Genomic DNA, 53576 nt, shown 5'->3' on the forward strand with positions numbered 1-53576 from the left:
TCACACCCGTTCCCATGCCGAACACGGAAGTTAAGCTCTTCAGCGCCGATGGTAGTTGGGGGATCTCCCCCTGCAAGAGTAGGACGTCGCTGGGCAATTAAGGAAGTCAGAGATCAAATGGTCTCTGGCTTTTTTTGTATGGTTTTAACTAACTGCTTTTAGCTAACCTATACAGCTTTCACCTAGAATCGCGGATATATCTCTATTTTCGCGGATATATCCAAAATATCGCTGAAACACATTTCAAAACATATGAATGTCCTCTCCAGTTCCAACAATATGCCAGTGAAATTTTACTTTCTTTTGTAAATGACAGACACGGGATAAGTTAGAGCAACATAGGCTTAAAAAGAAGTAAGAAATTATCTTAAAAGTTAGGTTACTAGTATAGATCCACCATAATTGGGCAAAGCTTTTATCATGGAGGTGGGGACAATGGAGAATGCGATCCAACATAACGCAGGTGAATGTTGCCTCGTTTGTGAAGAAACCAGCTTAGTAGGTATTCATATATGTGGGCGGCTTATTTGTCACGACTGTGAGCGTAAGGTTGTTGAAACAGATACGAGTCATGAGAATTATCAATACTACTTAGAGAAACTACGGAAACTCAGATTAAGTCGATTAGCATAAGCAGATAGCTGTAATTTGGAGCTATCTGCATTTTTTTGTTATTCCGAAAGCGCACTATTTAATTGAATTGGAAACATCATCAAAAGGGTAGTCCTGTACTTCTATCGCCTTGCAGATAATGATAGAATACTAATATAAGGTATAGATTTTGATTAGGAGATAGAGCGTGAATGAAGCACCATATAGAAAGAGCGCCACTTTTTGAAGCATTAACAAAATGGAAAGACAAAAAGCCTGTTTCTTTTCATGTACCAGGACATAAAAATGGGACTGTGTTTTCGAAATATTGGAATGCAGATCAGTTGTATCGTAGTTTGTTATCGATCGATGCAACAGAGCTAACTGGTCTTGATGATTTACATGCAGCAGATGGTCCTATTCGTGAAGCTGAGCACCTTACGGCTGATCTTTATGGTAGTATTGATAGCCGCTTTCTAGTAGGAGGTTCAACTGCAGGTAATCTCGCGATGCTAATGGCAGTTTGCACTGAAGGTGATCTTGTCTTTGTTCAAAAAAACTGTCATAAATCTGTTTTGAATGGAATTCGCCTATCAAAAGCACGTCCAATCTTTCTTTCTCCAGTAGTAGATTCTGAAAGTCAGGTGGCAACTGGATTAACGATAGAATCTTTAAAAAAGGCGATTGCTAGGTATCCAAGTGTAAAAGCACTTGTGCTGACAAACCCTAATTATTACGGCATGACAATAGATCTTAAACCAATTATCTCATATGCCCATGAGCACGGAGTTGCTGTTCTCGTTGATGAAGCGCACGGTGCTCATTATGCAAGGGAACCTTTCTTTCCTAGAAGTGCTGTACATTATGGTGCAGATCTGGTCGTGCAGTCTGCACACAAAACGCTTCCTGCTATGACGATGGGATCGTATTTGCATATTGGTCATGAATGCTATCGGAATGCTATTAATGACTACCTAGAAATATTTCAGTCAAGCAGTCCATCCTATCCAATTATGGGATCATTAGATTTAGCGAGACACTACCTGTCGTCTCTATCAGATGAGCAGTTAGAAAATCTTCTAAGAGAAATAAATAAATTTAGACAACAGTTGAAGGAACTATCAGGGATTACTGTTATCGGAAAGAACGGTATAGCATATGACCGATTAGATCCTTTGAAAATTACAGTGCAAGTAAGAGGTATCTCAGGTTATGAGTTAGCAGCCCAGCTTGAAGAAGAAGAGATTTTCGTTGAGTTAGCTGATCCATTAAATGTTCTCCTTGTTTGTCCACTTGCTTATCTACCCGATCACTTCGAAAAAACAAGGAATGCATTTGAACAAATTTCTAGTAGGATTGACCCTACTATTACCGATATGACACTTCAACCAGTTACTTGGATGGAAGAAGATATGACGTTTCCTGCTTATTCCTTTAAAGAGTTGGATACGATGAATAAAAAAGAAATTGATTTTGAAAAAGCAGCTGGAGCTATTGCAGCTAGAGCTATTATTCCATATCCCCCCGGAATTCCTATTGTTATGCCAGGAGAAAGAATAAGCGTTGGGAAAATTCGCATGCTAGCAACTGTTATAAAAGGCGGAGGGCATGTTCAGGGGTTTAAGGAAAATATGATTGAGATTGCTATAGAAGAGGAGTAGGGCATTGAGAGGTTTATTTATTACATTTGAAGGACCTGATGGTGCAGGTAAATCGACACAGGTTCAGAAACTTTCAAATTACTTAACTGAGGAAGGGATTCCTTTTATTCATACAAGAGAGCCAGGTGGCACGGCTATAAGCGATCAAATTCGTTCGTTAATTCTTAATCCTGTCCACAAAGAAATGGTTGATGAGACAGAAGTGCTTTTATATGCAGCTTCAAGATCTCAGCATGTGAAAGAGAAGATTGTTCCTGCACTTGAGCAAGGCTACGTTGTTCTTTGCGACCGCTTTGTTGATGCATCAATTGCTTATCAGGGTGTTGGACTTGAACTAGATGTCGAGACGATTAAATTAATTAATGAATTTGCGACGGGTGGTCTAACACCTGACCGTAGCTATATGATTGATCTTCCTGTTTCAGTTGGAAGAGAAAGAATGGCTGCTAGAAATCAATTGGACCGTATTGAACAAAAAGGAACAGAGTATCATGAGACGGTACGAGGTGCATTCCTAAACTTGTACGAAGAACATAAAGAACGAATCACACTTATAAACGGTGAGAATAATGTTGAGGAGATTTTTCGTGCTATAAAAAAGGATTTTACGTCTCTGTGGGATAACTATTGTAAGAACAACTAATTAACGGGTGAATGCTTGCTGCCCCGGGAGGGATAAATATGAAACTAGTTATGGCTGTTGTTCAGGATAAGGATAGCAACCGATTATCCAATGCCCTGGTGGATCATAATTTTCAGGCAACCAAGCTTGCTACCACCGGTGGATTTTTACGTGCAGGAAATACAACTTTTTTGGTTGGTACTGAGGATCATCGCGTGCAGAAGCTTCTCGATATTATTAAAGATAATTGTCAAAGTAGAGAACAAATGGTAGCGCCGGTCTCACCTATGGGTGGCAATGCGGACTCTTATGTTCCATATCCGGTTGAAGTTTCAGTTGGAGGGGCGACAGTATTTGTACTTCCAGTAGAAGCATTCCACCATTTCTAAAATGTGCGGTAGGATGAGTGATAGTTATGATAGATTGGAACGAATTAAAAGAACGGCAGCCAACCGTTGTCCGAATGATTATGAACAGCTTTCATAAAGATCGTCTTTCTCATGCGTATTTATTTGATGGAGGCGCCGGTACAGGTAAAAAGGATGTTGCTGTCCACATGGCAAAAACCTATTTTTGTCAGCAGCGTACTAGTATTGAACCCTGTCAGGATTGTAAGGATTGCAGGCGTATCGATTCAGGGAACCATCCTGACCTTCATTTAATTGAGCCAGATGGACAGTCGATAAAAATTGATCAAATACGGAAGCTGCAGAAAGAATTTTCTTATTTAGGAGTAGAATCTCGTAAGAAAGTTTATATATTGAATCATTCAGATCGCATGACGACCCAGGCAGCCAATAGTTTGCTTAAGTTTCTTGAAGAGCCTGGTCAGATGACGATGGCCATTCTATTAACTGAACAAAAACAGCATATTCTAACAACCATTTATTCTAGATGTCAGGTGATTACATTTCGTCCTCTCTCAACAAATGGTGTTGAAGAAGCTCTTGTGAACGAAGGTGTGCCTCCACAACTTGCAAAAACAGCTTCACAATTAACGAATGATCAGCGCGCTGCGAAGGAATTAGCGCTTGATGAGTGGTTTGCACAGGCGAGAGCGATAGTGATACAATTGACTGAAGAGTTGAAGGAAAGACCTCATCAGGTTTTCCTAACGATCCATGACAAATGGCTAGCACATTTTAAGGATAAAACGCAGCAAGATATGGGCCTTAATCTTATGCTTTTCTGGTATAAGGATATAATGAAAATACAACTGCAGGATAATCGCATTGTCTATGCAGATCAGAAGGATAAGCTCGAACGTTATGCCCTTCAATTCGGAAGAAAGAAGATAAGCGAGCATATGATGGCGATACTCGATGCCAAAAGACGTCTGAGCGCCAATACAAACCCTCAGTTTGTGATGGAACAGTTAGTGCTCAGGTTACGGGAGGGATAAGTTTGTGTATGAAGTAGTCGGTGTTCGCTTTAAGAAAGCGGGTAAGATCTATTACTTTGATCCGAGTAGCCTCCAGGTATCCGACAAAGAATATGTCATAGTGGAGACTGCAAGAGGGGTTGAATTCGGTAAAGTCGTTTTAGCCAACAAGCAGGTTGATGAAGAGGATGTTGTACTCCCTCTCAAAAAGGTAATCCGTATAGCTGATGAAAAAGATCGACTAGCGGTTGAAGATAATAAACATGCAGCTCAAGAAGCTTTTGATGTGTGTGTTGCTAAAATTGAAGAGTACAAGCTTGATATGAAGCTTGTTGATGTTGAATATACATTTGACCGCAATAAAATTATTTTCTATTTTACGGCAGATGGAAGAGTCGATTTTCGCGAGCTTGTTAAGGGACTCGCATCGATCTTTAGAACAAGAATTGAATTACGCCAAATTGGCGTAAGAGATGAAGCGAAGATGCTCGGTGGGATTGGTCCGTGTGGCAGAATGCTTTGCTGCTCAACATGGCTTGGGGACTTTGAGCCTGTTTCGATTAAAATGGCGAAAGATCAAAACCTTTCCTTAAATCCTGCCAAAATTTCTGGACTATGCGGCAGACTAATGTGCTGTTTGAAGTATGAAAACGATGCGTATGAATCCGGTAAGAAAGAACTTCCTGATGTTGGGAAGACGATTAATACAGGTCAGGGCAAAGGAAAAGTTGTCGGGTTGAATATTCTTGAACGTCTTGTCCAAGTGGAGTTATTCGAACTTAACCGCGTAACAGAATATACGCTTGATGAATTGATTCAAGACGGCGCATTATCTACGCAAGCCACAGATTGATTGAGGTGGAACGGAAGTGGAGAAAAAAGAAGTTTTTTCACGTGTAAGCTCAATGGAAGAACAGATTGGTGACTTATACAAACAATTAGGCGAACTTAAAGAACATCTTGCAGGACTTCTGGAAGAAAATCACCATCTCGAAATTGAGAATCACCACTTGCGAGAGAGGTTGGAACAAACTTCTGAGCCAAAGCCCACTGGCAGAAAGAAGCGAGGGAAGCCAGAAGTTGGAGAGGGCTATGATAATCTTGCCCGTCTGTATCAAGAAGGCTTCCATATTTGCAATCTACACTATGGAAGTATCCGAACAGAAGGAGATTGTTTGTTCTGTCTGTCGTTCTTAAATAAAAAATAGTGATCTGGTCTTTCCAAATCTGGAAAGACCTTTTTTACACTTATAGATCTATGATGAAATAGAAGTAGACTAAAGATAGGAGAACGCCATCATGCAACTAAACGATGATGAACGTATCGATTACGTCATTGAAGATGAGTTACAAATCATTCAGAGCCCTACTGTCTTTTCATTTTCTCTCGATGCTCTTCTACTTGCCAAGTTTTCTTGGGTACCAATAAAACGTGGTAAAATCATTGATCTCTGTACTGGTAATGGTATTATTCCCTTACTTTTATCAAGACAAAGTGAGATTTCAATTGAAGGTGTTGAGATTCAGGAAAGACTATATGATATGGGAACTCGCAGTGTCGCGTTAAACAAGCTCGATGATCAAATCACACTTCACCATGCCGATCTTCGTGATCTGCCTGTAGAGTTGAAACGTGAGTCCTATGATGCTGTTACATGTAACCCTCCATATTTTAAGAGTAAGCGTAATGAACAACGCAATCTAAATGAACATTTAACGATCGCACGACATGAGGTTATGTGCACGCTTGAGGACGTCATTCGTTCATGTAGCAGTCTTGCAAAACAGGGAGGAAAAGTGTCTCTTGTTCACCGTCCTGAAAGATTGCTTGATATCATGACGTTAATGAGGAAGTATCGAATCGAACCAAAGCGAATGCAACTTGTTTACCCAAAGGCGGGTAAGGAAGCGAACACACTATTAATTGAAGGAATAAAAGATGGAAAGCCAGATCTTAAAGTGTTACCTCCATTCACTGTTTATAATGGAGATAATACGTATACAGAGGAAATGAGAGCAGTTTATGAAGAGCTCTAACCATATTGTTTATATTTTGGAGTGTCGAGACGGTACTTATTACACGGGCTATACCACGGATTTACCGCATCGAATGGAACAACATGAATGTGGCAAAGGGGCAAAGTATACAAGAGGAAGGGCACCGTTATCACTTGTTTATCAAGCAGTATTTGAGACGAAACGTGAAGCAATGCAAGAGGAATACCGCATTAAACAATTAACTCGCGCTCAGAAAGAAAAGATCATTACAGAAGAGGTGCAAATTAATGAGGAGTCAGCAGAGTTACAAAGACAGCGAAACCGGTAAACTCTACCTTGTGCCAACGCCAATTGGCAATTTAAATGACATGACATTTCGGGCGATCCAAACCTTGAAAGATGTTGATTTGATCGCTGCAGAGGATACAAGACAATCGAAGAAACTAACCAATCACTTTGAAATAGAAACAAGGTTAACGAGTTATCATGAACACAATAAGGAAGGAAGCGGTCTGAAATTACTTGATCGTTTACGTGAAGGACAGAACATTGCTCTTATCAGTGATGCAGGAATGCCTGCTATTTCAGATCCAGGTTATGAACTTGTTTCAGCATGTGTAGAAGAAAACATCCCGGTTATTCCGTTACCAGGCGCTAATGCAGCTATTACTGCTCTCATTGCATCGGGCTTACCTACTCAACATTTCTATTACTATGGTTTTCTTCCAAGACAGAAAAAAGAGCGGAAGAATGAATTGAATCAACTTAAAAGCATTCCTTCACCCGTTCTGTTTTACGAAGCACCACATCGTTTAAAAGAAATGCTTAAGGCGATTCTTGAGGTACTTGGAAATAGAGAAATTATTATAGCAAGAGAATTAACTAAGAAGTATGAAGAGTTTATTAGAGGTAGTGCTGAAGAAGTGCTAGAATGGTGCGAAAAGAATGAAATACGTGGTGAATTCTGTGTCATTGTTGATGGGGGCACAGATGAACCTATTCAGGAAGAACAATGGTGGGAGAATTTATCGTTACAAGCGCATGTCGAACACTATGTTAATGAAGGAATGAAAAGCAAAGAAGCCATTAAGCAAGTATCAACTGAGCGAGAACTACCGAAAAGAGATGTCTATCAAGCTTATCATGTCGAATCATAAGTAGTGAGATTAGCATAACCAAAACAGTACACAAGAAAAGCTCCTGCCAAGATTGGCAGGAGCTTTTTTGGGGGATAATGTTATTTTGCTAGAGCTTTTTGAATTTCTTCCAATACTTGCTCTGCACCTTCACGGCTAAGGATTAGCTTTCCATTACCGATTGCAAGGTTGTCGTCAGATACTTCTCCAGTTACCTGGCAAGTCATGTTAGGCTTGTACTTCTTTAGAATGATACGCTCATCATCAACGTAAATTTCTAGAGCATCTTTTTCTGCAATACCAAGCGTACGACGAAGTTCAATCGGAATAACAACGCGGCCAAGCTCATCAACTTTACGTACAATTCCAGTAGATTTCATTTTTAAATCTCCCCTATTCCCATTTTTTTATTAATACGTCAAGATTCGACAAATTTCTCTATTTATGTTCTATATAATACCAGTGTTTCCCATTAGCGTCAATGCTTTTAATAGGGTAAATATTTCCTACACAACAGGAGTCTGTCCGCTTTTCAAGACGTTATAAAGACTGTCGATCTCATTAATCTAAATGATAATTCGACAATTTTCTTGTATAACCTTCGACATGTATTGTAAATTTTTGTAGGTATGGTTATACAAATTTGACATCCTTGCAATTCTTCCTTAAATTAGGTATATTTTGATGAAGAAGATTTAGTAATAGGACGAACAGAAATAGTATACACAGCGATAATTGTTAGCCTTATCGCGGTTTGTAGCTGAGAGTTGCTAGCGCTCTCGTCCTAAAGGGCGGGAGTTTTTTATTCTCACAAATGTAGGATTCATTATATGATCTAGCAGATGGGACAAAACAAGCCAATATCAGTTTCGAAGTTCCGATTTATAACCGTATTAATCAAGGAGGAAGTATCATGGGTGACAAGACATTTTATATTACGACACCAATTTATTATCCGAGTGGAAAGTTACATATCGGTCATGCCTACACAACCGTTGCCGGGGATGCAATGGCAAGATACAAACGACTAAGAGGCTTTGAAGTACAATATTTAACTGGAACTGACGAGCACGGTCAAAAAATTCAAAAGAAAGCACAAGAACAGGGTGTTACACCTCAAAAGTACGTAGATGATATTGTAGCAGGTATTAAAGATCTATGGGATAAACTGGATATCAGTTATGATGATTTTATTCGTACGACAGAGAAACGACATGAAGATATTGTCGAAACGATTTTCCAGAAGATGTATGACAAAGGTGATATCTATCTGGACCAATATGAAGGTTGGTATTGTACCCAGTGTGAAGCTTTCTTTACTGAACGTCAGCTTGACGATGACAAATGCCCGGATTGCGGAAGAGAAGTCGAGAAGGTTAAAGAAGAATCTTACTTCTTTAAGATGGGTAAATACTCAGATCGTCTTCTTAAGTTCTATGAAGATAACCCTGAGTTCATCCAACCTGAATCTCGCAAAAATGAAATGGTTAATAACTTCATTAAGCCTGGCCTTGAAGATCTTGCTGTTTCAAGAACATCATTTGATTGGGGCGTAAAAGTTCCAGGAGATCCAAAGCACGTGATTTACGTGTGGATTGATGCACTTTCTAATTACATCACCTCCCTTGGGTATGGAACTGAGAACGATGAGTTGTACAATAAATTCTGGCCAGCAGATGTTCATCTTGTTGGTAAAGAAATTGTGCGTTTCCACACGATCTATTGGCCGATTATGTTAATGTCACTTGACTTGCCTTTACCAAAGAAAGTCTTTGCTCACGGCTGGTTGCTTATGAAAGACGGTAAAATGTCTAAATCCAAAGGTAATGTGGTCGACCCGGTTACATTAATTGATCGCTATGGCTTAGATGCCCTCCGTTACTATTTGCTACGTGAGGTACCATTCGGTTCAGATGGTGTGTTCACACCAGAAAGCTTTGTAGAACGGATTAACCATGACCTGGCAAACGATCTAGGTAACCTCCTGAATCGTACGGTAGCAATGATCGATAAATATTTCGACGGAGAAGTTCCGGTTTACAATGGTTCCGTAACAGAGTTTGATGGTAACCTTGTAGAAATGGTGAATTCAACTATTAGTAAAGTAGAACAATCCCTTGAAAATATGGAGTTCTCAGTGGCTCTAGCTTCTATCTGGCAGCTGATTAGCCGTACTAACAAGTACATTGATGAGACAACCCCATGGATTCTAGCGAAGGATGAAGCCAACAAAGAACAACTTGGTGCGGTAATGGTGCACCTTGCTGAATCATTGAGACAGGTTGGTATTCTGTTGCAGCCATTCTTAACGCAGACTCCTAAGAAAATATGGTCACAATTGGGTGTTGAACAAGGAGAGCTCACAAGCTGGGAGTCCCTAGGTTTCCGAAAAGGATTTGGCGGAACAAAAGTTCAGAAAGATGCACCTTTATTCCCACGTCTTGAGCGTGATGAAGAAGTAGCTTACATTGTTGAACAAATGGGCGGTAATGTGGTGCCAGAAGCACCCGCTATTGAGAAGCCTGATCTAGAAGAAATCACAATTGATGATTTCACAAAGGTTGACTTGCGAGTTGCTCAAGTACTTGAAGTTGAACCAGTTAAAAAGGCAAATAAACTACTGAAGTTAAAACTTGACCTTGGTTATGAAACAAGACAGGTTGTTTCTGGTATAGCGAAACACTATAAACCTGAAGAACTTATTGGAAAAAAAGTTGTCTGTGTATCTAATCTTAAGCCAGTGAAGCTAAGAGGAGAACTATCAGAAGGCATGATTCTAGCAGGTGAACATGACGGTGAACTGAAATTGTCGACTATTGCTGAAAGCTTGCCAAACGGAACGCAAATTAAATAACTTAATCTATGACTCGGTTTTTTAAAGACCGGGTCTTTTTTACTTTTATATTCACAATATCTTCCTACACTTTATTTCTCCGTTTATGACTAAACTTCCTTTCTTTCGGGATAAAATAATCACTGAAAAGTAATAAAAACTAGTAATTATACTGAATATTCTAACTTCTTTTGTGGACATTGTAAAGAAAATGTAATTGAAATGAAACTGTTTAGACTTAGTAAAAAACTAGGACATTTGGTACACTAGCATCGTACTAGACCGGATAAGGAGTTTTGACATGTTATTCGACACACACACACATTTGAATGTTGAACAATTTTCCGAAGATCAAAAAGAAGTGATTGAGCGTGCCCAAGCAGCTGGAGTAAGTAAGATGGTTGTGGTTGGATTTGATCGAGAAACAATTGTACAGGCTATGGCATTAGTAGAAGAATACGATTTTCTATATGCTGCGGTAGGCTGGCATCCTGTTGACGCTATTGACATGAAAGAAGAAGATTTAGAGTGGATTGAGCAACTGGCTGATCATCCTAAGGTAGTAGCAATAGGCGAGATGGGACTTGATTATCACTGGGACAAATCACCTCATGACATACAAAAAGATGTTTTCCGTAAGCAAATACAGCTTGCAAAGAAAGTGAAATTACCAATCATCATACATAATCGTGAAGCGACGCGGGATGTCATTGATGTATTAAAAGAAGAAAATGCTGCAGAAGTTGGCGGCATCATGCACTGTTTCGCAGGATCTGTAGAGGAAGCTAATGAGTGTCTTGAAATGAATTTCTACATATCACTTGGTGGACCAGTGACATTCAAGAATGCTAAGTTGCCGAAGGAAGTAGCGAAAGAAATACCGATTGATCGTTTGCTAATTGAAACGGATTGTCCATTTCTAGCACCACATCCTAACCGCGGAAAACGAAATGAACCATCGTACGTGAAGCTTGTCGCTGAACAAATTGCGGATTTGAAAGAAATGGATTATGAAGAATTAGCTGAAAGAACGTATGAGAATGCCATGAAACTATTTGGTATTAGTCGTTAATCAAAATGACTGTTGTAGTTGAAAAGAAATAATCGCTTTTTGCTAAGTTTCCCCTATTGAAAGCAAGGATGTTAAATCTACTAATCTTGTACACAAGGGTGTAAGTCAGAAGCTTTTCTTTAAGAAACACAGTCGGTTCAGGGAGGAATCTATGACAATGAAATTGAACATGAACAACTTTGCCCGCTTAAAAAACGCAAAGAACGTATTCATGGTTTTACTAAGTGTAATTGTATTGGGTTTAGTCTCCGGCTTTATCGTGTTTGAAACTACTAAAGCTTCTGTCACGCTTGTTCTTGATGGGGAAAAGAAGCCTGTAGAAACACATGCTGATACAGTCGAAGAATTATTAGAGGATGAACAGATCGACCCAGCGTCACATGATTATTTAAGCCATGAATTAGCAACCGAGCTAAATCCAGGTGATGTGATTGAGTGGAAACCAGCTGTACAAGTAACATTGACTATAAACGGTGAGAACAAAAAAGTATGGTCAACTAGAGACACAGTAAATGAACTACTAGAAGATGAGAACGTTGAAGTGAGTGAGCATGATCAATTATCTGCTTCACTAAATGATCAACTTAAAGAAGACATGAACATTACCGTAGACGAAGCATTTCAAGTTGCGGTAAATGATGGTGGGAAACAAACGAATGTTTGGACAACTTCGACTACGGTCGCTGGCTTTTTAGAACAGCAGAACATACAACTTGGAGAGCTTGATCGCGTAGAACCCGAAAAGGATAATGATGTTAAAGAGAATTCGGAAATCAAAGTGATTAGAGTGGAAAAGGTCACCGATGTAGTGGAAGAATCGATCGATTATGCGACGGTAACAAGAAAAGATAGTGCACTGCAAAAGGGCAAAGAAAAAGTTCTTGAGGCAGGCAGTGAAGGTAAACAGGAAAAGCATTATGAAGTTGTACTTGAGAATGGTAAAGAAGTATCAAGAGAACTAAAGAAAACAGAGGTCGTAAAGGAAAGTAGTGATCGTATTGTTTCTGTAGGTACACAGGTCATCACACAAGCTGCTATGAAAACTAGCAGTAAAGCCCCTACAAAAACGAAAAAATCTACTGCCTCTAAATCGAGTTCAGCACCTAAAAGTAAGGCTACTAATGGTAGAGTTCTAAATGTATCTACAACAGCCTATACAGCTAACTGCACGGGATGCTCAGGCATCACCTCTACAGGATTTAACTTAAAGTCAAACCCGAATGCCAAGGTCATTGCAGTTGATCCTAGTGTTATTCCTCTTGGAAGCAAAGTCCATGTAGAAGGCTATGGTACTGCGATTGCAGCTGATACTGGGGGAGCAATCAAAGGAAATAAAATTGATGTGTTTTTCTCTTCTAAATCAGCAGCATATGCATGGGGTAATAAGACCGTCAAAATTACAATTCTCAACTAAAGAGAAAGATATGATATGCTAATAACACAGAGTGGACTCGTTCTGTGTTTTTTGTATGATAAAAAGCGACTAATGAGGAAAACTATAGAAATTCATGATGTACAGAAACGAAATGAGAAATGGTTTTGTAGTACGGAGGAAACTGAGTGAAAATCAAAGAAATAATAATAGTAGAAGGTAAGAATGATACTCTTGCTGTTAAGCGGGCCATTGATGCAGATACACTAGAGACAAACGGGTCAGAGATTAGTGAAGAAACACTTCAGAGAATTGAACTTGCATGGAAGAGAAGAGGCGTTATTGTCTTTACCGACCCAGATTATCCTGGTACTCGAATTAGACAAATCATTAGTGAACGCCTTCCTTCGTGTAAACATGCTTTTCTAAATAAAAAACATGCGATCTCTTCAAACGGTAAGAAGGTTGGCATTGAGCATGCATCGATAACTGACATTCGCGAAGCGATTCTATCGGTCAGAGAAGAAATTGAGACGCCAGAGATCTTAATTGAGTGGCAGGATCTTATTGCTGCTGGTCTTGTAGTTGGTGAACGTGCCAAAGCAAGAAGAAAGGCTCTTGGCGAACGCCTTCAAATGGGTTATATGAATGGGAAACAGCTCTATAAGCGCTTGCAAATGTTCCAGATTTCAAAAGATGAGTTTAACCGTGCATTAGAAGATGTGCTACAGGAGGAAGAGGAATGAACAAAGAAATATCAACACCTTTTAGAACAAAGGAAATATTAGCAAAGTATGGATTTACATTTAAGAAAAGCCTTGGTCAAAACTTTTTAATCGATTCGAATGTATTGACTAAAATTGTTGATCAGGCAGAGCTAACACCTGAATCAGGGGCAATTGAAATTGGACCTGGTATAGGAGCGTTAACAGAGAAGCTGGCAAAAAGATCAAAAAAGGTCGTTGCATTTGAAATTGATCAGCGCCTTATTCCGATTTTAGAAGATACTCTTTCTCCATACCCCCATGTGACAGTTCGCCATAGCGATGTTCTAGCTGCTGATGTTCATCAAGTTATTTCGGAGGAGTTTGAAGAGGGACAGGACCTTATGGTTGTGGCAAACCTTCCATACTATGTAACAACACCAATTCTGATGAAATTATTAGAAGAAAAATTACCAGTACGCGGAATTGTTGTTATGATTCAAAAGGAAGTTGCAGAACGCATTGCTGCGAAGCCAGGATCGAAAGAGTATGGTTCTTTATCACTTGCAGTTCAGTACCATGCTATAGCTAAAACGGCTCTTACGGTGCCAAGTACAGTATTTGTACCTAAGCCGAATGTGGACTCTGCTGTACTGCATTTAGAATTGCGTCAGGAGCCACCTGTCGACCTCCTGAGTGAGAATTATTTCTTCGAAGTTATTCGAGCAAGCTTTGGTCAGCGCAGAAAAACACTCTTAAACAATTTGCAGAATAACCTACTTGGGAAAGATAATAAACCAATGATCGAAGAAGTTTTAAATGAAACGGGTATAGAGGGTAGACGCCGTGGAGAAACGCTATCTATGGAAGAGTTTGCTGCATTAAGTAATGCCATCTACAAACGAAAAGATGAGAATTAAAACACCTTTAAAAGGTGTTTTTTTGTTGATTTACCCAAATTTTCAATCGATCACTCGCTCATACAATCTCTTGTTGAGTGCGAGTGCTTCTCAGGAAGACTCATTTTTTTATAAAGCTCTCATATAGTAGAAAAAGGAGTACACGTATAATTCTCGAGGTCAAGCGGCGTGGGGGGAAGACGATGACGATGAAAGAAGGAGATATCGTTGCCAGGCGTTCATATGGCTGTGATTTAATCTTCCGAGTAACCAGGCTTAACGAGTCGAGTCAAACAGCAGAACTGGTTGGTGAGGACATGAGGCTCATTGCAGATGCACCATTTGATGATTTGGTGTTAATTGATTCCAGTGAGCATAAAATGAGGCGCGAGCAATCGAAAGAAAAGGAGGACTATTCCTTTCGTCTGTTTCGTCAAGATTATCAATTGTTACGAATGAAGCGTGAATATAGCGCAACAAGTCATTTTAAGAAAGAAACGAGTTTCTTTGAGTTGCCAGGTAAAATTCTTCATATCGATGGAGATCCGCTCTACTTAAGTAAGTGTCTTGAGATGTATAAACGTCTAGGGGTTCCGGTATACGGTTTGTATATGAAAGAGAGCGAGATCCCAGAGAATATTATTAAGCTTGTGAACAATGTGAGACCTGATATTCTTGTGATTACGGGTCATGATGCATATATAAAACATAAAGGAGAGAAAAAAGATCTCCAATGTTATCGAAATTCACGTTATTTCGTGCGTGCTGTAAAAGAAGTAAGAAGCGTCTTTCCGAACTTGGATCATCTTGTTATTTTTGCTGGAGCTTGTCAGTCACATTTTGAGTCGCTCATTCGTGCGGGAGCAAACTTTGCTAGCTCCCCGGCGCGCATTAATATTCATATGTTAGATCCTGTCTTTATTGTCTCTAAGATTGCGTTAACTTCATTTACAGACCACGTGAATGTTTGGGATGCACTACGAAATACACTAACAGGTGAAGATGGTTTAGGTGGTGTGGAAACAAAAGGAATTCTTCGTACAGGTATGCCGATGAAGGAAAATGAAGAGTACTCTGAATAAGAAAACGGTTGGTGAGATTAACACCGCCGTTTTCTTGTTTTTGGCGGGATTTATAAAGGTTTTACATATTTTTCGACAAACTGTGAAACAATAAAACTGCACATCTTTAGGAAATAACAATTGACATTGTTTTTGCTTCGTTGTTATAATTTAAGTTTTATTTGACAAGTGTGTGCAAAAGATGTTATAATTTGTCTAAGTGAGGTGGAGGTTCCGATGGCAAAAACGATTATTGAAATCAAACAGACGTTACAGTCTCAGGTTGGCAAACGGTTGACCTTAAAGGCAAACGGAGGTCGCAGAAAGACAATTCAACGTTCAGGCATCCTTGAAGAAACCTACCCGGCAGTGTTCATTGTTAAGCTGGATCAGGACACGAACGCATTTGAGCGTGTTTCGTACAGCTACACAGATATTCTTACAGATACAGTACAAATTACATTTAATGAAGAACAAGCGGCAGTAAGCGGTTAAGGCAAATGGTCTAACTGCTTTTTTGCTTTTTCTAGAGGTCACATTAGTTTCTTCCTTTGTTGGATACATATTCGTGGTATAGCTAGCCCTTTCAATCCTAACAATAAGAGTGTCACAGGATGGAAAGGAGCTTGATTCGCATGGCGAGACATAGAGGTATAATGTCTGATCGACTGAAAGAGGAAATTGCGAAAGAGCTTGGTTTTTATGATACGGTTCAGAAAGAAGGTTGGGGAGGAATAAAAGCTCGCGATGCTGGTAACATCGTGAAGCGTGCAATCCAGCTAGCTGAAGAACAGCTTGCTAACCAACAAAAACACTGAACCCTGTGACGAAGGAACTCTGGTATCTTGCCAGGGTTCTTTTTTCTATGTCCCAAAGAGCGGTGTGCCTAACAGACGAGTGAAGCAATTGAAAGTGTTTCTTTCTTTTCGGCTTGTTGTGTTACAATAATTCACAGTAAGTAAAAATGTCGAACGGTAGAACTAAAATGTAGGTGAACGAGATGAGACAAAAACTGAGTGTGAAAGCACCGGCAAAAATCAATTTGGCACTTGATGTGCTTCATAAACGACCTGATGGATTTCATGAGGTTGAAATGGTCATGACAAATGTTGATTTAGCAGATCGTCTTGAATTAACTGAAATGAGACGTAATGAAATCATTCTTGAATCAACAAGTGGTTTTGTACCTGATGATCAGAGAAACTTAGCATATCAAGCTGCCGCACTTTTGAAGAAGAAATATGATATTAAACAGGGAATATCAATCAAAATAGATAAACAAATTCCTGTTGCAGCAGGACTAGCTGGGGGAAGCAGTGACGCCGCAGCAGCATTGCGTGGTCTGAATGAGCTTTGGCAAATTGGCCTTAGCTATGATGAACTTGCTGATATTGGCTCAGAGATTGGTTCTGATGTAGCGTTTTGTGTGCATGGTGGTACTGCTCTTGCAAAGGGGCGTGGAGAGGTTATTCAGCCAATGGATGCACCACCGCCATGCTGGGTCATTCTTGCAAAACCTTCAATAGGTGTATCAACCGCTGATGTCTACAGACGTCTTCGTACAATGGAGATGAAGCATCCAGACGTAAAAGGCATGATGCGTGCGATTGAAGAAAAGAATTACGAAGGCATCTGTCAAAACCTTGGCAATGTACTTGAAGATGTCACCCTTAAGCTTCATCCAGAAGTGAGACAGATTAAAGAGAAAATGGAAAATCTCGGTGCAGATGGTGTCCTTATGAGTGGAAGTGGGCCGACTGTTTTTGGTCTAACTCGTCATGAGTCAAGGATGCAGCGAATTTATAATGGTTTAAGAGGATTTTGTGGGCAAGTTTATGCTGTTCGCTTACTTGGTGAGAAGAACCCTTGAATAAATCCGTACATTAGTGATATATTATGATTAATTATTCGGATTTTTTGGAGGTTCTTCTATGAAGATGAAACGGAGTTCTCGACTGGTAGACATGACCAGGTTCCTGTTAGAGCACCCACATAGGTTAGTATCACTAACCTATTTCTCAGAACGTTATGGAGCGGCTAAATCGTCAATCAGTGAGGATTTGGTTATTATTAAAGAAAATTTTGAGCAGCAGGGTGTTGGATCCTTATTGACGGTTCCTGGTGCAGCTGGCGGTGTTAAATACATGCCTCTTATCAGTGAAGAGGAAGCAGACCGCGTAGTAGGGGAGCTTTGTGAATTTCTTGAAAGCCCAGATCGACTTCTTCCTGGTGGGTATTTATATTTAACTGATATTCTTGGCAATCCAGAAATCATGAATCAGGTAGGGCGTTTGTTTGCATCGGTCTTCGCTGATCGTAAAATTGATGTTGTAATGACGGTTGCGACAAAAGGCATTCCCTTGGCCTACGCAGCTGCGAGCCATCTGAATGTACCCGTCGTTATCGTACGTCGTGATAGCAAGGTTACAGAAGGTTCCACAGTAAGCATTAATTATGTGTCAGGCTCTTCAAAACGCATACAAACAATGGCGCTTGCACGAAGAAGCTTAAAGCCGGGTGCTAATGTGTTAATTGTAGATGATTTTATGAAGGCTGGCGGTACTATTCAAGGAATGGTCAATCTTCTCGAAGAATTTCAGGCTGATGTTGCAGGAATCGGAGTTCTTGTAGAGGCTGAAGGAGAAGGAGAAGAACGTCTTGTAGAAGAATACGTATCAATGATGAATCTTGGTGGTGTTGATATGAAGCAACGCACCATTCAAGTTGCTCCCGGAAATTATAATAAGTTTCTTACTCGATTAACTGAAGGGATTGAAAGCGAATGAATACAGTCTATACCAAATCAGCTCCAGCAGCGATTGGACCATACTCGCAAGGGATGATCGTAAACAACATGTTCTATAGCTCGGGTCAAATTCCACTTAGAGCAGATGGAACACTAGTGGATGGTTCAATCGAAGAACAAACGCACCAAGTGTTTTCAAATGTTAAGGCTGTTTTGGAAGCAGCTGGTTCTTCTCTTGAACATGTTGTTAAAACTACTGTTTTCATTAAAGATATGAATCAATTTAGTGCTATTAATGAAGTCTATGGGGAATACCTCCATACTCATAAGCCGGCTAGATCTTGTGTTGAGGTAGCACGACTACCAAAGGATGCTCTTATCGAAATAGAAGTTATTGCACTTGTTGGTTAATACCGAAAGCACACTCTACTATGGAGTGTGTTTTTTTTATAGTTAAAAACATTTAGGCTATGTGAGATATAAGCAAAAAAAGCTAAATTTTTATAACATTTTTTATATTTAGAAGAAGGAATTATTATATATAAGTTGAATAGTGCATATATGCTCTAATTAATGGAAAAAGGTGGTGCAACCGAGTTGGAAATTACAGATGTTCGCCTACGACGTGTGAATACGGAAGGACGCATGCGCGCAATCGCTTCCATCACAATGGATCATGAATTCGTCGTTCATGATATCCGTGTCATTGATGGAAATAACGGCATGTTTGTAGCGATGCCAAGCAAGAGAACTCCTGATGGTGAGTTTCGCGATATCGCTCATCCTATTTCCTCGAATACAAGGGAAAAGATTCAAACTGCTGTATTAGCTGAATATCACCGTGTTGGTGAAATGGAAGCTGCTTATGAGGAAGCTGGTGCTTCTTAATCAGAAAAGCTCGGTCAAATGACCGGGTTTTTTTTGTGAACTCATAAAAAGCATTGCGATTAGGAATGTTCATATACCGTTCTTTTCCAGCTTCTAAAATGATGATGTTTTAATGAACGACCTTGAAAATAAGGGGTTTTTGAGATATAGTCATAGTGGAAAAATAGGATACAATGGAGGAACCATATACATGAATAGATTTGCAGTGGTGTTAGCAGCAGGTCAGGGAACACGGATGAAATCAAAGCTATATAAAGTTCTTCATCCCGTTTGTGGAAAGCCTATGGTTGAGCATGTTGTCGATCAGCTCGATCAGCTTAAGCTTGAGAACATTGTCACTGTAGTTGGACACGGCGCCGAAAAGGTTCGTGATCAGCTTGGCACTCGGGTTGAATATGTTCTTCAGGAGGAACAACTTGGAACAGCGCATGCTGTAATGCAGACACAGGATGCATTATCTACTAAGGATGGCGTAACCATTGTTGTATGTGGAGACACTCCTTTAATCACGAGTGAGACGATGGATTCATTGTTGTCTTACCATGAGCAGCAGGGCGCGAAAGCAACTATTCTTACTGCAAAAGCGGATAATCCCTTTGGTTATGGTCGTATTATTCGTGATGAGTTCGGAAGTGTACAGCGAATCGTAGAGCAGAAAGATGCTAGTGACGCTGAACAACAAGTGACTGAAATTAACACAGGTACATATTGTTTTGATAACAAAACGCTATTTGAAACGCTTCAGCTCGTTAAAAATGAGAATGCACAGGGTGAGTACTACCTACCTGATGTTGTTGAAATTCTTCAAAAGCAAGGTGAAGTCGTTGCTGCTTATCAAACGGCAGATTTTGATGAAACAATGGGTGTAAATGATAGAGTAGCACTTTCAAAAGCTGAAAACGCGATGAAAAAACGAATTAATGAGAAACATATGCGTAATGGCGTTACGCTAATTGACCCCGATCAAACATATATTTCTCCAGAAGCGGTAATAGGTCAGGATACTGTTATCTATCCAGGAACTACGATCTCGGGTAAAACCATTATTGGTGATGAAGCTAGGATTGGTCCTAACTCTGAAATTAAGGATAGTAAAGTTGGAGACATGAGCGTTGTGAAACAATCTGTGATTCATGACAGTGAAGTAGGAAATGCTGTGAATATAGGTCCGTTTGCTCATGTGCGTCCAGCATCACAAATTGGTGATGATGTGAAAATTGGAAACTTCGTTGAAGTGAAAAAAGCCGTTATGGGTCAAGGCAGTAAAGCTTCACACTTAAGCTATGTAGGCGATGCGGAAATCGGTAAAGATGTGAATCTCGGCTGTGGGTCTATTACTGTGAATTATGATGGAAAGAATAAATACCTTACAAAAGTAGAAGACGGTGCATTTATTGGCTGCAACGTGAACTTAATAGCTCCTGTGACAGTAGGTAAAGGTGCTACGGTTGCTGCAGGATCTACGATTACAGACAATGTTCCTGAACAAGCGCTGTCTATTGCTCGCTCTCGTCAGACGAATAAAGAAGACTATGCTTCGAAAATGAAGGACAAGTAATTTTTGAAAAGATAAGAAAGCGTAAAATTTTTTGATGTCTAGCATCATCTCCTTTCCTCAAGGTCTTAGACTTGAATTGGATGGATGAGGGATTTGCGATTTTCTTATTAATTAATGGAGGGGTACCGGCCAATGGCTAATTATTTAGATCCAAATTTGAAAGTGTTTAGTTTAAACTCGAATCCTGATCTTGCAGAAGAAATTGTAGAACATATCGGTGTTCCTATGGGAAAATGTTCTGTCGTTCGTTTCAGCGATGGAGAAATCCAGATTAACATTGAAGAAAGTATCCGTGGTTGTGATGTGTATGTGATTCAGTCGACTTGTGCACCTGTAAATGAAAATATTATGGAACTTCTTATTATGGTTGATGCCCTAAAACGCGCTTCAGCTAAAACAATTAATATTGTCCTTCCTTATTACGGTTATGCACGTCAGGATCGTAAAGCAAGATCACGTGAGCCAATTACAGCTAAGTTAATGGCAAACCTCCTAGAGGTAGCTGGCGTTACTCGTCTAATTACATTGGATCTTCATGCATCGCAAATTCAAGGATTCTTCGACATTCCGGTGGATCAGCTTATGGGTGTACCGACACTGGCTAAACATTTCGAAGAAAAGAACCTTGATGACATTGTTGTTGTGTCACCTGACCATGGCGGCGTAACACGTGCCCGTAAACTTGCAGAACGACTTAAAGCACCAATTGCAATTATTGATAAGCGTCGTCCTCGTCCTAACGTAGCAGAAGTAATGAATATTGTAGGTAATATTGAAGGCAAAACGGCCATTATTATTGACGATATTATCGATACAGCTGGCACAATTACACTTGCAGCTAATGCTCTTATTGAGAACGGGGCTAAAGAAGTATTTGCTTGCTGTACTCATCCAGTTCTTTCTGGTCCTGCTATTGAGCGTATCGACAACTCTAAGATTAAAGAGCTTGCAATTACGAACACTATTCCGCTACCAGACGACAAGCGAATCGATAAAATTTCGCAACTGTCTGTTGCTCCTCTTTTAGGGGAAGCGATTATCCGTGTTCATGAACAACTTTCTGTAAGTAAATTATTTGATTAAATAAAATATGTTTATTGCCTGCTGATTATGGGTATCCATATAGAAGAGTAAAACCTAATCAGGAAGGTGATTTCAAATGGCAGCAACATTAAAAGCATTAGATCGTAATACTACAAAAAGAAGCGAACTTAGAACATTGCGTGAAAAAGAAGAAGGTCTTCCAGCAGTTATCTACGGTAAAGATCGCAAAAGCGCACCAGTTAAGGTTGACGCTCTAGAATTTATTAAAGTATACCGTGAAGTCGGAAAGAACGGTGTAATTGAACTTGATTTTGAAGGACAGGGAAAATATCCTGTAATGGTACACGACATGCAAGTTGATTCAATTAAAAACCATGTTCTTCACGTAGACTTCTATTCTGTTGACCTCAACAAAGAAGTAGAAGCAGAAGTTCCAGTTCACTTAACTGGTGAAGCTGCAGGAAGTAAAGACGGCGGTGTTGTTCAGCAAATGCTTCACGAAATTCTAGTGAAAGCGAAGCCGAACGATTTCCCAGATAGCATTGATGTAGATATCTCAGAACTAAACATTGGTGATGCAGTACAAGCTGGAGATCTTCCAAAGGGCGACAAGTATGAAATTCTTCTTGACGCAGAAGAGCCAATTGCTTCAATCGTACCTCCAACAGAAGAACCTGCTGAAGACGAAGAGGAAGCTGACGAAGTGGCTGAAGAGCCAGCAGCTGATCAAGAAGAAACTGGCGACGAAACAACAAAAACAGAATAAACATCAAAGGCGTAACCGAACGGGTTACGCCTTTTTTTCAAGATATAGAGTCAATAGGTGAATAATCCCCCCGTTTTTTGATACGATAGAAGAAAAGTAATGAAAGGTAGGACGTCATCCGTTGAAATTAATTGTAGGCCTCGGAAACCCGGGGAAGAAATTTGAGCAAACAAGGCATAATGTAGGATTTATGGCAATTGACCAGCTATCAAAGGAGCTAGGCATTTCGCTAGATCAAAAGAAATTTCAAGGTGTTTATGGAAAAGGTATGGTAAATGGAGAAGCCGTCTATTTATTAAAACCACAAACGTTTATGAACCTGTCTGGTGAATCAGTACGTCCTCTAATGGAATACTTTAATATTGAGGTTGAAGATCTACTAGTGATTTATGACGATCTGGATCTCCCTACCGGCAAAGTAAGGCTTCGACAAAAAGGAAGTGCTGGTGGGCATAACGGTATGAAATCGATCATTACTCATGTTCACACGCAAGATTTTAAAAGAGTAAGAATTGGGATTGACCGTTCCTCACGTCATTCTGTTATAGACTATGTATTAAAGCCTTTCTCTAAAGAAGAGATTGAACCGATTCAGGATGCAATTGATCGCACTGTAAAAGCCTGTGAAGCTTGGACAACAAACGCCTTTCCAGAAGTTATGAATCAGTACAACGCTTGAATATCCTTCCATTCTCCCGTCCATACTAATACTAGATAAGGACAGGGAGGATATGTTATGGATATTCATTACGTATGTCGTCACTGTGGGACTGGAATAGGTAAGTTAAATCCTCAAAATGTCTCAACAGACGAATTAGGATTTCAAGAGCTCACAGAGGAAGAGAGACAATCAATGATTTACTATCATCAAGATGGCACGATTGAAGTAAAGGCCATATGCGAAGACTGTCATGAGGCGATGGAACGTTCACCATCTTTTCATGAGCTTGATACATTTATTCAGTAAGTAGCTTTGGGAATAGAACCAAAGCATTTTTGCGTTCTTAAATGAGAGTGATAGGACGGGTTATAGAGTGAGAGGGGAGAATAAGCAAACGATGTTAGGTTTAAGAGAATATTTCAGTAAAGGCGATGAATTTCAGTCGGTCTTTTCGGGGGTAGAAGAGGGTCTTAAAGAACAGCTGGTTGCAGGATTATCTGGATCTGCGCGCATGCTTCTTATGGCTTCCCTTTACCATGAAACAAAGCGCCCACAGCTGATCATTACACATAATTTGTATCAGGCTCAAAAATTATACGAAGATATGAGCGAGCTGGTCCCTTCTGATGAAGTGTATTTATATCCAGTAAATGAGCTCATTTCTTCAGAAATTGCCATCGCAAGTCCTGAGCTAAGAGGACAGCGAATGGAAGCATTAAACTATTGGATGAAAAATAACAATGGAATTGTGATTGCACCCATTTCAGGGGTCAGACGGTATCTTCCTCCAAAAGATGTATGGGAGAAGAGTCAAGTCTCCTTCTCCGTAGGTGACGACATTCCACTTGATCAAACACTAGAAACATTCGTTGCTATGGGGTATGAGCGTGTACCAATGGTTTCGTCCCCAGGTGAATTTAGCGTTCGTGGCGGTATTATCGATATTTATCCACTAACGGAAAACAATCCAATTCGAATTGAATTGTTTGATACAGAGGTTGACTCGATTCGTTTCTTTGATATTGAATCACAACGATCAGCAAATAAGACTGATCGGATTACAATTGGACCCGCAGATGAAGTTGTTTTGTTTCCTGAGCATTATGAAAAGGGAGCTGATCGCCTTCAACAGGAGCTACAGCTTTCAATGAAGAAGGTTAAGGATCAAAAAGCGAAAGAAGCTATGCATTCGAACATCACATATGAAATTGATCAGTTAAAGAACAAACAAAGTTTCCAGGGCGTTATTAAATACATGGACTTTTATTATGACCAACCTGCCAGTTTACTAGATTATTTACCTAAGGATGGACTTGTTGTTTTCGACGAAGTGAGTAGAATTCAGGAAATGTCAACGGATCTGGATAAGGAAGAAGCAGAGTGGCAAACAGCCCTTCTTAACCAAGGGGAGATTGTGTCATCCGTTTCCCTATCGAGATCTTATGATACGTTGTTCTCAAAACCTACTCATTCTACGTTGTATTTGTCAATTTTCTTAAGGCATGTTCCTTATACAAATCCACAAAATATTCTTAACGTATCGAGTAAGGCAATGCAGAATTTCCACGGTCAGATGAAGGTTCTTAGTACTGAAATCGAACGATGGAAGAAGAGTGGAATGGCTATTGTATTTCTTGCGGCTTCTGAAGAACGTCGTAAGAGACTTGAACGAGTGCTTGAAGATTACGACATTAACGCCATGATGGTCGAACAGGATACACCTATTTCGCATCAGCAGCCCCAGATTTTAATCGGTAGCCTCAACGGAGGCTTTGAGCTTCCAATGCAGAAGCTTGCCGTTCTAACTGAAGCTGAAGTGTTTACAAAGCAATCAAAAAAGCCAAGACGCTCTCAGAAAATGTCTAATGCAGAACGCATTAAGAGTTATTCAGAACTAAAAGTTGGCGATTACATTGTCCACGTGAACCACGGAATTGGGAAATATCTGGGTATTCGTACATTAGAAGTGAGTGGGATTCATAAAGACTATCTTTATGTGAGCTATGCTGGAAACGACAATTTATACGTGCCTGTTGAACAGATTGATCAGGTCATGAAATATGTTGGTTCAGAAGGAAAAGAGCCGAAGCTATATAAGCTAGGTGGAACAGAATGGAAGAAAGTAAAGCGGAAAGTACAATCTTCTGTAGAAGATATTGCAGATGATTTAATTAAATTATATGCCGAACGTGAGGCGAGTGTTGGTCACAGTTTTGAGAAGGATACGGAAGAGCAGAGAGAGTTTGAAGCAGCCTTTCCTTATCAAGAAACAGACGATCAGCTTCGAGCCATTCAAGAAATTAAAGAAGATATGGAGAAATCACGACCGATGGACCGTCTTCTTTGCGGTGACGTAGGATATGGGAAGACAGAGGTAAGTATTCGCGCAGCTTTTAAAGCCATTATGGATGGAAAGCAAGTGGCATTCCTCGTGCCAACAACAATCCTAGCTCAACAGCATTTTGCGACGATTCAAGAGCGTTTTGCCGATCATCCAATCAATATTGGTTTATTAAGTCGATTCCGTTCACGCAAAGAGCAGAATGAAACGCTTAAAGGGTTGAAGAATGGAACAGTCGACATTGTGATTGGTACTCATAGGCTACTCTCGAAAGATGTCACGTACAGTCAGCTTGGTCTTCTAATTGTCGATGAAGAACAGCGTTTTGGTGTAACGCATAAAGAGAAGATTAAGAAGCTAAAAGCAAACGTTGACGTGCTTACACTCACTGCAACACCAATACCACGGACGCTTCACATGTCGATGCTTGGAGTGCGGGATCTTTCAGTTATTGAGACACCACCTGAAAATCGATTCCCTGTTCAAACGTATGTAGTCGAGTACAGTGGAACCCTTGTAAGAGAAGCGATTGAACGGGAACTTGCTAGGGGAGGACAGGTGTACTTTCTTTACAATCGAGTAGAATCGATTGAATATATGACGGATCAAATCAGGACACTTGTCCCTGAGGCTAGGGTCACCTATGCCCATGGGCAGATGAGCGAAACTGAGCTTGAGTCAGTAATGATTGATTTTCTTGATGGAAGCTTTGATGTGCTCGTGAGTACAACCATTATTGAAACTGGAGTTGATATTCCGAACGTCAATACGCTTCTAGTGTATGATGGCGATAAAATGGGACTATCTCAACTTTATCAGTTGCGTGGACGTGTTGGACGTTCCAATCGAGTTGCATACGCGTATATTACCTACCAGCGAGATAAAGTACTAACAGAAGTAGCGGAGAAGCGTTTGCAAGCAATCAAAGAATTCACCGAGCTAGGCTCAGGTTTTAAAATAGCGATGCGAGATCTTTCTATTCGAGGAGCAGGTAACCTGCTTGGTGCAGAGCAACATGGCTTTATTGATTCAGTCGGATTTGATCTTTATTCTCAAATGCTAAAAGATGCGATTGAAGTACGAAAAGGCGACAAGCCTAAGGAAGAAGCATTCACAGTAGAAATTGATCTTGAAGTAGATGCGTACATCCCAGGAACATATATCGACGATGAGAAACAAAAAATCGATATGTATAAGCGTTTCCGTTCAATTGATTCACTTAAGGATATTATGGATTTACAAGATGAGATGATGGATCGATTTGGGGATTTCCCTGAAGAAGTTAACTACCTTTTCCAAGTTTCACGAATGAAAGAAATTGCGAAAGAAGTAAAGGTTGAGAAAATTGGTCGAAGCAAGAAGGACATCCAACTGCTTTTCCATGAATCTGCTCGTGAAGCAATCGGAGGCGAAACCATTTTTGAAGTCGCTAACGAATTTGGGAATAAGTTAGCACTCGGCGCCGATGGTAATAAAGTAAAGGTAACGATTAAAGGAAGAGGCCTTGAAACAAAGGATCATTTGCAACTTGTGGAGAACGTTTTAAAGAAAATGAAGAAAGCTTTAAAGCAGCCAATCAATGCGAAGTAAAGTGAAACTTCCATCAGAGGAGGATCTTCCTCCTCTGATGGTTAGTTGAACCAATCGGACCTTTAGGGGCAGTTACCCCCACGTAGGCGTCTAGATTGACTTACATTTTGAGGTGGGGGTTTTACTGCCCCTTAAGGGTGGGATAAAGTGAAACTTCCATCAGAGGAGGATCTTCCTCCTCTGATGGTTAGTTGAACCAATCGGAGCTCTAGGGGCAGTTACCCCCACGTAGACGTCTAGATTGACTTACATTTTGAGGTGGGTTTTTTACTGCCTCTTAAGGATGGGATTAAGACGTTTTTGGATGTATAGCACATTTTTGACAGATTTGTGAATAGAACTCATACCTCGAAACGATACTAATGGAAAGAACATGTAGATTACACCATAATCAAAGTGATTGGAGCAATCACATACCATTTCCAGAAAGCGAGGCAACTTAGATGAAAGCAACAGGTATCGTTCGTCGTATTGATGATTTAGGTCGTGTTGTCATCCCAAAAGAGATTCGCAGAACACTCAGAATTAGAGAAGGAGATCCTCTAGAAATTTTCGTTGATCGGGAAGGAGAGGTTATCCTTAAGAAGTACTCTCCTATTAGCGAGTTAGGGGACTTCGCAAAAGAATATGCGGAGTCACTAGCAGAGCATTCCGGTCATATCGCGCTAATTTCTGATCGTGATGTTTATATTACGGCAGCTGGAGGGTCCAAAAAAGATTATCTCAACAAAAGCATTGGAGATGCAGTCGAAAAAGCGATGAATGAGCGAAGATGTCTACTAAACGAAGACAAATGCGAGCTCATCGAAGGTGTTCCCGTTGAAACCGGACATGTGATTGCTCCGATAATTGCGAATGGGGATCCAATCGGAACAGTGATCTTGCTTGCGAAAGAGGCAGACAAGGTATCTGAATTAGAGCAGAAGCTTGCTGAAACAGCTGCAGGTTTTCTTGCAAGGCAAATGGAACAATAGGACAACAAAAAATGGAGGCATATGCCTCCATTTTTTGTGTGTTACAATGCTTGAAAAGTTTCCCACATTCCATCGTATGATATAATTCGTACATAATAATCAGGCTAAAAATTACGTGTGGTAGGTGTGTATGACGTCAAATGAAAATCAAAAAGGATTCTGGCATGGCGCGCTCCTGCTAACTGCAGTAGCTCTTTTTATGAAGATCTTGAGCGTGGGCTACCGAATCCCTTATCAAAATATCACAGGTGACATAGGGTTCTATGTCTATCAACAAATTTACCCTTTCTACTCTATTGCTATTATCCTTGCTACTTATGGGTTCCCAGTCGTCATTTCGAGACTTGTCGCTGAGCAGATGGCTAGAAACAATACTGAGAAGGCAGAGGAGATTTCGCGTTATAGTTTTTATGTCCTCACTTTACTTGGACTGGTTGGATTTGTAACTCTTTATATGGGTGCACCGGCTCTAGCTGATTTAATGGATGATCCGAGATTACTAAATCCACTGCGTGCCACAGCTTTTTCGTTTCTCATTATGCCAGGTATCGCTTCTATCAGAGGATACTTTCAGGGTCATGAAAATGTTATACCCACTGCATGGTCTCAAGTTACCGAACAGACAGTTCGTGTTATCGCTATTCTAACCATATCCATTGGACTCGTTTCCAATGGATATGGAGCTTATGCAACTGGTACAGGTGCAGCACTAGGGTCTATATTGGGTGGTGTCGCTGCACTTGTGCTTCTTGTTGTGCTTCGTATAAAAGGACGAAAGATAAAGTTGGAACCTCACCGAGTCAATCCATTGCGATTTATAAGGATTGCACACAGGCTTTTAACAGAAGGTACGTTAATTTGCGTGAGTGCACTTGTGATGGTGCTGTTTCAGTTAATGGATGCATTAACAATCGTATCAGGTCTATCTGAGTACGGGTTATCATCGATTGAAGCTCGGGAAACGAAGGGCATTTTTGATCGCGGTCAACCGCTCTTGCAAGTAGGAACAGTTCTTGCTACATCCTTGTCGCTATCAATCGTACCCGTTATTTCAAAAGCAACAGCTGAAAAAAATACCTTGCTCATTCATGAAAAAGCGGGACTTTCATTGAAAATAAGCTTTGTAATTGGACTGTCTGCTGCAGCAGGTCTTGCAAGCATTATGGATGTAACCAATATCATGCTTTTTACAGATGATTCGCTTTCTCGTACGCTTAGCTTTCTTGCAGTTTCGATTTTATTTAGTTCTCTTGCCATGACTGCAGCCGGAATTCTGCAGGGGGTTGGTCTTGCAAGGAAAGCCGCGCGATATGCTGGAATTGGCATTCTGTTGAAGGGGTTTTTAAATATCGTACTAGTTCCCATATTGGGAATAGACGGCGCTGCAATAGCAACGGTGATTGGACTTGCAACCGTCGCTCTGCTTACTATACTTGCTGTTCACTCAAAAATAGGACTCATTCAGTATCCTTTTCATATTGGCCGTGCCATCATAGCGGTGGCCATCATGAGTAGTGCTGTAATTGTGCTTCAAATCCTTTTTCCTTCAGCTGTTTCAAGAAGCTTAGCCAGTTTTTCTGCATTAGGTGGGGCGGTAGTTGGAGCTTGCGTTTTGGGGTTATCAATCCTCATCTTACGAGTCTTTACTGATAAGGAAATAGTGCAGTTACCTAAAGGCGAGAAAGTAAGGATATTACAAAATAAATTACGAAAAGGAGTCTAAGCTATGACGGAAATTACAATTGTTGGTACTGGAGCGGGCGATTTAAGTCAGCTTTCTCTCGGAAGTTATCGAACGCTTCAGGCTGCAGAGAGAATTTTTGCAAGAACGCTTGACCATCCAGTATTAAGGGAATTAATTGAAGATGGGCTTTCAATGACAGGCTTCGATGCTATTTATGAAAATCAGGACTCCTTCGAGGATACGTATCGCGCTATTGTTGATCGTCTCTTTCAAGAAGCAGAGAAAGGCTCTTTGGTCTATGCAGTTCCAGGCCATCCTATGATGGCTGAAGCTACAGTTCAGCTGTTATTAGATGAACAAGAAATGCATGGTATTGAAGTGAAAGTAGCTGGGGGGCAAAGTTTCCTAGATGCTCTCTTTACTGCAGTACGAATTGACCCAATTGAAGGTTGTCAGATCCTAGATGCGACTCGTTTTGCCAGATCTGAAGTTCAGGTGCGAAACCACCTGATCTTTGTACAAGTCTATGATCAATTCACAGCTTCTAACGTCAAGCTTACGCTAATGGAGTTACTGCCTGATGACTATGAAGTAACGGTTCTTCAGGCTGCAGGGAGTCGTGATGAGAAAGTTGTGAAAGTACCGTTGTTTGAATTAGATCGTGCAATGGAAGTGAATAACCTTACTGCAGTGTATGTGCCACCTGTTCGAGACGAAAAGCTACTCTATCAAGATTTTGGGTGGTTAAGACAAGTAGTAGCAACATTACGTGCACCTGGTGGTTGCCCGTGGGATATGAAACAAACGCATGAATCACTTAAGAAATATCTTATTGAAGAATCATATGAAGTACTCGAGGCGATTGACGAGAAGGATGAGGATCACCTTGCAGAAGAGCTAGGTGATGTGTTGCTTCAGGTGTTACTGCATGCTCAAATCGGCGAAGATGATGGAATGTTTACAGTAGATGATGTTATTCAGAAGTTAAGTGACAAATTAATTCGTCGACATCCCCATGTCTTTGGAGATGAGAAGGTAGAAACAGCGGAAGAAGTTGCAGGACTATGGAACCGTGTGAAAGAGGAAGAAAAAGAAACCTCACCTTCTCAGTTTGATGCCGTTACAAAAGGCCTTCCAGGATTAATGCGGGCAAATGAACTACAGAAGGCTGCAGCAAAAGTAGGTTTTGACTGGGATGAAGTTGAGCCAATTTGGGGAAAAATTCAGGAAGAGCTGACTGAATTCAGAGAAGCAGTTCATGAGAAAACATTTGATGATCAAGAAGGTGAACTCGGGGATTTGATCTTTGCACTCGTAAACCTAGCACGGTTTTATAAAATCGATCCAGAAGTTGCGGTTCATAGAACAAACCAAAAATTTATTGCTCGTTTTCAGCATATTGAGAAGAGGGTAAAGGAAAAAGGACTACAATTAGAGAATTTATCTCTTGAAGAGTTAGATCAATACTGGGAAGAAGCAAAGCGAAGAGGAATCAAGTAAGGAGAGAAGAAAATTATGAGATTAGATAAATTTCTTAAAGTTTCACGAATCATTAAGCGTCGTTCAATTGCTAAAGAAATATGCGATAAAGGACGAATCGAAGTGAACGGTAATAAAGCAAAAGCAGGTACAACGGTTAAGCCTGGAGATGAGCTAGTGATTTCTTTCGGTCATAAGAAAGTAACTGCTCGTGTCGATGAACTAAAGGAAACAACAAAAAAAGATGAAGCAGGTAACATGTTTACAATCGTAAAAGAAGAAGCAGCAGGCGAATAGAAAAAGACCCAATCGGGTCTTTTTTTGTTGCTCACAAATGATTCTTTTAGGTATAAACCCCTCTCTTATTAGAATATAGATGCCCTACACAGCTTGTTCTAAATGCCTCATTCAGTTCATAGACTTGTATCGAGAAGAGGAGGAGAGCGATGGATAATTACTATGAGTATGGTTCATATGAGAAGTCTGCTAACACACCTGAACATGATCTTGTGATGAAATCTCGTAAATCGCTTGAAATTACAGGAGTAAAGCATGTCGATAGCTTTGATAACGAAGAGTTTCTACTTGAAACCTCAATGGGTTTTCTTGCTATTAGAGGACAGCATTTAAAGATGAAGAATTTAAATGTAGAGCAAGGGCGAGTATCAATTGAAGGTAAGATATTTGATCTCAGTTATCTTGATCATCACGAAGGGGAAAAAGCTAAAGGTTTCTTTAGCAAGTTGTTCAAATGACGCTGACGGTGCAATTTTATACAATGATCGCCATGGTGGCTATGGGGGTGTGGCTTGGTATAGCCATGGATACCTATAGCCGTTTTCTTCATCCACGCAAGAGCAAAAGTTTATGGCTCTACGGTAACGACATTGTATTTTGGCTCTTGCAAGGTCTTCTTATTTTCTATGTGCTGTACGAAGTAAACGAAGGGGCACTGCGATTCTATGTCTTTTTAGCGTTATTATGTGGATATGCAGCATATCGTGCTCTCTTTCAACAGTTATACCGTAATAGTCTAGAACGAATTATTATAGTAGCAATTGGACTCTTTAATTTTGTTCGTTCACTATTTATACACCTTATCTATAAACCAATTCGGTTTATATTGAAACTTTTATTTAGCTTATGTATGATGATATTGAGTGTTGGGGCAACCATTTTTTGGTTTATATTTAAGCTCTTTTGGGTACCGTTTAAGTGGGTGATTTTACTGTTGTGGAAACTAATTCCTCGATCCGTTCGCTCATCACTAATAAAAACAGCAGGATTTGCCGATAAAATAAAGAACTACATATACCATTGGTTATCTAAACTAAGAAAGTGAGGAGGGAAAGCTTGGTTACTGCGAATAAACACAAGCCTAAAGTGACAGAAGTTCATTCAGAATATCATCAGGAGAAACAGCTTCAGGACAAAGTTAGAGAACGTAGACGGAGAGGTTTAGTTCGACGTCTCACTGCATTCGCGGCAGCCGCTTTAGCCATAGCTATTCTATTTATCTCCGTATTCACTTCACAGGCATCAACGATCGAAGAAAAGAATCTACAGCAAAAGCAGGCTGAAGAAGAATTGGTACGTCTTAAGGAACAAGAAAATTATCTAACGGAAGAGATTGAGAAACTTAATAATCTTGATTATATCGGTGAACTGGCAAGAAGAGACTACTTTATGTCAAAACCCGGAGAGACGATCTTTAAGCTTCCTTCTTCCTCAAATTGACACGTTGTTTTTTCAAGGGGTATAATTAACGTACGACTGATCTTTTAAAGATTCTAAGGAGGAGCTTTTTTTACATGGCAATCGAAGTAGGCAGCAAGTTACAGGGAAAGGTAACAGGTATTACAAATTTTGGCGCGTTTGTTGAACTGCCAGATGGCAAAACAGGTCTCGTTCACATTAGTGAAGTTGCGGACAACTATGTCAAGGACATTAATGATTTTCTAAAAGTTGGCGATCAGGTTGAAGTAAAGGTCATCCAGGTTGAAAACGACGGTAAGATTGGTTTATCAATCAAGAAAGCAAAAGATCGACCTGCTTCTGAACGTCCTCAAGGACGTCCACAAGGACGCCCACAAGGCGGAGGCCGACCTCAAGGAGGCGGCGGAAGACCTGGTGGCGGTGGTTTTAAAGGTAAGCCTCGCGGAGGTGGACGTCCTCCAGTAGAGTCATTTGAGGATAAAATGAGCAAATTTCTTAAAGACAGTGAAGACCGTCTTTCAACTTTAAAGAAACAAACTGAGTCAAAACGAGGAGGTCGTGGCGCACGTCGCGGCTAGAGCTTGTTGTCTACTAAATCATATTTTATAAACAAACGAGGCATGCGATTGCATGCCTCGTTTGTTATTACTATTAGGTTCACAACTTAAAAAATTAAAGCAAACATTAAAAACTATTAAAAATAAGTTGACACAAACTTTTCTGCAATGTATTATATATCTTGTGCTTAAGAAAGCAACAGTCATATGGCGGTGTAGCTCAGCTGGCTAGAGCGTACGGTTCATACCCGTGAGGTCGGGGGTTCGATCCCCTCCGCCGCTACCATATTTATTGTCTGGCCCGTTGGTCAAGTGGTTAAGACACCGCCCTTTCACGGCGGTATCACGGGTTCGAATCCCGTACGGGTCACCACTATTACTTAATACTAATGATAAATTCATAAATACATAGTTTGATAAAAATCCCTGCATTTAATAAAAATGCAGGGATTTTTTTATGTATGCATTGTGGGTGGATAAGAAGAACGTTTGTCCAGGTTAGAACACCAATTGTATAACTAATATGTTAGTTATTTTCTTTTTTATCTGTAACATTTCGACCTTTTTATTTCCAGTTGACATGACACTTAAAAAATAGAGTAAACCTAACTATCCCTATACTCATGCTTGTTTACACGTGTTTTTTGATCTTCCAGTTGTTTACAGATTTCTCATGTATCTACAACTGATTGACAAGCTTCAGGGAAAGAAGTCGAGAAGTTTATCCTATGCTTGTGCTTTTTTTTGACAAAAAGCGAATATAGCCTGTGCTTTAATATATAACACAAACTGCTTAAAGCAGATCGGTGATTAAAATAGAATGAAAGAAAGCAGGTGGGGGAATGCAAAGCGAGTTAGTAATGGAAAGGTCAAGATCCAGAATGGGGAAGTGGGTACAGGGGATAAAAGCCAAGTTGGAAATTATTTTTTTTCAACGAGGACTTTTGCTATTTGTAATTGGATTCCTGCTAGGACGAGCTGTTATTCTCACACAAGTGACGCCTTTTGCGATTCCTTTCTTTGGAGCCGTGTTCTTCTTGAAGCGTGAACGTGCGCCGATGATTATGATCGCTTTACTTGCTGGTGCGGTTTCCACTTCTAATCTTTATAATACAGCGTTCATTATGCTCGGTATTCTTGTTTTCCTGATTATCAATCGATTCGTTAAGTTATCTTCTCTGTCACTTGTAAAGACACTACCTATCCTTGTTTTTGCAACAAGCTTGCTAGGAAGGTTAATCTTAAGTTTAATCACAGAACGATCACTTATGAATACAAACTGGATATTAGCAGCAGTAGAAGGTGCACTAGGAATGATCTTAACCATTATCTTTATTCAGAGTATACCTGTCCTTTCTATGAAAAAAAGATCTATGGCTCTTAAAAATGAAGAAATCATTAGTTTTATTATTCTCCTCGCGACAATGTTAACAGGAACAATTGGTTGGGTCGTTTATGGATTTTCTATTGAAAATATTTTATCGCGGTATCTTGTTCTTATTTTTGCGTATGTAGGTGGAGCGGCTATTGGTTCGACCGTTGGGGTTGTTACTGGCTTAATTCTTGCTCTTGCGAACGTTGCCAGTCTCTATCAGATGAGTATGCTTGCTTTTTCAGGGTTACTAGGTGGGTTATTGAAGGATGGGAGAAAAGTAGGTGTCGGCATGGGATTACTGATCGGCACCTTGTTAATTGCGCTCTATGGAAGCGGTCCTGAATTTCTGTATCCTAATCTGATGGAGTCTGCTATCGCGGTTCTATTGTTTTTTTGTACACCTTCTCGTATTACATCACAACTTTCAAAATATATACCTGGGACTGTTGAACATACTAATGAACAGCAACAATACCTCAGGAAGGTTCGTGATGTGACAGCAAATCGAGTCGAACAATTCTCGAACTTGTTTCAAGCCCTTTCGAGTAGCTTTACGGATGTCGATGTTCAGCAGGATGATCAAAGCGAAAGAGAAGTCGACTATTTTCTAAGTCATGTTACAGAAAAAACCTGTCAGAACTGTTTTAAGAAAGAAACGTGTTGGGCAAAGAATTTTGATAAAACATATGAGTATATGACCGGAATTATGCATGAACTTGAACAAACAACAGAATTAAAGAATTATAGTTTGAAAAGAGATTTTGATCAACATTGTATTAAGGCAAATAAAGTTATAGATATCATTGGAAAGGAGATGAGTCATTACCACGCTAACCGTATGTTAAAGAAACAGGTCCGTGAAAGCAGAAAGATTGTAGCAGACCAGTTACGAGGCGTATCGCACGTTATGGGTGACTTTGCGAAGGAAATACAAAAAGAGCGTGATAATCTCCATCAGCAGGAAGAACAAATTATGGATGCGATTCAAAGTATGGGGCTTGAAGTTGGACAAGTTGAAATCTATAGCCTTGAAGAGGGAAATGTTGATGTTGAAATGAAAATCCCAGCGTGTGGAGGTCGCGGTGAGGGAGAAAAGGTCATTGCCCCAATGTTATCAGACATTCTAAAAGAAAATATAGTTGTGAAAAAAGAAGTGTGTGCGGAACACGAGCATGAAACATGTCATCTTTATTTTGGATCAGCGAGAGACTTTATTGTGGAAACGGGTGTTGCGAATGCTGCGAAAGGAGGGGCTTGGATATCAGGGGATAGTCATTCGACGATTGAACTTGGTGCTGGGAAATATGCTATTGCCATAAGTGATGGAATGGGGAACGGAGAGCGGGCGCACCAAGAGAGTACAGAAACGATTCAACTGCTCCAGAAAATTCTTCATTCGGGCATAGATGAAACCGTTGCCATTAAATCGGTCAATTCGGTTCTGTCCCTTCGTAACACGGACGAAATCTTTTCAACACTTGATCTTGCCATGATTGACCTACAGGATGCATCAGCTAAATTCCTTAAAATTGGTTCGATTCCTAGCTTCATCAAACGCGGAGATCGAGTCATGATGATCGAATCAGCTAATCTACCAATGGGAATCATACCTGAATTCGATGTAGAGGTCGTTAGTGAACAGTTGAAAGCTGGAGATCTATTAATTATGATGAGCGATGGGATTTATGAAGGTGTGAAAAACATCGAGAATCCTGAGTTCTGGATGAAACGCAAAATAAGAGAACTTGCTACGGATAAACCGCAGGAAATAGCTGATTTGATAATGGAAGAAGTGATTCGAACAGAGTATGGAAGAATTGATGATGATATGACTATAGTCGTAGCTCGGGTCAAGAGGAACATCCCGAAATGGTCAACCATTCCAATCTATTCGGCACCTTCATTCAGAAAGAAAAAAGCACAATAGGATGAAACTGAATCATGTATAAACTCTCCTCCTGAGGGCGATGCTTGTAACAGCAAAAAAGGAGGAGTCGAGATGAAGAAAGGAACACTTAGACAGATTCTACTAATAACAGACGGATGTTCTAACCAGGGGGAAGATCCGGTTGCAATGGCGGCTCTTGCAAGAGAGCATGGGATGACAGTAAATGTTATTGGTGTGCTTGATGAAAACGAGCGGACTGACAGCGGACTAAAGGAAATTGAGAATATTGCTTTATCTGGAGGGGGCATCCACCAGCTAGTTTATGCTCGACAATTGTCGCATACGGTTCAGATGGTTACACGTAAAGCGATGACTCAGACTATCCAAGGATTTATTCATAAAGAATTACAATCTATTCTAGGTGCTGAAAAAGAGATAGAAGATTTACCGCCTGATAAGCGTGGGCAGGTGGTAGAAGTGGTAGATGAACTGGGGGAAACGATGGATCTTGAAGTATTAATTATGATTGATACGAGTGCGAGCATGCAGCATAAACTTCCAACGGTAGAGGATGCCCTTCTAGACCTTTCCATTAGTCTTCACTCAAGAATTGGACAAAATGAATATGCATTATATGCATTTCCCGGGAAAAGAAAGCAAGTCGAACAACTGATGAATTGGACACCTCAAATGAAAGATATTCATACGATTTTTCCGAAGCTTAGTTCAGGAGGTATTACACCAACAGGTCCTGCACTTAAGGAAGCGATTGAAGCCTATCAGAAAAAACGTTCAAAGAGAGGACTGCTAGAAGATGGCGGCTACTTCGAAGAATCAGGCAGCTAATGTTCCTCGTGGAACAAGAATAAGAGGGAAGTGGAACAAGCAAAGCTATCAAGTTATCAAAAAACTTGGGAACGGTGCGCTCGGTACAGTTTATTTAGCAGACTCCAATAGGGGAAACGTAGCTATTAAGTTAGGCATTGATAGTATGTCAATTACCTCTGAAGTCAATGTTCTCAAACAGCTTTCGATGGTCCAGGGAACGGTTCTTGGGCCGTTTTTCTATGAGGTCGATGATTGGGAGATGAACGGGAAGTGCTATCCATTCTATGTAATGGAATACATCAATGGCGAACCACTTTTTTCGTTTATTGAGAGACGGGGGAAAGAGTGGCTTGGTATTCTAATGCTTCAACTCCTTCGTGATTTAGGTGCGCTTCACCGAGAAGGATGGGTGTTTGGGGATTTAAAGCCAGATAATTTACTCGTTGAAGGCTCACCACCAACCATTCGCTGGCTTGATGTTGGTGGTACGACAGGGATGGGAAGGTCTGTTAAAGAGTTTACTGAATTCTTCGATCGTGGTTATTGGGGACTTGGAACTAGAGTTGCAGAACCTTCGTATGATTTATTTTCTGCTGCAATGATTATGATTAATGCAGCCTACCCACAGCGATTTGATAGACCGAAGAAGGAATCGGAACTATTTCTGATGAACAAAATAGAGAAAAGCCCTTTACTTAAATCCTATAAGCCTATTCTTAAAAAGGCTCTTAGGGGCAGTTATCAAAATGCTTCAGAGATGCGACAAGAACTCTTCTCACTTCTGCAGGGTGTAAAGTCAGGAGCAAGCAATCGTTCAACTATACCCTCCAATTCGAGAGTGATATCTAGACAAAAACGACAGAAACCTAAGAAACAAAAACGTTCTGGCTGGATCGAGACCGTTCTTTTGTTCGCTTTTATTCTCTTCTTTTATACTTTATACTTAGTTGGCCATGTCTTTTAACGATAAAAAGGTTTGAAGAAGGCGCTGTTAGGCTAATAGTACTGAATGAAAAACTGTTTTGAAGAACAGGAAGCGAGAGGAAGACAGAGGTTGTTACAGGATGTTGATCGTTTTATCCAGAAACATGATTTATTGCATAAGGGAGATACCGTTGTAATAGGTGTTTCGGGAGGACCAGATTCTGTTGCTTTACTTCACTATCTGACAAATAAGCTTTCCGATTACAAGTTGACGGTTATTGCTGCGCATATGGATCATGGGCTTAGAGGTGAGGAATCACTTGAGGATCTTGCCTTTGTGAAACGGTATTGTGAGCATGGAGGAATTACTTTTGAAGCTTCTTCTGTAGATGTCGGGCATTACAAAGAAGTTCACCAATTATCAACGCAAGTGGCTGCAAGGGAATGTCGCTATAAATTTTTTGAGCAGATTATGGATAAATATCGTGCAAATGCCCTGGCACTTGCTCATCATGGTGATGATCAGATTGAAACGATGTTGATGAGACAGGTTCATGGGAGCACAGGAGCGGGATTAGCTGGTATCCCTGTAAAACGACCGTTTTCAACGGGGATGATTATTCGTCCATTTTTAGGTATAACAAAAGATCAAGTATTGAATTACTGTGATAACCATTCCCTTTCGTATCGAATCGATCCTTCTAATTCAAGCGACCGATATGTGAGAAATCGTTTCAGGCATCATATCTTGCCCTTTTTGAAGGAAGAAAATCCGAGTGTCCATCTGAGGTACCAATTATATAGTGAGCGGCTACATAGTGACGAGCAATATTTGATGCAGCAAGCAAGCGCTCATTTAGATGATGTTATCATTGAGCAAAATGACAAATTTGTGAAGTTGGATATCAAGTCGCATCAATGCCTGCCTATTCCTTTACAAAGAAGAGTGATTCATCTAATATTAAACTATCTTTATACAGGCAATGCTCCTTTTTCTTCTATACATATTGAGGATTTGCAGTTAATGCTCGATTCTGAGCACCCTTCTGCTTCCCTTAATCTGCCCCTAGAACTGAGGGCGGTAAAATCTTATACCACCTGTTATTTATCTTTTGAAACCTTTATGCACCCAGAACCGTATGAGTATCATCTATCTTTGGGAGGCTCTGTGGAAACACCGCTAGGAACGATTACGGCCGTTCCGATCGATTCAGTTCCACAACATCTTTCTTCGAATGATTTTATCATTGAAGAAGTGGCGTTTCCATTGGTAGTGCGTTCAAGACGTTCTGGCGATCGAATTCAGCCAAAAGGCATGATAGGAACGAAAAAGGTAAAGGATATTTTTATCGACCGTAAAATAGACCGTTCAGAGCGTGATGTCTGGCCAATTATTGAGGATCAAACGGGTCACATCATCTGGGTCGCTGGAGTTACTCGTTCTGAAAAAGCAACGCTGTCTGATAAAAAGAATAAGCTCGTACTTTTGCATTATGCAAAAAAACTTACATAGGTTGGGAGGGCAATAACACTGATGTTAAACGAAATTCAAGAAACATTAATTAGTGAAGAACAAATTCAAGAAAAATGCCGTGATTTGGGTAAGAGGCTTTCAGATGAGTACGAAGATCGCTTCCCACTTGTGATTGGCGTACTTAAAGGTGCGATGCCTTTCATGGGTGATTTAACAAAGCGTATGACTTGCCATCTTGAAATGGACTTTATGGACGTATCAAGCTATGGGAATTCAACCGTATCTTCAGGTGAAGTTAAAATCATCAAGGATCTTGACACATCTGTAGAAGGGCGAGACGTTCTCATTCTTGAAGATATTATTGATAGTGGTCTAACGCTAAGCTATCTAATCGATCTGCTGAAGTATCGTAAAGCAAAATCGATTAAGATTGTAACGCTTCTTGACAAACCAACTGGCAGAAAGGTTGATCTCAAGCCTGATGTTGCTGGCTTCATCGTTCCAGATGAGTTTGTTGTTGGTTATGGTCTGGATTTTGCTGAAAGGTACCGTAACCTACCGTTTATCGGCATTCTTAAGCCCGAGATTTATCAAGGTTAATTTGTTGTAGTCAGTTGTGCCAATATGGTAAGATAATCTATGGTTTCCTGTTCGTGGGAGGAGGTAAGGAATGAATCGTATCTTCCGTAATACAATATTTTATTTGTTAATATTCCTCGTCGTAGTGGGTGTTGTTAGTTTCTTTAATGGAACAAACGATGACACAAATGTATTAGATTACGGCGAATTTCAGTCAAAACTGAACAATGGTGAGATTCAAGAATTAACGTTACAACCTGAGCGCGGTGTATATACTGTTACTGGTCAGTTAGCTGGTGGCGATGAAGGCAGCGAAGATGCTAATACATTCGTTACGAATGTACCTGACTCAGAAAGAGCTGTAGAGAATATCTTAACTGCAGCTGATGAAGGAAATGTAAAGTTAACAACAGAGCCAGCACCCGAGCAAAGCGGCTGGGTTACTTTTCTAACATCGATTATTCCTTTCATTATTATTTTCATTTTGTTCTTCTTCTTACTTAACCAGGCTCAAGGCGGCGGTGGCCGTGTCATGAACTTCGGTAAGAGTAAAGCGAAGTTGTACAGTGAAGAGAAAAAGAAAGTAACATTTAAAGATGTAGCTGGAGCTGATGAAGAGAAGCAAGAGCTTGTCGAGGTTGTTGAATTCTTAAAAGACCCTCGTAAGTTCGCAGCAGTTGGTGCACGTATTCCAAAAGGTGTTCTTCTAGTAGGACCTCCGGGTACGGGTAAAACATTGCTAGCACGAGCTGTAGCTGGTGAAGCTGGAGTACCGTTCTTCTCAATTTCTGGTTCTGACTTCGTAGAAATGTTTGTTGGTGTAGGTGCTTCTCGTGTACGTGATCTATTCGAGAATGCGAAGAAAAACGCACCATGTATTATCTTTATTGATGAAATTGATGCAGTTGGACGTCAGCGTGGCGCAGGTCTTGGCGGCGGCCATGATGAGCGTGAACAAACGCTTAACCAACTTCTAGTTGAAATGGATGGATTCAGTGCAAACGAAGGTATCATTATCGTTGCAGCTACAAACCGTCCTGATATTCTTGACCCGGCACTTCTTCGTCCTGGACGCTTTGACCGTCAAATTCCGGTAAATCGTCCTGATGTTAATGGTCGTGAAGCAGTACTAAGAGTTCATGCTCGTAACAAACCTCTCAGTGATGAAGTTGATTTAAAAATCATCGCGATGCGTACACCAGGATTTTCTGGTGCGGATCTTGAGAACTTGTTAAACGAAGCTGCACTTGTTGCTGCACGTCATGACAAGAAGAAAGTCGATATGAATGACATTGATGAAGCGACAGACCGTGTTATTGCGGGTCCTGCTAAGAAAAGTCGTGTTATTTCTGAGAAAGAAAAGAACATTGTTGCATACCATGAAGCTGGTCATACTATTATTGGTACCGAGCTTGATAATGCAGATATTGTTCATAAAGTTACGATTGTTCCACGTGGACAGGCTGGTGGTTATGCTGTAACACTTCCTAAGGAAGACCGTTACTTGATGACGAAGCCTGAGTTAGAAGATAAAATTATCGGTCTACTTGGTGGTCGTGTAGCAGAAGAAATTACGTTTGGTGAAGCAAGTACTGGTGCAAGTAATGACTTCCAACGCGCAACGGCGATTGCTCGTAGCATGGTTACAGAGTATGGAATGAGTGAAAAGCTTGGTCCTATGCAGTTTGGTTCTGGTTCAGGAGGAAACGTCTTCCTTGGACGTGATATTCAGAATGAACAGAACTATAGTGATTCATTTGCTAATGAGATTGATCTTGAAGTTCAAAAGATCATCAAATCATCGTATGAGCGTTGTCGCAAGATCTTACTTGAGAATCAGGACAAGTTAAATCTTGTAGCTGAAACGCTTAAAGAGATTGAAACGCTTGATGCTGAACAAATTCGTTCTCTTGTTGAAGAAGGTAAACTTCCAGAAGGCCACCATGCAAATGGTACGTCTGAAGATGTGAAAGTGAACATTTCCAAGAAGGAAGAGAAACCTGAAGAAAACGAAGAACAAGAATAAGTAAGAAAAGCAGGGTGTTCATAAAGCACCCTGCTTTTTTATATGGCTGAGGTCGTTTTGAGCAAGCCCCTTTCTCTGTCGGTAAACGTTTTCAAAAAAGAGCTTCGTTTTTGATTCTAATGTATGGTATAACTATAGGAAGAATGACAGAAGATAAATTTTTTTAATAAGGTGATAATATGATACTAGTGCTTGATGTAGGGAACACGAACATTGTTCTAGGTGTATATGAAGGTGAAGAGTTAACGCATCACTGGCGTATGGGAACAAGCAGAAAGCAGACAGAAGATGAATATGCAATGGTCATTAAGGGTCTCTTCTCTCATGAAGATCTCTCTTTTGATGATGTTGAAGGCATCATTATTTCATCTGTTGTTCCACCAATTATGTTTGCTCTTGAGCGTATGTGCCAGAAGTATTTTCATCATAAACCATTAGTGATTGGTCCTGGAATTAAGACAGGATTGAATATAAAGTATGATAACCCGAAAGAAGTAGGGGCTGACCGAATCGTTAATGCAGTTGCAGGTATTCACTTATACGGTGCACCTCTTATTATTGTTGATTTTGGAACAGCGACGACCTATTGCTATATTGATGAACAAAAGCAGTATGTTGGAGGTGCAATTGCGCCAGGTATTAACATTTCAACGGAAGCGCTCTATATGCATGCAGCGAAGCTTCCACGGATTGAAATTGCTAAGCCGAATCATATCGTAGGTAAAAACACGGTAAGTGCTATGCAGAGTGGTACCTTATATGGGTATGTAGGACAGGTAGAAGGTATTGTTTCTCGAATGAAGCAACACTCACCTAAAGAACCAACAGTGATTGCAACAGGTGGTCTTGCTTCGTTAATTGCTGAGGAGTGCAACTTGATAGATGTTGTTGATTCATTCTTAACGCTTAAAGGTCTCCACTTAATTTATAATAAAAACAAAGAAGAGCTAAACGCATACCGATAGAGGGATGCGTTTTTCATTTTTCCTTTAATATGTTTTATTGAATTTAAGGAAGTTTATCTTAGTCAAAGGGTAAAGTAGTAAGATACAATAATTTTCACTGTAAATAGAAAGCGTGAACGACTCTTCAGTTTGTCTGAATGGAAGTTCTTATTCAAATCATGTAATGTGTAATTGGGTGTATACCCTTAGTGAAAGGAGAAATAGTAAATGAACGATTATTTAATCAAAGCACTAGCATTCGATGGTAATGTTAGAGCTTATGCGATATCAAGTACTGAGATGGTAGCGGAAGCACAGCGTCGTCACACGACGTGGCCAACGGCTTCTGCAGCGCTTGGACGTGCAATGACTGCTTCTACAATGATGGCTTCTGGACTTAAAGGTAAGGAAAAGATAACAGTCAAAATCGAAGGTGGCGGCCCAATTGGGGCGATCATCGTTGATGCAAATGCTCAAGGTGAAACGCGAGGCTATGTTAGCAATCCTCATGTCCACTTTGACCTAAATGAAAGTGGTAAGCTAGACGTCGCACGTGCAGTTGGACGCGACGGATTTCTATCTGTTGTAAAGGACATCGGTATGAGAGAGAAGTTTACAGGACAGGTGCCGATTGTTTCTGGTGAACTTGGAGATGATTTCACTTATTATCTCGTAACATCAGAGCAGGTTCCTTCTGCAGTTGGCGTTGGTGTTCTTGTTAATCCGGATAATACAATTCTTTCTGCAGGTGGATTTATGATTCAATTGCTTCCGGGCGCTGAAGAAGAAACGATTCGCTTTATCGAGAAACGCATTGAAGCAATACCACCAATTTCTAAACTCATTCAAGATGGCAAAACGCCTGAAGAAATTCTTAATGACCTTCTAGGGCAAGAAAACATTAAGATTCTTGATAAGATGCCGGTTAATTTTGAATGCAGTTGTTCTAAAGAACGTTTCTCAAATGGGATTATGGGACTTGGAAAAGAAGAAATTAATAACATGATTGAAGAAGACGGAGAAGCAGAAACATCTTGCCACTTCTGTAATGCACATTATCATTTTTCGAAAGAAGAGTTACAAGATCTATATAGCGAGAGTAAACTATAGAATGTTGAAATTGACAGTTCAACACTGGGGTGCTATTCTTTAAATTAGATAATCCCTATTAAAACACTCGGGTTTGAGGAGGCGTGATGATGAGAGTAGCAAATTCAATTACAGACCTAATCGGTCAAACACCAATTGTTAAACTGAATCGCATCACAGATGATAACCACGCAGAGGTGTATTTAAAACTAGAATTTATGAATCCAGGAAGCAGCGTTAAAGATCGTATCGCTTTAGCGATGATTGAAGCTGCTGAAGAGAAAGGCGAGCTTAAAGCTGGAGATACGTTCGTTGAGCCGACCAGCGGTAATACTGGTATTGGTCTTGCAATGGTCGCAGCAGCGAAAGGCTATCAAGCTGTACTGGTTATGCCTGATACAATGAGCATGGAGCGCCGTAACTTGCTTAAAGCTTATGGAGCAAAGCTTGTCTTAACTCCTGGTTCTGAAGGTATGGGTGGAGCGATTCGCAAAGCGGAAGAGCTGGCAAAGGAACATAGTTACTTTATGCCACAACAATTCCAAAACGAAGCAAATCCTGAAGTTCACAGACGCACAACTGGGAAAGAAATTATTGATCAGATGGATCAGCTTGACGGGTTTGTAGCAGGAATTGGTACTGGTGGTACAATTACAGGCGCTGGAGAAGTGTTAAAGAAGCATTTTCCTTCCATCAAGTTATACGCGGTAGAACCAACTGATTCCCCAATATTATCAGGTGGTAAGCCGGGACCTCACAAGATTCAAGGAATTGGAGCTGGTTTTGTCCCATCTATTCTGAACACGGAAGTGTACGATGAAGTCATCCAGGTACAGAATGACCAGGCGTTTGAGTGGGCTAGAAAAGCTGCACGTGAAGAAGGAGTACTTGGCGGTATTTCTTCTGGGGCAGCAATTTATGCAGCGCTTGAAGTAGCCAAAAAGCTTGGCAAGGGAAAGAAAGTCCTTGCTGTAATTCCAAGTAATGGCGAGCGCTATCTTAGCACACCGCTTTTCCAATTTGACGATGAGTAACAATGAAAGCAGTCCTGGCGGGGCTGCTTTTTTTATATAGAAAAGAGATTGTTGATGTAGCATGCATCAATATTGAAAGGAAAGTTTTTCTAATGACCTGTCGTCAAGAGTTAGGGGAGTATAAAAAGGATGAAGCAATACGTCACTTCATGTAGAATAAAGGCATAAACAGAGCGGAAGCATATGCTTAGCTTTTGATAGGGTGTGAAGAATATTGCTAGACCAGCTAGAAAAAACAGCACGCATTCCGATTTTTGAAACACTTGAAATGGAGTCCGAGGAGTGGTTTGTCCGTTATAAACAATTTATTGATGGTCGACCAGAGCATATTTTGTTGGATAGTACTCGTGGCGGTAGGTATAGTATGTTCGGTATTAAATCTATTGCTAACCTTTACGGGAGAGGGTCCCAATTAACAATTACGGAGAATGGTGAAGAACCTAAAAAGCAAGAAGGCAATTTATTAGATCTCATGCAGCTATGGATGCAGCAGAATGTGAGTAGTACAGATGATCGGTTACCTGACTTCCAGGGCGGTGCGATGGGATTTTTCAGTTATGACATTGCTCGCCAAATAGAGAATTTACCGAATCTCGCAGAGGACGATCTTCATCTCCCAGAGCTTTCTTTCGTTGTCTATGAAGATGTTGGTGTTTATGATCATGTAGAACAAACACTCTGGTTCATTTCTCAAGTAGAGAAAGGGAAAGAGCAAGAGGGGCAGAAACGACTAAAAACATATAAACAAGAGTGGACTAAACCGGTTAATTCTAGCTCAAAAGGACCTTCTGATCAAACGAGAGAACACGAGCAATATTTTTCAATGAGTGAAGAAACCTTTGCTAATGCAGTGCAAAAAGTGAAGGAGTACATTTCTAATGGAGATGTCTTTCAAGTAAACCTTTCTCTGAGGGAATCGAGAACAATGCATTCTGATCCGCTATCGGTTTACGAGACGTTGAGGGAGATCAATCCCTCGCCTTACATGTCTCTAATCCATACAGACTCATTCGATATTGTGAGTGCTTCTCCAGAGCTCCTTGTTAAGAAAAAAGGACGTGAACTTAGCACAAGACCAATAGCAGGCACGAGGTCTCGTGGAAAAGATGATACCGAGGATGAACGTCTAGCCCGTACACTGATCGAAAATGAAAAAGAGCGGGCTGAGCATGTGATGCTTGTCGACCTTGAACGAAATGACCTTGGGCGAGTATGCGAGTATGGCACTGTAGAAGTCGATGAATTTATGGTGATTGAAAAATATTCGCATGTTCAGCATATTGTTTCGAACGTTCGAGGCGTTTCGTCTTTTGGGAGTACTGCATTTGATGCAATCAAAGCAACCTTTCCTGGTGGCACAATTACAGGCGCACCCAAAATTAGAACGATGGAAATAATTGAAGAACTTGAGCCTGTACGCCGTGGCGTTTACACTGGTTCTATTGGATTTATTGGGTTCAATGATGATATGGAATTGAATATTGCCATCCGTACAATGGTAATTAAAGACCAGGTTGCGCACGTTCAAGCTGGGGCTGGTATTGTAATTGACTCTAATCCGGAAGCGGAGTATAAAGAGTCCTTAAAAAAAGCAAGAGCACTTTGGAAAGCGAAAGAAGTAAGTGAAGAGACTAGCAGAGATTAGCTTAGAGGAGGAGTAATAATGATTTTAATGATCGATAATTACGATTCATTTACGTATAACCTTGTACAGTATCTTGGGGAGATGGGTGAAGAACTCGTTGTTAAGCGTAATGACGAAATTAGTGTTAAGGACATAGAGGAACTTGATCCTGCATTTATTATGGTTTCACCTGGGCCGTGCAGTCCGAATGAGGCGGGCATAAGCATGGAAGTCATCAAGCATTTCGCTGGTAGCATTCCTATTTTGGGGGTTTGCCTCGGACATCAGTCTATTGCTCAGGTATTTGGTGGAGATGTTGTTAAAGCTGATCGATTAATGCACGGTAAAACATCCGAAATGCGGCATGATGTAAGGACCATTTTCCAAGGGATCGAAAATCCATTTACTGCCACAAGGTACCACTCTTTAATAGTAAAAAAAGAAACTTTACCTGAGTGCTTTGAAATAAGTGCATGGACAGAGGAAGGCGAAATTATGGCTATTCGTCATAAGGAGCTAGCTATTGAAGGAGTACAGTTCCATCCTGAGTCTATTATGACAGGGACGGGAAAAGCTCTTCTTAAAAACTTTATTGATACACACCGGAAAGAGCCATGTTTATAAATATTAACGGTGACATTGTAGATCAGAAAGAAGCAGTCATTTCAGCTTACGATCATGGTTATTTATACGGTGTCGGTGTTTTTGAGACGTTTCGCACATATGATGGTCATCCTTTTTTATTCGATGATCATTTCAATCGACTGAAAGAATCACTTAAAGAACTGCAAATTACACTACCGTATACAAAGGTGGAGCTTTTGCATGAGGTGAAACGCACTATTGAGACGAATGATATGGTGGATGCTTATGTTCGCTTAAACATATCCGCAGGAGCAGGAGAAATTGGACTTCAAACCGAACCTTATTTCTCACCTCAAATCATCATCTATGTAAAGCCTATTGGTGAACCAATTCGTAAAGAGAAGCGGGGAGTTATTCTGTCACTTAGGAGAAACTCGCCTGAGGGAGCTTTGCGGCTGAAGTCTCATCACTACTTAAATAATATTCTGGCGAAACGCGAAGTGGGAAATGATCCTGCTATAGAAGGCATTTTTCTCTCGCAGCAAGGTGTGCTCGCTGAAGGAATCGTTTCAAATTTATTCTGGGTTAAGGAAGGAGTCTTATATACGCCTTCTTTATCCACTGGAATTTTAAATGGCATAACACGCCAATACATTATGCGCGCTGCACAGAAACTTGGTGTTTCGATTATAGAGGGTAGCTTTGAGGAAGGGGAATTGTTTAAGGCTGATGAAGTGTTTGTCACAAACTCAATTCAAGAGATTGTTCCATTGCGCCAGATTGAACATAAGCTGTTACCTGGACTTGATGGTTCTGTCACGAACAGGCTCATCCTCCAATATGAACAACACCGCATTTCACTATATAGTCGAACTGAATGCTAACCAAGAACATATGCACATAAAGGAGTGAGCCGTTTGACGACGGTATTTAATAAACAGACGAACCATCCTATGGTGATGGAGTGGCGGAATAGGCTAATCGAATGGAATCAGAAAACATGGATCATGGGTATTTTGAACGCAACGCCCGATTCTTTTTCAGATGGTGGAGAGTATAACACAGTAGATCACGCAGTAGCTCATGCGTTGCAGCTAGTAGAGGATGGTGCTGATCTCATTGATATTGGAGGGGAATCTACTCGTCCTGGTGCTACACCAGTATCGCTAGAAGAAGAGCTTAATCGCGTCATACCTGTTATTAAAGCTGTAAGAAAAGCGGTTGATGTTCCAGTTTCAATTGATACTTATAAAGCAGAAGTTGCCGATCAGGCGATCTTAGCGGGTGCCGATATCATTAATGATGTATGGGGAGCGAAAGCTGATCCTGAAATGGGGAAAGTCGCTGCAGCCCATGCAGTACCAATTATTTTAATGCATAATCGATATGACACAGACTATGGCGATATCATGGCAGATATAAAAGCGGATGTAGAGGAGAGTATTGCAATTGTACGGGAAGCAGGTGTTGCAGATCGTAACATCATCCTTGATCCAGGTATCGGTTTTGCTAAAACTCATGAACATAATCTTGAAGTGATGAGAAGATTGGACGAGTTTGCAGCGATTGGATATCCAGTCTTACTAGGAACATCAAGAAAATCAATTGTAGCGAAAACATTAAATACACCTCCGAACGATAGGGTTGAAGGAACGGGTGCGACTGTCTGTCTTGGCATAGAAAGAGGTTGTCAGATTATCCGAGTGCATGACGTTAAGCCGATGGTACGAATGTCTAAAATGATGGATGCAATGCTTAAACCGCAGATTAATTAATCATCAGGAGGATGAAGCGAATGGATAAGATCTATTTAAACGGAATGAAGTTTTACGGCTATCACGGAGTATTTCCAGAGGAAAACAAGCTTGGTCAGCGTTTTTATGTAGATTTGACGCTTGAAGCTGATCTTTCGAAGGCAAGTGAATCAGATGACCTTAATTATACGGTTAATTACGCTGATGCTTATAGTACCATTAAATCAATTGTAGAAGGCGAACCAAGAAAGTTAGTTGAAACGATTGCAGAGGAAATAACAACAAAGATGTTTAATACCTTTGAAATTGTCGAAGCTTGTACTGTTAAAGTAATTAAACCAGATCCGCCAATAGATGGTCACTATGACTCAGTGGCAATTGAGATGAAGAGGGAACGGAATGAATAAAGCATTTATAGGAATAGGTTCCAATATTGGGGACCGAGAGAGTTACATCGAAACATCTTTAAAAAGAATTCAGGAATATCCTGGAGTAGATATTGCCGATACATCTTCCCTATATGAAACTGCCCCGGTAGGTGTAACAGAGCAGGCTGCTTTTTTGAATATGGTCGCGTTACTAGAAACAGAAATGAATGCCTTTCAGCTATTAGAAATTCTTCAAGGAATTGAGCAGTCTCTTGGTAGAGAGCGGGATATTCGATGGGGCCCAAGAACAATAGATCTTGACATTTTGCTTTATAATCATGAGAATATTGTAGCAGAAGGACTGGTGATTCCGCATCCTCGACTTCTAGAGCGAGGTTTTGTGATCATCCCCCTTCACGAATTAAGTCCTGATGCAAGTATTCCAACTACTAATAAGAGAATTGATTCCTATCTTGACCACATAGAAGATAAAGAAGGTGTACGTCTATGGAAGAGGAAATCTGCGGGAGACGTATTCGCGCTTTTCGAAAGCTGAAAGGTTATACTCAGGAACAGCTCGCTAAAGAACTGAGTGTCTCGGTTTCCATACTTGGGGAGATCGAGCGCGGAAATCGAAAACCTACCAAAGATTTTATGCAATTAGTAGCTGAGCAGCTCAGAGTACCACTCTATGAGCTCTTTCCTACAGAACAGAATCAAGAGATGAGATGAAAGTATGTTAAAAATAGGTGATATCACTTTAAAGAATCCTGTGGTACTTGCGCCAATGGCTGGTGTGTGTAACCCAGCATTCCGATTGATTGCACGTGAGTTTGGAGCAGGGTTAGTTTGTGCTGAGATGGTTAGTGATAAAGCTGTTCTGCACAAAAACGATAAAACGATGGATATGCTTTATGTAGATGAACGTGAAAAACCAATGAGTCTTCAAATTTTTGGAGGAGAAAAAGAAACTCTTGTTGGTGCTGCACGTTATGTTGATCAGGCAACGAATGCTGATATTATTGATATTAATATGGGGTGTCCTGTACCTAAAATCACAAAATGTGATGCAGGTGCAAAATGGCTTTTAGATCCTGATAAAATATATCAAATGGTTTCTGCAGTAACTAGAGAAGTCGAAAAGCCTGTCACTGTTAAAATGCGCACAGGATGGGATGAGGATCACATCTATGCAATTGAAAATGCAAAAGCGATTGAAGCAGCCGGAGGAAAAGCGGTTGCCCTTCATGGACGAACTCGTGTCCAAATGTATGAAGGTGTAGCTGATTGGAACATCATTAGAAGAGTGAAAGAATCTGTATCCATTCCGGTTATAGGAAATGGGGACGTTAAAACACCACAAGATGCTAAAAAGATGCTCGATTCAACTGGTGTTGACGGAGTTATGATAGGCCGTGGAGCACTAGGTAATCCTTGGATGCTTTATCGTACAGTTCAATTTCTTGAAACAGGCAAGATACTCGATGACCCTACACCGAGAGAAAAAATCGATGTAGCGATGCTGCACTTAGATCGTCTTATTAAGTTTAAAGGGGAAGATGTTGCTGTTCGTGAAATGCGTAAGCACGCAGCATGGTATTTAAAAGGACTGCGCGGAAACGGGAAAGTACGTAATCAAATTAATGAAATAAATACTAGAGACGGTCTTGGGGAGCTTCTTTATGGATTTATCAAAGAGCTTGAATCTAGACAAGCCGTTTGACTTTCGAACTAGCATTTTCTATACTACAGCTAAGAAATGACAGACTGCCAGTATGAGTACTGGCAGTTTTCTTCATATATACCTCGATACACCCGGGGCGTTTGTCATTAGTAATATGCACGGCTATGCTTGCTATTCATCCTGCTTTCCGATAAAGTAATAGCGGGATAAACATAGATTTGACAGGAGTGATAGAGATGAGTCAGGAGCTTGAACTGAATGATCTTCTTAAAGTTAGAAGAGAAAAACTTGACGTTCTTAAAGACAATAATATTGATCCGTTCGGACATCGATTCGACCGGTCTCATACTGCAAGCAAGATGCTAGAAGAGTTCGATTCCTTTACTAAGGAAGAACTTGCTGAACAAGAAAAGACTGTTTCATTAGCTGGTAGAATTATGACAAAGCGAGGAAAAGGTAAAGCCGGATTCGCGCACGTTCAGGATCTAACTGGTCAAATTCAGTTTTATGTTCGTAAGGATACAGTAGGTGACGAACAGTACGAACTATTCGATTCTATGGACATTGGTGATATCATCGGTGTTACTGGGGAAGCGTTTAAAACAAAAGTAGGCGAGCTATCTGTAAAGGTAAGTGATTTGCACCTGCTTTCTAAATCACTTCGTCCACTTCCAGATAAATTTCATGGTTTAAAAGATGTAGAACAGCGCTATCGCCAGCGTTATTTAGATCTAATTATGAGCCCGGAATCAAAACAAACGTTTATCGCAAGAAGTCGCATTATCCAATCAATGAGACGCTATCTAGATGATCAAGGATTCCTTGAAGTCGAAACTCCTATGATGCATTCTATTCCAGGCGGAGCATCTGCACGCCCGTTTGTTACGCATCATAATGCACTTGATATGGAATTGTATATGCGTATTGCGATTGAACTACATCTGAAGAGATTGATCGTTGGCGGAATGGAACGTGTGTATGAAATCGGCCGCGTCTTCCGTAATGAAGGTGTATCAACTCGACACAATCCTGAGTTCACAATGCTTGAACTTTATGAAGCCTATGCTGATTACAAAGATGTAATGTCTTTAACAGAGCAAATGGTTGCTCATATTGCTAAAGAAGTAACTGGCTCTACAACAATTCAATATGGGGAACATGAAATAAATCTCGAACCTGAATGGAAGAGACTTCATATGGTAGACGCAGTTAAAGAAGTAACCGGCGTAGACTTCTGGCAGCAAATGACCGATGAAGAAGCACGTGACCTTGCTAAAGAACATGGAGTAGATGTAAAAGGAACAATGGACTTTGGACATGTTGTTAATGAATTCTTCGAACAAAAAGTAGAAGATACTTTGATTCAACCTACATTCGTTTATGGTCACCCTGTATCTATTTCACCACTAGCAAAGAAAAATCCTGAAGACGATCGCTTCACAGATCGATTCGAATTATTTATTGTTGCACGGGAACATGCTAATGCATTTACTGAGCTCAACGATCCAATCGATCAAAGAGAACGCTTTGAAGCACAGCTTGTAGAACGTGAACAGGGTAATGATGAAGCACATATGATGGATCATGACTTCATTGAAGCTCTCGAATACGGATTACCACCAACCGGAGGGCTTGGGATCGGTATAGATCGCCTTGTTATGCTATTAACTAACGCACCATCTATTAGAGATGTGCTGCTGTTCCCTCAAATGAGAAATACCGAAAGATAACAGCTTAAGAATGAAGCCCTAACGAGGGCTTCATTTTTTTAATTCTTTTTTTGGGAAAAGTATTGCGTTGCTTAATTTTACATGGTATATTAATACTCGCCGTTAAAAACACGGCATTAACGAACAAAACAAATTAAAAAAGTTGTTGACGCAAACTTACTTGTTATGTTATATTAGTAAAGTCGCTGAAAATGACAACGAAACAAACGAATTGATCTTTGAAAACTGAACGAAACGCCATGTAAGTAGTTGTTTCTACGGAAACAAAACATTGTTTTAAAAGCTAGATTAAGCTTTCTATCGGAGAGTTTGATCCTGGCTCAGGACGAACGCTGG

The 53576-nt window shown here is 40.4% G+C and carries 55 protein-coding genes, 2 tRNA genes and 1 rRNA gene; 57 read left to right on the forward strand and 1 reads right to left on the reverse strand.

Annotation, left to right across the window (positions count from 1 at the left end):
• From rrf to rsmI, 11 genes are all read left to right on the forward strand, one after another.
• Positions 1-95, forward strand: a 5S ribosomal RNA gene (gene rrf, locus FBF83_RS19665); the annotation flags it as partial.
• A 340-nt stretch (positions 96-435) separates the two neighbouring features.
• Complete coding sequence (locus FBF83_RS19670) at positions 436-633, forward strand: sigma factor G inhibitor Gin (protein WP_169525648.1); 198 nt, start codon at positions 436-438, stop codon at positions 631-633.
• Between the two features lie 170 nt (positions 634-803).
• A complete protein-coding gene (locus FBF83_RS19675; protein ID WP_136948802.1) occupies positions 804-2252 on the forward strand; it encodes an aminotransferase class I/II-fold pyridoxal phosphate-dependent enzyme in 1449 nt (482 codons plus the stop codon).
• A 4-nt stretch (positions 2253-2256) separates the two neighbouring features.
• On the forward strand, positions 2257-2895 hold the full coding sequence (tmk, locus tag FBF83_RS19680; RefSeq protein ID WP_136948803.1) for a dTMP kinase: 639 nt from the start codon (positions 2257-2259) through the stop codon (positions 2893-2895).
• A 38-nt stretch (positions 2896-2933) separates the two neighbouring features.
• A complete protein-coding gene (locus FBF83_RS19685; RefSeq protein WP_048313368.1) occupies positions 2934-3263 on the forward strand; it encodes a cyclic-di-AMP receptor in 330 nt (109 codons plus the stop codon).
• 26 nt (positions 3264-3289) lie between these two features.
• Positions 3290-4276 (forward strand): DNA polymerase III subunit delta', encoded by a 987-nt coding sequence (gene holB, locus FBF83_RS19690; protein WP_136948804.1) that lies wholly within the window; start codon positions 3290-3292, stop codon positions 4274-4276.
• Between the two features lie 4 nt (positions 4277-4280).
• Positions 4281-5108: a PSP1 domain-containing protein gene (locus FBF83_RS19695; RefSeq protein WP_136948805.1), complete on the forward strand. Its 828-nt coding sequence runs from the start codon at positions 4281-4283 to the stop codon at positions 5106-5108.
• Positions 5109-5124: 16 nt separating this feature from the next.
• Positions 5125-5463 (forward strand): DNA replication initiation control protein YabA, encoded by a 339-nt coding sequence (yabA, locus tag FBF83_RS19700; protein WP_136948806.1) that lies wholly within the window; start codon positions 5125-5127, stop codon positions 5461-5463.
• 91 nt (positions 5464-5554) lie between these two features.
• Positions 5555-6292, forward strand: coding sequence for a tRNA1(Val) (adenine(37)-N6)-methyltransferase (locus tag FBF83_RS19705; RefSeq protein ID WP_136948807.1), 738 nt, complete (start codon positions 5555-5557; stop codon positions 6290-6292).
• Positions 6279-6581: a GIY-YIG nuclease family protein gene (locus tag FBF83_RS19710; protein WP_136948808.1), complete on the forward strand. Its 303-nt coding sequence runs from the start codon at positions 6279-6281 to the stop codon at positions 6579-6581. Before FBF83_RS19705 ends, FBF83_RS19710 begins: the two co-directional genes overlap by 14 nt.
• Positions 6541-7410: a 16S rRNA (cytidine(1402)-2'-O)-methyltransferase gene (gene rsmI / locus FBF83_RS19715; RefSeq protein WP_136948809.1), complete on the forward strand. Its 870-nt coding sequence runs from the start codon at positions 6541-6543 to the stop codon at positions 7408-7410. Before FBF83_RS19710 ends, rsmI begins: the two co-directional genes overlap by 41 nt.
• A gap of 80 nt (positions 7411-7490) precedes the next feature.
• Here rsmI and FBF83_RS19720 read toward each other — a convergent pair whose 3' ends face one another.
• The gene (locus FBF83_RS19720) at positions 7491-7769 is read right to left on the reverse strand and encodes an AbrB/MazE/SpoVT family DNA-binding domain-containing protein (RefSeq protein ID WP_136948810.1); all 279 of its coding nucleotides are present in this window, start codon (positions 7767-7769) and stop codon (positions 7491-7493) included.
• A 533-nt stretch (positions 7770-8302) separates the two neighbouring features.
• Between FBF83_RS19720 and metG the strand changes: the two genes are divergently transcribed.
• The 46 genes from metG (at position 8303) to lysS (ending at position 53240) form a co-directional block, all read left to right on the forward strand.
• The gene (metG, locus tag FBF83_RS19725; RefSeq protein WP_136948811.1) at positions 8303-10243 is read left to right on the forward strand and encodes a methionine--tRNA ligase; all 1941 of its coding nucleotides are present in this window, start codon (positions 8303-8305) and stop codon (positions 10241-10243) included.
• A 280-nt stretch (positions 10244-10523) separates the two neighbouring features.
• Positions 10524-11294, forward strand: coding sequence for a TatD family hydrolase (locus FBF83_RS19730; RefSeq protein WP_136948812.1), 771 nt, complete (start codon positions 10524-10526; stop codon positions 11292-11294).
• A gap of 151 nt (positions 11295-11445) precedes the next feature.
• Positions 11446-12708 carry a G5 and 3D domain-containing protein gene (locus tag FBF83_RS19735; protein WP_240688158.1) on the forward strand — a complete coding sequence of 421 codons (1263 nt, stop codon included), beginning with the start codon at positions 11446-11448 and terminating at the stop codon, positions 12706-12708.
• A 146-nt stretch (positions 12709-12854) separates the two neighbouring features.
• On the forward strand, positions 12855-13412 hold the full coding sequence (gene rnmV / locus FBF83_RS19740) for a ribonuclease M5 (protein WP_136948813.1): 558 nt from the start codon (positions 12855-12857) through the stop codon (positions 13410-13412).
• The gene (gene rsmA / locus FBF83_RS19745) at positions 13409-14290 is read left to right on the forward strand and encodes a 16S rRNA (adenine(1518)-N(6)/adenine(1519)-N(6))-dimethyltransferase RsmA (protein ID WP_136948814.1); all 882 of its coding nucleotides are present in this window, start codon (positions 13409-13411) and stop codon (positions 14288-14290) included. Before rnmV ends, rsmA begins: the two co-directional genes overlap by 4 nt.
• 182 nt (positions 14291-14472) lie before the next feature.
• Positions 14473-15351 (forward strand): sporulation peptidase YabG, encoded by an 879-nt coding sequence (yabG, locus tag FBF83_RS19750; RefSeq protein ID WP_136948815.1) that lies wholly within the window; start codon positions 14473-14475, stop codon positions 15349-15351.
• Positions 15352-15567: 216 nt separating this feature from the next.
• Positions 15568-15825 (forward strand): biofilm formation stimulator Veg, encoded by a 258-nt coding sequence (gene veg, locus FBF83_RS19755; protein WP_098445908.1) that lies wholly within the window; start codon positions 15568-15570, stop codon positions 15823-15825.
• 140 nt (positions 15826-15965) lie between these two features.
• Positions 15966-16148: a small, acid-soluble spore protein, alpha/beta type gene (locus FBF83_RS19760; protein WP_136948816.1), complete on the forward strand. Its 183-nt coding sequence runs from the start codon at positions 15966-15968 to the stop codon at positions 16146-16148.
• Between the two features lie 182 nt (positions 16149-16330).
• Positions 16331-17200: a 4-(cytidine 5'-diphospho)-2-C-methyl-D-erythritol kinase gene (gene ispE / locus FBF83_RS19765; protein WP_136948817.1), complete on the forward strand. Its 870-nt coding sequence runs from the start codon at positions 16331-16333 to the stop codon at positions 17198-17200.
• Between the two features lie 61 nt (positions 17201-17261).
• Complete coding sequence (gene purR, locus FBF83_RS19770; protein WP_136948818.1) at positions 17262-18116, forward strand: pur operon repressor; 855 nt, start codon at positions 17262-17264, stop codon at positions 18114-18116.
• Positions 18113-18487, forward strand: a complete 375-nt coding sequence (locus FBF83_RS19775; protein ID WP_136948819.1) for a RidA family protein — start codon at positions 18113-18115, stop codon at positions 18485-18487. Before purR ends, FBF83_RS19775 begins: the two co-directional genes overlap by 4 nt.
• 186 nt (positions 18488-18673) lie before the next feature.
• Positions 18674-18964: a septation regulator SpoVG gene (gene spoVG, locus FBF83_RS19780; RefSeq protein WP_098445913.1), complete on the forward strand. Its 291-nt coding sequence runs from the start codon at positions 18674-18676 to the stop codon at positions 18962-18964.
• 190 nt (positions 18965-19154) lie between these two features.
• Positions 19155-20522, forward strand: coding sequence for a bifunctional UDP-N-acetylglucosamine diphosphorylase/glucosamine-1-phosphate N-acetyltransferase GlmU (glmU, locus tag FBF83_RS19785; protein WP_136948820.1), 1368 nt, complete (start codon positions 19155-19157; stop codon positions 20520-20522).
• A 132-nt stretch (positions 20523-20654) separates the two neighbouring features.
• Positions 20655-21605, forward strand: coding sequence for a ribose-phosphate diphosphokinase (locus FBF83_RS19790; RefSeq protein ID WP_136948821.1), 951 nt, complete (start codon positions 20655-20657; stop codon positions 21603-21605).
• A gap of 76 nt (positions 21606-21681) precedes the next feature.
• Complete coding sequence (locus tag FBF83_RS19795; RefSeq protein WP_136948822.1) at positions 21682-22332, forward strand: 50S ribosomal protein L25/general stress protein Ctc; 651 nt, start codon at positions 21682-21684, stop codon at positions 22330-22332.
• 121 nt (positions 22333-22453) lie between these two features.
• Entirely contained in the window at positions 22454-23011 is a 558-nt protein-coding gene (gene pth / locus FBF83_RS19800) for an aminoacyl-tRNA hydrolase (RefSeq protein ID WP_136948823.1), read from the forward strand.
• A 57-nt stretch (positions 23012-23068) separates the two neighbouring features.
• Positions 23069-23299, forward strand: coding sequence for an anti-sigma-F factor Fin family protein (locus FBF83_RS19805; protein ID WP_136948824.1), 231 nt, complete (start codon positions 23069-23071; stop codon positions 23297-23299).
• A gap of 91 nt (positions 23300-23390) precedes the next feature.
• Positions 23391-26924: a transcription-repair coupling factor gene (gene mfd / locus FBF83_RS19810; protein ID WP_136948825.1), complete on the forward strand. Its 3534-nt coding sequence runs from the start codon at positions 23391-23393 to the stop codon at positions 26922-26924.
• Positions 26925-27367: 443 nt separating this feature from the next.
• The gene (spoVT, locus tag FBF83_RS19815) at positions 27368-27898 is read left to right on the forward strand and encodes a stage V sporulation protein T (protein ID WP_136948826.1); all 531 of its coding nucleotides are present in this window, start codon (positions 27368-27370) and stop codon (positions 27896-27898) included.
• Between the two features lie 130 nt (positions 27899-28028).
• The gene (locus FBF83_RS19820; protein ID WP_136948827.1) at positions 28029-29621 is read left to right on the forward strand and encodes a putative polysaccharide biosynthesis protein; all 1593 of its coding nucleotides are present in this window, start codon (positions 28029-28031) and stop codon (positions 29619-29621) included.
• 3 nt (positions 29622-29624) lie between these two features.
• A complete protein-coding gene (mazG, locus tag FBF83_RS19825; RefSeq protein ID WP_136948828.1) occupies positions 29625-31082 on the forward strand; it encodes a nucleoside triphosphate pyrophosphohydrolase in 1458 nt (485 codons plus the stop codon).
• 15 nt (positions 31083-31097) lie between these two features.
• Positions 31098-31358, forward strand: coding sequence for an RNA-binding S4 domain-containing protein (locus tag FBF83_RS19830; protein ID WP_136948829.1), 261 nt, complete (start codon positions 31098-31100; stop codon positions 31356-31358).
• A gap of 149 nt (positions 31359-31507) precedes the next feature.
• Positions 31508-31816: a sporulation protein YabP gene (yabP, locus tag FBF83_RS19835; protein WP_136948830.1), complete on the forward strand. Its 309-nt coding sequence runs from the start codon at positions 31508-31510 to the stop codon at positions 31814-31816.
• Complete coding sequence (gene yabQ, locus FBF83_RS21470) at positions 31813-32403, forward strand: spore cortex biosynthesis protein YabQ (RefSeq protein ID WP_136948831.1); 591 nt, start codon at positions 31813-31815, stop codon at positions 32401-32403. The genes yabP and yabQ overlap by 4 nt, the downstream gene beginning before the upstream one ends.
• Before the next feature lie 11 nt (positions 32404-32414).
• A complete protein-coding gene (locus FBF83_RS19845; RefSeq protein WP_169525652.1) occupies positions 32415-32798 on the forward strand; it encodes an FtsB family cell division protein in 384 nt (127 codons plus the stop codon).
• Between the two features lie 74 nt (positions 32799-32872).
• Entirely contained in the window at positions 32873-33355 is a 483-nt protein-coding gene (locus FBF83_RS19850) for a S1 domain-containing RNA-binding protein (RefSeq protein WP_136948833.1), read from the forward strand.
• Between the two features lie 188 nt (positions 33356-33543).
• A tRNA-Met gene (locus tag FBF83_RS19855) sits at positions 33544-33620 on the forward strand.
• A gap of 12 nt (positions 33621-33632) precedes the next feature.
• Positions 33633-33707, forward strand: a tRNA-Glu gene (locus tag FBF83_RS19860).
• A gap of 469 nt (positions 33708-34176) precedes the next feature.
• Positions 34177-36636, forward strand: a complete 2460-nt coding sequence (gene spoIIE / locus FBF83_RS19865; protein ID WP_136948834.1) for a stage II sporulation protein E — start codon at positions 34177-34179, stop codon at positions 36634-36636.
• Between the two features lie 72 nt (positions 36637-36708).
• Positions 36709-37443, forward strand: a complete 735-nt coding sequence (locus FBF83_RS19870) for a VWA domain-containing protein (protein WP_136948835.1) — start codon at positions 36709-36711, stop codon at positions 37441-37443.
• Positions 37412-38389, forward strand: a complete 978-nt coding sequence (locus tag FBF83_RS19875) for a serine/threonine protein kinase (protein WP_136948836.1) — start codon at positions 37412-37414, stop codon at positions 38387-38389. The genes FBF83_RS19870 and FBF83_RS19875 overlap by 32 nt, the downstream gene beginning before the upstream one ends.
• Before the next feature lie 90 nt (positions 38390-38479).
• Positions 38480-39862, forward strand: coding sequence for a tRNA lysidine(34) synthetase TilS (gene tilS, locus FBF83_RS19880; RefSeq protein ID WP_205665337.1), 1383 nt, complete (start codon positions 38480-38482; stop codon positions 39860-39862).
• A gap of 21 nt (positions 39863-39883) precedes the next feature.
• Complete coding sequence (hpt, locus tag FBF83_RS19885; protein ID WP_136948838.1) at positions 39884-40423, forward strand: hypoxanthine phosphoribosyltransferase; 540 nt, start codon at positions 39884-39886, stop codon at positions 40421-40423.
• Positions 40424-40493: 70 nt separating this feature from the next.
• Positions 40494-42428, forward strand: a complete 1935-nt coding sequence (ftsH, locus tag FBF83_RS19890) for an ATP-dependent zinc metalloprotease FtsH (protein WP_136948839.1) — start codon at positions 40494-40496, stop codon at positions 42426-42428.
• A gap of 179 nt (positions 42429-42607) precedes the next feature.
• The gene (locus FBF83_RS19895; RefSeq protein ID WP_136948840.1) at positions 42608-43393 is read left to right on the forward strand and encodes a type III pantothenate kinase; all 786 of its coding nucleotides are present in this window, start codon (positions 42608-42610) and stop codon (positions 43391-43393) included.
• A 207-nt stretch (positions 43394-43600) separates the two neighbouring features.
• On the forward strand, positions 43601-44482 hold the full coding sequence (gene hslO / locus FBF83_RS19900; RefSeq protein WP_136948841.1) for an Hsp33 family molecular chaperone HslO: 882 nt from the start codon (positions 43601-43603) through the stop codon (positions 44480-44482).
• An 86-nt stretch (positions 44483-44568) separates the two neighbouring features.
• Complete coding sequence (gene cysK / locus FBF83_RS19905; protein ID WP_136948842.1) at positions 44569-45495, forward strand: cysteine synthase A; 927 nt, start codon at positions 44569-44571, stop codon at positions 45493-45495.
• Between the two features lie 268 nt (positions 45496-45763).
• The gene (locus FBF83_RS19910) at positions 45764-47140 is read left to right on the forward strand and encodes an anthranilate synthase component I family protein (protein ID WP_136948851.1); all 1377 of its coding nucleotides are present in this window, start codon (positions 45764-45766) and stop codon (positions 47138-47140) included.
• Between the two features lie 18 nt (positions 47141-47158).
• Positions 47159-47743, forward strand: a complete 585-nt coding sequence (pabA, locus tag FBF83_RS19915) for an aminodeoxychorismate/anthranilate synthase component II (RefSeq protein ID WP_136948843.1) — start codon at positions 47159-47161, stop codon at positions 47741-47743.
• Positions 47734-48588 carry an aminodeoxychorismate lyase gene (gene pabC, locus FBF83_RS19920; protein WP_136948844.1) on the forward strand — a complete coding sequence of 285 codons (855 nt, stop codon included), beginning with the start codon at positions 47734-47736 and terminating at the stop codon, positions 48586-48588. The genes pabA and pabC overlap by 10 nt, the downstream gene beginning before the upstream one ends.
• A 69-nt stretch (positions 48589-48657) precedes the next feature.
• Entirely contained in the window at positions 48658-49479 is an 822-nt protein-coding gene (gene folP, locus FBF83_RS19925) for a dihydropteroate synthase (protein ID WP_136948852.1), read from the forward strand.
• Positions 49480-49499: 20 nt separating this feature from the next.
• Positions 49500-49865, forward strand: a complete 366-nt coding sequence (folB, locus tag FBF83_RS19930; RefSeq protein WP_136948845.1) for a dihydroneopterin aldolase — start codon at positions 49500-49502, stop codon at positions 49863-49865.
• The gene (gene folK / locus FBF83_RS19935; protein ID WP_136948846.1) at positions 49858-50382 is read left to right on the forward strand and encodes a 2-amino-4-hydroxy-6-hydroxymethyldihydropteridine diphosphokinase; all 525 of its coding nucleotides are present in this window, start codon (positions 49858-49860) and stop codon (positions 50380-50382) included. Before folB ends, folK begins: the two co-directional genes overlap by 8 nt.
• A complete protein-coding gene (locus FBF83_RS19940; protein ID WP_136948847.1) occupies positions 50334-50558 on the forward strand; it encodes a helix-turn-helix domain-containing protein in 225 nt (74 codons plus the stop codon). The genes folK and FBF83_RS19940 overlap by 49 nt, the downstream gene beginning before the upstream one ends.
• A gap of 4 nt (positions 50559-50562) precedes the next feature.
• Positions 50563-51549: a tRNA dihydrouridine synthase DusB gene (dusB, locus tag FBF83_RS19945; protein WP_136948848.1), complete on the forward strand. Its 987-nt coding sequence runs from the start codon at positions 50563-50565 to the stop codon at positions 51547-51549.
• A gap of 197 nt (positions 51550-51746) precedes the next feature.
• The gene (gene lysS / locus FBF83_RS19950; protein ID WP_136948849.1) at positions 51747-53240 is read left to right on the forward strand and encodes a lysine--tRNA ligase; all 1494 of its coding nucleotides are present in this window, start codon (positions 51747-51749) and stop codon (positions 53238-53240) included.
• Positions 53241-53576: the final 336 nt, after the last annotated feature.

It is taken from the genome of Guptibacillus hwajinpoensis (genome assembly GCF_005144865.1).
In the GTDB taxonomy this organism is placed as follows: Bacteria; Bacillota; Bacilli; order Bacillales; family Guptibacillaceae; genus Guptibacillus; species Guptibacillus hwajinpoensis_A.

What these genes read in the sequence shown, in the direction of transcription:
- glmU (WP_136948820.1), top strand. Translation starts at nt 19,155, where the DNA reads ATGAATAGATTTGCAGTGGTGTTAGCAGCAGGTCAGGGAACACGGATG.
- FBF83_RS19720 (WP_136948810.1), bottom strand. Translation starts at nt 7,769, where the DNA reads ATGAAATCTACTGGAATTGTACGTAAAGTTGATGAGCTTGGCCGCGTT.
- yabG (WP_136948815.1), top strand. Translation starts at nt 14,473, where the DNA reads ATGACGATGAAAGAAGGAGATATCGTTGCCAGGCGTTCATATGGCTGT.
- FBF83_RS19940 (WP_136948847.1), top strand. Translation starts at nt 50,334, where the DNA reads ATGGAAGAGGAAATCTGCGGGAGACGTATTCGCGCTTTTCGAAAGCTG.
- veg (WP_098445908.1), top strand. Translation starts at nt 15,568, where the DNA reads ATGGCAAAAACGATTATTGAAATCAAACAGACGTTACAGTCTCAGGTT.
- rsmA (WP_136948814.1), top strand. Translation starts at nt 13,409, where the DNA reads ATGAACAAAGAAATATCAACACCTTTTAGAACAAAGGAAATATTAGCA.
- hpt (WP_136948838.1), top strand. Translation starts at nt 39,884, where the DNA reads ATGTTAAACGAAATTCAAGAAACATTAATTAGTGAAGAACAAATTCAA.
- FBF83_RS19795 (WP_136948822.1), top strand. Translation starts at nt 21,682, where the DNA reads ATGGCAGCAACATTAAAAGCATTAGATCGTAATACTACAAAAAGAAGC.
- folP (WP_136948852.1), top strand. Translation starts at nt 48,658, where the DNA reads ATGGTGATGGAGTGGCGGAATAGGCTAATCGAATGGAATCAGAAAACA.
- yabQ (WP_136948831.1), top strand. Translation starts at nt 31,813, where the DNA reads ATGACGCTGACGGTGCAATTTTATACAATGATCGCCATGGTGGCTATG.
- FBF83_RS19735 (WP_240688158.1), top strand. Translation starts at nt 11,446, where the DNA reads ATGACAATGAAATTGAACATGAACAACTTTGCCCGCTTAAAAAACGCA.
- FBF83_RS19805 (WP_136948824.1), top strand. Translation starts at nt 23,069, where the DNA reads ATGGATATTCATTACGTATGTCGTCACTGTGGGACTGGAATAGGTAAG.
- mazG (WP_136948828.1), top strand. Translation starts at nt 29,625, where the DNA reads ATGACGGAAATTACAATTGTTGGTACTGGAGCGGGCGATTTAAGTCAG.
- FBF83_RS19670 (WP_169525648.1), top strand. Translation starts at nt 436, where the DNA reads ATGGAGAATGCGATCCAACATAACGCAGGTGAATGTTGCCTCGTTTGT.
- FBF83_RS19710 (WP_136948808.1), top strand. Translation starts at nt 6,279, where the DNA reads ATGAAGAGCTCTAACCATATTGTTTATATTTTGGAGTGTCGAGACGGT.
- FBF83_RS19675 (WP_136948802.1), top strand. Translation starts at nt 804, where the DNA reads ATGAAGCACCATATAGAAAGAGCGCCACTTTTTGAAGCATTAACAAAA.
- FBF83_RS19830 (WP_136948829.1), top strand. Translation starts at nt 31,098, where the DNA reads ATGAGATTAGATAAATTTCTTAAAGTTTCACGAATCATTAAGCGTCGT.
- lysS (WP_136948849.1), top strand. Translation starts at nt 51,747, where the DNA reads ATGAGTCAGGAGCTTGAACTGAATGATCTTCTTAAAGTTAGAAGAGAA.
- mfd (WP_136948825.1), top strand. Translation starts at nt 23,391, where the DNA reads ATGTTAGGTTTAAGAGAATATTTCAGTAAAGGCGATGAATTTCAGTCG.
- FBF83_RS19895 (WP_136948840.1), top strand. Translation starts at nt 42,608, where the DNA reads ATGATACTAGTGCTTGATGTAGGGAACACGAACATTGTTCTAGGTGTA.
- FBF83_RS19875 (WP_136948836.1), top strand. Translation starts at nt 37,412, where the DNA reads ATGGCGGCTACTTCGAAGAATCAGGCAGCTAATGTTCCTCGTGGAACA.
- purR (WP_136948818.1), top strand. Translation starts at nt 17,262, where the DNA reads ATGAAGATGAAACGGAGTTCTCGACTGGTAGACATGACCAGGTTCCTG.
- FBF83_RS19760 (WP_136948816.1), top strand. Translation starts at nt 15,966, where the DNA reads ATGGCGAGACATAGAGGTATAATGTCTGATCGACTGAAAGAGGAAATT.
- ftsH (WP_136948839.1), top strand. Translation starts at nt 40,494, where the DNA reads ATGAATCGTATCTTCCGTAATACAATATTTTATTTGTTAATATTCCTC.
- FBF83_RS19730 (WP_136948812.1), top strand. Translation starts at nt 10,524, where the DNA reads ATGTTATTCGACACACACACACATTTGAATGTTGAACAATTTTCCGAA.
- hslO (WP_136948841.1), top strand. Translation starts at nt 43,601, where the DNA reads ATGAACGATTATTTAATCAAAGCACTAGCATTCGATGGTAATGTTAGA.
- FBF83_RS19850 (WP_136948833.1), top strand. Translation starts at nt 32,873, where the DNA reads ATGGCAATCGAAGTAGGCAGCAAGTTACAGGGAAAGGTAACAGGTATT.
- FBF83_RS19820 (WP_136948827.1), top strand. Translation starts at nt 28,029, where the DNA reads ATGACGTCAAATGAAAATCAAAAAGGATTCTGGCATGGCGCGCTCCTG.
- pabA (WP_136948843.1), top strand. Translation starts at nt 47,159, where the DNA reads ATGATTTTAATGATCGATAATTACGATTCATTTACGTATAACCTTGTA.
- pabC (WP_136948844.1), top strand. Translation starts at nt 47,734, where the DNA reads ATGTTTATAAATATTAACGGTGACATTGTAGATCAGAAAGAAGCAGTC.
- holB (WP_136948804.1), top strand. Translation starts at nt 3,290, where the DNA reads ATGATAGATTGGAACGAATTAAAAGAACGGCAGCCAACCGTTGTCCGA.
- folK (WP_136948846.1), top strand. Translation starts at nt 49,858, where the DNA reads ATGAATAAAGCATTTATAGGAATAGGTTCCAATATTGGGGACCGAGAG.
- FBF83_RS19910 (WP_136948851.1), top strand. Translation starts at nt 45,764, where the DNA reads ATGGAGTCCGAGGAGTGGTTTGTCCGTTATAAACAATTTATTGATGGT.
- spoVT (WP_136948826.1), top strand. Translation starts at nt 27,368, where the DNA reads ATGAAAGCAACAGGTATCGTTCGTCGTATTGATGATTTAGGTCGTGTT.
- ispE (WP_136948817.1), top strand. Translation starts at nt 16,331, where the DNA reads ATGAGACAAAAACTGAGTGTGAAAGCACCGGCAAAAATCAATTTGGCA.
- FBF83_RS19790 (WP_136948821.1), top strand. Translation starts at nt 20,655, where the DNA reads ATGGCTAATTATTTAGATCCAAATTTGAAAGTGTTTAGTTTAAACTCG.
- FBF83_RS19705 (WP_136948807.1), top strand. Translation starts at nt 5,555, where the DNA reads ATGCAACTAAACGATGATGAACGTATCGATTACGTCATTGAAGATGAG.
- rsmI (WP_136948809.1), top strand. Translation starts at nt 6,541, where the DNA reads ATGAGGAGTCAGCAGAGTTACAAAGACAGCGAAACCGGTAAACTCTAC.
- folB (WP_136948845.1), top strand. Translation starts at nt 49,500, where the DNA reads ATGGATAAGATCTATTTAAACGGAATGAAGTTTTACGGCTATCACGGA.
- FBF83_RS19870 (WP_136948835.1), top strand. Translation starts at nt 36,709, where the DNA reads ATGAAGAAAGGAACACTTAGACAGATTCTACTAATAACAGACGGATGT.
- dusB (WP_136948848.1), top strand. Translation starts at nt 50,563, where the DNA reads ATGTTAAAAATAGGTGATATCACTTTAAAGAATCCTGTGGTACTTGCG.
- cysK (WP_136948842.1), top strand. Translation starts at nt 44,569, where the DNA reads ATGATGAGAGTAGCAAATTCAATTACAGACCTAATCGGTCAAACACCA.
- FBF83_RS19685 (WP_048313368.1), top strand. Translation starts at nt 2,934, where the DNA reads ATGAAACTAGTTATGGCTGTTGTTCAGGATAAGGATAGCAACCGATTA.
- yabP (WP_136948830.1), top strand. Translation starts at nt 31,508, where the DNA reads ATGGATAATTACTATGAGTATGGTTCATATGAGAAGTCTGCTAACACA.
- spoIIE (WP_136948834.1), top strand. Translation starts at nt 34,177, where the DNA reads ATGCAAAGCGAGTTAGTAATGGAAAGGTCAAGATCCAGAATGGGGAAG.
- FBF83_RS19775 (WP_136948819.1), top strand. Translation starts at nt 18,113, where the DNA reads ATGAATACAGTCTATACCAAATCAGCTCCAGCAGCGATTGGACCATAC.
- metG (WP_136948811.1), top strand. Translation starts at nt 8,303, where the DNA reads ATGGGTGACAAGACATTTTATATTACGACACCAATTTATTATCCGAGT.